General features: G+C 58.4%; 46 protein-coding genes and 1 pseudogene (2 of these 47 running past the window's edge). 32 read left to right on the forward strand and 15 right to left on the reverse strand.

What is annotated here, in order from left to right; genetic code table 11:
- From AC1UK9_RS14635 to AC1UK9_RS14645, 3 genes are all read right to left on the reverse strand, one after another.
- Nucleotides 1-232, reverse strand: partial view of an aminotransferase-like domain-containing protein gene (locus tag AC1UK9_RS14635; RefSeq protein WP_473015825.1) — the beginning only. It extends 1,169 nt beyond the left edge of the window; only the first 232 of its 1,401 coding nucleotides appear in the window; the start codon lies at nucleotides 230-232; its stop codon lies off the left edge, out of view.
- Nucleotides 233-280: 48 nt separating this feature from the next.
- Nucleotides 281-1,756 carry a hypothetical protein gene (locus tag AC1UK9_RS14640; protein WP_482577785.1) on the reverse strand — a complete coding sequence of 492 codons (1,476 nt, stop codon included), beginning with the start codon at nucleotides 1,754-1,756 and terminating at the stop codon, nucleotides 281-283.
- Between the two features lie 546 nt (nucleotides 1,757-2,302).
- Nucleotides 2,303-3,325, reverse strand: coding sequence for a zinc-dependent alcohol dehydrogenase family protein (locus AC1UK9_RS14645; RefSeq protein WP_025109615.1), 1,023 nt, complete (start codon nucleotides 3,323-3,325; stop codon nucleotides 2,303-2,305).
- A gap of 270 nt (nucleotides 3,326-3,595) precedes the next feature.
- Between AC1UK9_RS14645 and AC1UK9_RS14650 the strand changes: the two genes are divergently transcribed.
- The gene (locus AC1UK9_RS14650) at nucleotides 3,596-4,525 is read left to right on the forward strand and encodes a LysR family transcriptional regulator (RefSeq protein ID WP_025109614.1); all 930 of its coding nucleotides are present in this window, start codon (nucleotides 3,596-3,598) and stop codon (nucleotides 4,523-4,525) included.
- Between the two features lie 73 nt (nucleotides 4,526-4,598).
- Here AC1UK9_RS14650 and AC1UK9_RS14655 read toward each other — a convergent pair whose 3' ends face one another.
- The 3 genes from AC1UK9_RS14655 to AC1UK9_RS14665 form a co-directional block, all read right to left on the reverse strand.
- Entirely contained in the window at nucleotides 4,599-5,777 is a 1,179-nt protein-coding gene (locus AC1UK9_RS14655; RefSeq protein ID WP_482577787.1) for a sugar transporter, read from the reverse strand.
- A gap of 143 nt (nucleotides 5,778-5,920) precedes the next feature.
- The gene (locus AC1UK9_RS14660; protein ID WP_025109612.1) at nucleotides 5,921-6,205 is read right to left on the reverse strand and encodes a hypothetical protein; all 285 of its coding nucleotides are present in this window, start codon (nucleotides 6,203-6,205) and stop codon (nucleotides 5,921-5,923) included.
- A gap of 66 nt (nucleotides 6,206-6,271) precedes the next feature.
- Nucleotides 6,272-6,538, reverse strand: a complete 267-nt coding sequence (locus AC1UK9_RS14665) for a hypothetical protein (RefSeq protein WP_473015828.1) — start codon at nucleotides 6,536-6,538, stop codon at nucleotides 6,272-6,274.
- A gap of 242 nt (nucleotides 6,539-6,780) precedes the next feature.
- Here AC1UK9_RS14665 and AC1UK9_RS14670 point away from each other — a divergent pair, with 242 nt between their 5' ends.
- The 9 genes from AC1UK9_RS14670 (at nucleotide 6,781) to AC1UK9_RS14710 (ending at nucleotide 19,489) form a co-directional block, all read left to right on the forward strand.
- Complete coding sequence (locus tag AC1UK9_RS14670; RefSeq protein ID WP_473015829.1) at nucleotides 6,781-7,707, forward strand: HTH-type transcriptional regulator ArgP; 927 nt, start codon at nucleotides 6,781-6,783, stop codon at nucleotides 7,705-7,707.
- A gap of 178 nt (nucleotides 7,708-7,885) precedes the next feature.
- On the forward strand, nucleotides 7,886-8,230 hold the full coding sequence (locus AC1UK9_RS14675; RefSeq protein WP_025109609.1) for a hypothetical protein: 345 nt from the start codon (nucleotides 7,886-7,888) through the stop codon (nucleotides 8,228-8,230).
- A gap of 19 nt (nucleotides 8,231-8,249) precedes the next feature.
- Nucleotides 8,250-8,711: a DUF805 domain-containing protein gene (locus tag AC1UK9_RS14680; protein ID WP_473015830.1), complete on the forward strand. Its 462-nt coding sequence runs from the start codon at nucleotides 8,250-8,252 to the stop codon at nucleotides 8,709-8,711.
- Between the two features lie 272 nt (nucleotides 8,712-8,983).
- On the forward strand, nucleotides 8,984-10,237 hold the full coding sequence (mexE, locus tag AC1UK9_RS14685) for a multidrug efflux RND transporter periplasmic adaptor subunit MexE (protein ID WP_025109607.1): 1,254 nt from the start codon (nucleotides 8,984-8,986) through the stop codon (nucleotides 10,235-10,237).
- Between the two features lie 15 nt (nucleotides 10,238-10,252).
- Nucleotides 10,253-13,444, forward strand: a complete 3,192-nt coding sequence (locus AC1UK9_RS14690) for an efflux RND transporter permease subunit (protein WP_025109606.1) — start codon at nucleotides 10,253-10,255, stop codon at nucleotides 13,442-13,444.
- Nucleotides 13,441-14,862 carry an efflux transporter outer membrane subunit gene (locus AC1UK9_RS14695; RefSeq protein ID WP_473015832.1) on the forward strand — a complete coding sequence of 474 codons (1,422 nt, stop codon included), beginning with the start codon at nucleotides 13,441-13,443 and terminating at the stop codon, nucleotides 14,860-14,862. The genes AC1UK9_RS14690 and AC1UK9_RS14695 overlap by 4 nt, the downstream gene beginning before the upstream one ends.
- A gap of 269 nt (nucleotides 14,863-15,131) precedes the next feature.
- Nucleotides 15,132-16,187: a tetratricopeptide repeat protein gene (locus tag AC1UK9_RS14700; protein ID WP_025109604.1), complete on the forward strand. Its 1,056-nt coding sequence runs from the start codon at nucleotides 15,132-15,134 to the stop codon at nucleotides 16,185-16,187.
- A gap of 132 nt (nucleotides 16,188-16,319) precedes the next feature.
- Nucleotides 16,320-17,822 (forward strand): ATPase domain-containing protein, encoded by a 1,503-nt coding sequence (locus AC1UK9_RS14705; RefSeq protein WP_482577790.1) that lies wholly within the window; start codon nucleotides 16,320-16,322, stop codon nucleotides 17,820-17,822.
- Nucleotides 17,819-19,489, forward strand: coding sequence for an ATP-binding protein (locus AC1UK9_RS14710; protein WP_482577791.1), 1,671 nt, complete (start codon nucleotides 17,819-17,821; stop codon nucleotides 19,487-19,489). Before AC1UK9_RS14705 ends, AC1UK9_RS14710 begins: the two co-directional genes overlap by 4 nt.
- 200 nt (nucleotides 19,490-19,689) lie before the next feature.
- Here AC1UK9_RS14710 and AC1UK9_RS14715 read toward each other — a convergent pair whose 3' ends face one another.
- The 5 genes from AC1UK9_RS14715 to AC1UK9_RS14735 are packed head-to-tail and all read right to left on the reverse strand — an operon-like array spanning nucleotide 19,690 to nucleotide 26,240.
- Nucleotides 19,690-20,067: a response regulator gene (locus AC1UK9_RS14715; RefSeq protein WP_007963558.1), complete on the reverse strand. Its 378-nt coding sequence runs from the start codon at nucleotides 20,065-20,067 to the stop codon at nucleotides 19,690-19,692.
- Nucleotides 20,068-20,111: 44 nt separating this feature from the next.
- Nucleotides 20,112-21,326 (reverse strand): hybrid sensor histidine kinase/response regulator, encoded by a 1,215-nt coding sequence (locus AC1UK9_RS14720; RefSeq protein ID WP_482577794.1) that lies wholly within the window; start codon nucleotides 21,324-21,326, stop codon nucleotides 20,112-20,114.
- Nucleotides 21,320-21,913: a chemotaxis protein CheB gene (locus AC1UK9_RS14725; protein ID WP_025109599.1), complete on the reverse strand. Its 594-nt coding sequence runs from the start codon at nucleotides 21,911-21,913 to the stop codon at nucleotides 21,320-21,322. Before AC1UK9_RS14725 ends, AC1UK9_RS14720 begins: the two co-directional genes overlap by 7 nt.
- Nucleotides 21,910-22,743, reverse strand: coding sequence for a CheR family methyltransferase (locus AC1UK9_RS14730; RefSeq protein ID WP_473015835.1), 834 nt, complete (start codon nucleotides 22,741-22,743; stop codon nucleotides 21,910-21,912). The genes AC1UK9_RS14725 and AC1UK9_RS14730 overlap by 4 nt, the downstream gene beginning before the upstream one ends.
- Nucleotides 22,743-26,240 (reverse strand): response regulator, encoded by a 3,498-nt coding sequence (locus AC1UK9_RS14735; protein ID WP_482577795.1) that lies wholly within the window; start codon nucleotides 26,238-26,240, stop codon nucleotides 22,743-22,745. The genes AC1UK9_RS14730 and AC1UK9_RS14735 overlap by 1 nt, the downstream gene beginning before the upstream one ends.
- A gap of 262 nt (nucleotides 26,241-26,502) precedes the next feature.
- On the opposite strand from AC1UK9_RS14735, the gene AC1UK9_RS14740 reads away from it, so the two are divergent.
- From AC1UK9_RS14740 to AC1UK9_RS14800, 13 genes are all read left to right on the forward strand, one after another.
- Nucleotides 26,503-26,865 (forward strand): response regulator, encoded by a 363-nt coding sequence (locus tag AC1UK9_RS14740; protein WP_482577797.1) that lies wholly within the window; start codon nucleotides 26,503-26,505, stop codon nucleotides 26,863-26,865.
- A gap of 165 nt (nucleotides 26,866-27,030) precedes the next feature.
- Nucleotides 27,031-30,789: a hypothetical protein gene (locus AC1UK9_RS14745; RefSeq protein WP_482577799.1), complete on the forward strand. Its 3,759-nt coding sequence runs from the start codon at nucleotides 27,031-27,033 to the stop codon at nucleotides 30,787-30,789.
- 100 nt (nucleotides 30,790-30,889) lie between these two features.
- Nucleotides 30,890-32,182 carry a glycosyltransferase gene (locus AC1UK9_RS14750; RefSeq protein WP_482577801.1) on the forward strand — a complete coding sequence of 431 codons (1,293 nt, stop codon included), beginning with the start codon at nucleotides 30,890-30,892 and terminating at the stop codon, nucleotides 32,180-32,182.
- Nucleotides 32,183-32,329: 147 nt separating this feature from the next.
- Nucleotides 32,330-33,199 (forward strand): PI-PLC domain-containing protein, encoded by an 870-nt coding sequence (locus AC1UK9_RS14755; RefSeq protein ID WP_482577803.1) that lies wholly within the window; start codon nucleotides 32,330-32,332, stop codon nucleotides 33,197-33,199.
- A gap of 67 nt (nucleotides 33,200-33,266) precedes the next feature.
- A complete protein-coding gene (locus tag AC1UK9_RS14760) occupies nucleotides 33,267-34,172 on the forward strand; it encodes an AraC family transcriptional regulator (protein WP_473015841.1) in 906 nt (301 codons plus the stop codon).
- A gap of 332 nt (nucleotides 34,173-34,504) precedes the next feature.
- The gene (locus AC1UK9_RS14765) at nucleotides 34,505-35,815 is read left to right on the forward strand and encodes an ABC transporter substrate-binding protein (protein WP_482577804.1); all 1,311 of its coding nucleotides are present in this window, start codon (nucleotides 34,505-34,507) and stop codon (nucleotides 35,813-35,815) included.
- 153 nt (nucleotides 35,816-35,968) lie between these two features.
- A complete protein-coding gene (locus AC1UK9_RS14770) occupies nucleotides 35,969-36,895 on the forward strand; it encodes a carbohydrate ABC transporter permease (RefSeq protein ID WP_482577806.1) in 927 nt (308 codons plus the stop codon).
- 8 nt (nucleotides 36,896-36,903) lie between these two features.
- The gene (locus AC1UK9_RS14775; protein ID WP_025109589.1) at nucleotides 36,904-37,734 is read left to right on the forward strand and encodes a carbohydrate ABC transporter permease; all 831 of its coding nucleotides are present in this window, start codon (nucleotides 36,904-36,906) and stop codon (nucleotides 37,732-37,734) included.
- Between the two features lie 161 nt (nucleotides 37,735-37,895).
- On the forward strand, nucleotides 37,896-38,999 hold the full coding sequence (locus AC1UK9_RS14780) for an ABC transporter ATP-binding protein (protein WP_025109588.1): 1,104 nt from the start codon (nucleotides 37,896-37,898) through the stop codon (nucleotides 38,997-38,999).
- A 17-nt stretch (nucleotides 39,000-39,016) separates the two neighbouring features.
- Nucleotides 39,017-40,489 carry a mannitol dehydrogenase family protein gene (locus AC1UK9_RS14785; protein WP_482577808.1) on the forward strand — a complete coding sequence of 491 codons (1,473 nt, stop codon included), beginning with the start codon at nucleotides 39,017-39,019 and terminating at the stop codon, nucleotides 40,487-40,489.
- A gap of 135 nt (nucleotides 40,490-40,624) precedes the next feature.
- A complete protein-coding gene (gene xylB, locus AC1UK9_RS14790; RefSeq protein WP_482577810.1) occupies nucleotides 40,625-42,121 on the forward strand; it encodes a xylulokinase in 1,497 nt (498 codons plus the stop codon).
- Between the two features lie 13 nt (nucleotides 42,122-42,134).
- Nucleotides 42,135-43,073 (forward strand): carbohydrate kinase family protein, encoded by a 939-nt coding sequence (locus AC1UK9_RS14795; RefSeq protein WP_482577812.1) that lies wholly within the window; start codon nucleotides 42,135-42,137, stop codon nucleotides 43,071-43,073.
- Nucleotides 43,074-43,116: 43 nt separating this feature from the next.
- The gene (locus tag AC1UK9_RS14800) at nucleotides 43,117-43,737 is read left to right on the forward strand and encodes a transglycosylase SLT domain-containing protein (protein ID WP_025109584.1); all 621 of its coding nucleotides are present in this window, start codon (nucleotides 43,117-43,119) and stop codon (nucleotides 43,735-43,737) included.
- 145 nt (nucleotides 43,738-43,882) lie between these two features.
- On the opposite strand, the gene AC1UK9_RS14805 is transcribed toward AC1UK9_RS14800, so the two are convergent.
- Nucleotides 43,883-45,184, reverse strand: a complete 1,302-nt coding sequence (locus AC1UK9_RS14805; RefSeq protein WP_482577813.1) for an OprD family porin — start codon at nucleotides 45,182-45,184, stop codon at nucleotides 43,883-43,885.
- Between the two features lie 375 nt (nucleotides 45,185-45,559).
- Here AC1UK9_RS14805 and AC1UK9_RS14810 point away from each other — a divergent pair, with 375 nt between their 5' ends.
- From AC1UK9_RS14810 to AC1UK9_RS14830, 5 genes are read left to right on the forward strand one after another with little or no spacing between them, the layout of a single operon-like run.
- Nucleotides 45,560-47,608 carry a type VI secretion system Vgr family protein gene (locus tag AC1UK9_RS14810; RefSeq protein ID WP_482577814.1) on the forward strand — a complete coding sequence of 683 codons (2,049 nt, stop codon included), beginning with the start codon at nucleotides 45,560-45,562 and terminating at the stop codon, nucleotides 47,606-47,608.
- Entirely contained in the window at nucleotides 47,599-48,456 is an 858-nt protein-coding gene (locus AC1UK9_RS14815; RefSeq protein WP_482577815.1) for a DUF4123 domain-containing protein, read from the forward strand. Before AC1UK9_RS14810 ends, AC1UK9_RS14815 begins: the two co-directional genes overlap by 10 nt.
- Nucleotides 48,457-48,485: 29 nt before the next feature.
- A complete protein-coding gene (locus tag AC1UK9_RS14820) occupies nucleotides 48,486-52,013 on the forward strand; it encodes a LysM peptidoglycan-binding domain-containing protein (protein ID WP_482577816.1) in 3,528 nt (1,175 codons plus the stop codon).
- Nucleotides 52,013-53,029: a tetratricopeptide repeat protein gene (locus AC1UK9_RS14825; protein ID WP_482577817.1), complete on the forward strand. Its 1,017-nt coding sequence runs from the start codon at nucleotides 52,013-52,015 to the stop codon at nucleotides 53,027-53,029. Before AC1UK9_RS14820 ends, AC1UK9_RS14825 begins: the two co-directional genes overlap by 1 nt.
- 5 nt (nucleotides 53,030-53,034) lie before the next feature.
- Nucleotides 53,035-54,006: a tetratricopeptide repeat protein gene (locus tag AC1UK9_RS14830; protein ID WP_482577818.1), complete on the forward strand. Its 972-nt coding sequence runs from the start codon at nucleotides 53,035-53,037 to the stop codon at nucleotides 54,004-54,006.
- A gap of 98 nt (nucleotides 54,007-54,104) precedes the next feature.
- Here the strand turns inward: AC1UK9_RS14830 and AC1UK9_RS14835 are convergent, their stop codons facing one another.
- Entirely contained in the window at nucleotides 54,105-54,401 is a 297-nt protein-coding gene (locus AC1UK9_RS14835) for a hypothetical protein (RefSeq protein ID WP_025109577.1), read from the reverse strand.
- 492 nt (nucleotides 54,402-54,893) lie between these two features.
- Here AC1UK9_RS14835 and AC1UK9_RS14840 point away from each other — a divergent pair, with 492 nt between their 5' ends.
- A complete protein-coding gene (locus AC1UK9_RS14840; RefSeq protein WP_473015851.1) occupies nucleotides 54,894-55,163 on the forward strand; it encodes a DUF2790 domain-containing protein in 270 nt (89 codons plus the stop codon).
- Nucleotides 55,164-55,252: 89 nt separating this feature from the next.
- Nucleotides 55,253-55,651 carry a hypothetical protein gene (locus tag AC1UK9_RS14845; protein ID WP_025109575.1) on the forward strand — a complete coding sequence of 133 codons (399 nt, stop codon included), beginning with the start codon at nucleotides 55,253-55,255 and terminating at the stop codon, nucleotides 55,649-55,651.
- Here AC1UK9_RS14845 and AC1UK9_RS14850 read toward each other — a convergent pair.
- Nucleotides 55,648-55,917 carry a DUF1652 domain-containing protein gene (locus AC1UK9_RS14850; RefSeq protein WP_025109574.1) on the reverse strand — a complete coding sequence of 90 codons (270 nt, stop codon included), beginning with the start codon at nucleotides 55,915-55,917 and terminating at the stop codon, nucleotides 55,648-55,650. The two genes, AC1UK9_RS14845 and AC1UK9_RS14850, sit on opposite strands and share 4 nt — an antisense overlap.
- A gap of 370 nt (nucleotides 55,918-56,287) precedes the next feature.
- Here AC1UK9_RS14850 and eco point away from each other — a divergent pair, with 370 nt between their 5' ends.
- The gene (gene eco, locus AC1UK9_RS14855) at nucleotides 56,288-56,773 is read left to right on the forward strand and encodes a serine protease inhibitor ecotin (RefSeq protein ID WP_473015852.1); all 486 of its coding nucleotides are present in this window, start codon (nucleotides 56,288-56,290) and stop codon (nucleotides 56,771-56,773) included.
- Between the two features lie 21 nt (nucleotides 56,774-56,794).
- Complete coding sequence (locus AC1UK9_RS14860; RefSeq protein ID WP_482577819.1) at nucleotides 56,795-57,100, forward strand: NIPSNAP family protein; 306 nt, start codon at nucleotides 56,795-56,797, stop codon at nucleotides 57,098-57,100.
- Between the two features lie 30 nt (nucleotides 57,101-57,130).
- On the opposite strand, the pseudogene ilvA reads toward AC1UK9_RS14860, so the two are convergent.
- Nucleotides 57,131-57,671, reverse strand: a pseudogene (gene ilvA / locus AC1UK9_RS14865) (threonine ammonia-lyase, biosynthetic); its annotated part runs 418 nt beyond the window's last position; the annotation flags it as partial.

Below are 57,671 nucleotides of genomic sequence, written 5' to 3' on the forward strand. Positions count from 1 at the left end.
CTACAACGGCCCGGACGTAGTAGCCGGACTTGGCAACCGAGTAGATCCGCCCTTCCTTCTCCAGCAACGAATAAGCGTATTGAATGGTCGAGATCGATACGTTCAGACGATCTGCCAACTGACGCAACGAAGGCAGTCTGAGATTGCCGTCGCCGGCCGGCTCCGCCATCAATCGCATCAGGTAGCGATAGACAGCCTGGTAAGCAAAACCCGGTTCCCCTGCAGCTTTCATGAACCGGCTACCGTGGATAGAGATGCACCGAAGGATCGATCACTCACCTCAACGTTCCGCTGACCGATCACCCAGGCCGGCATCCAGGCCATCGAGACCCGCCGTGTCGAGTGCAGGTTCCAATGCGCGCGCGGCAGTCCCACACATTGGCAAGGGTTCCATGGAATAGAGTCGGCTTATCAGTCTGACCGGCAACCCACTGACATCCACCATCCATTGCAGCACTTGTTCCGGACCGTGCAGCCCTTGCATGGCTCGATGCAAATCGGGCATTGCCACCAGCATGCCGGGATGACAGCTGCGCAGGAATCGTTCGAGACCGGCTCCCCGCTCAATGAATGGCGTGAACAACAGGCAGACCGATTGCGCTTCATTCAAGCCGTAAGTTCTGTACAGACTGCTCGCCGCTTGCTCGCGCAGGTCATCAAGCGCCTGCAGATGGCCGAACCTTGTGATCATTTGTTCGCAGGCCGGCTCCGGCAACTGTTTGTGCTGCATCTGCGCCAATGTGCGCTGGACATGTTCCGAAAAGCCGCTTTCATAGCTGCGGCCGTCAATGAATTCTGCCGTCAAGCCACACAAATGAGCCTCGATCAGAGGGTCTGCGTACTCCCCCATTCCTTGACTGAACGCCCACTCCTCTGACTGAAACCCAAGGAACTCGCTGAGCAACGGCCAGCGTTCTTCCAGTTTGCCCACCACCATGTCATGGATGTCGACGAATGTTGTCCGGCGGCAGGACTCGAATCCGTCTTCGGGGCGCCAGCACAGCCGCTCGGATTCGCTGTAGAAGCCGCGATACAAGTCACCTCCCAGTCCGTCAAGCAAGGCGAACAATTCATCGAAAGTTCCGGCATTGGCCGCCAGCGCACCGATTCCGGCTTTCAGTACGGCACGGTCCAGATTGTCGATGAATTGCTTTTGGCGATGCAGTGACTCGCTGGCAACCCATGCATCGACACCATTGCCCCAGCGGGCAATCTGGCCGTAAAAACCGGCCCATGCCAGGCAGGCGTCATCCCACAACACAAAGGCCTCGTCCCTCGCCCGGCGGTGCCCCATCATCAGAACGTCGGTGCGGTTGGCATCGGTGTTCTCCTTGTCGAGAGGAGCCAGGTGATTGAACGGCAGTACCTGACGATGATCCACCATCAGCAACTCGACCCTGGGATCGTCGTAAAGGAACAGCGCACCGAAGCTGCGGTGCAGATTGTCCAGCGTCGCCGGTCCCATTCCACTCCAGCGCAGCGTGGCGACACGTAAATGGAAAGTAGCGGGCGCCCGACCGGCAATACTCAGTTGCGCGGCTCGCAACAATGCCAGCGTATAGCAACTGTCACGAGTGCCGGACGGTGTCACCATTACCTTGTAGTCACCGATGCGTTCCATTCCGCCGGCGGCGACCACCAGCCGCTGAATCAGCAACTGCAGCGCTGTGCGCTCGGCTCTGGAAAAAAAACTCAGCAATCGTTGCAATACTTGCTGGTAGACATAATTCATTGCCTGATCATGGATCGTGCTCATCAGTACTTTACCCGGCGTAAAAAATTCATATCGCGCTCCAGCGGTGAGGCAGGCGCAATAAATTCATCAATAAGTAATAGACGATCAAATACTAACACTTATGTTTTTGAAGTCATTTGAAACACATGGCACAAAGAAGCTGACAGCTCCGCCCTCAATAGCTCCGCATCCATCTGTTTTTATTGATGTTTTTCTTATATAAAAATATCTGAGGAAACTTCTTACAACGTCCCACGAACATTGAGTACAAGAAAAGCAGAACGCAAATAGGAAACCCCCTACAACCCTTAAACAGAAATAGGTGTTCCGTTCATTGAAGCTTTTTTTAAACAGCGCTAGAAAAACAGAATGCACAGACATGGCTCATTCCTTGAGATGAAAGTAATCATTCAATTATCAGGGCTTACAAGACGATTAGAAGATACAGATAGCGGGCAAAAACCGGTTCAGATACACAAAGGCCAGGCGCCGGGCCTGGCATGTATCGTCATTCGCAGGGAGTACAACGCAAGAGTCCGTGGGGCCACGGACTCTGATCGGAAGGAGTTACGCGGGTTCGACCTGGAGGGCAACCCGTTCGCGGCACGGGCATTCGTCCATGTAGCGGTGTGCTTCAACGAACTCACTGAACGGGAAGACCCGCGTCTTGAGTGGCAGTAACACGCGGTCAGCGGTCAGCTGGTTGATGTCTCGCAATGCGCGTTGCACCGCGACATGGTCCTGAGTAATGCCCAGCTCGGGCTTGCCGGTGAAATTGCCGATGCAGTGCACGAAGAACTGAATGTTCTTCTGAAACGCCGCGCAGGCCGGAAACGGTGTCTGGTTGCCGCCCTGCAGGCCATACAGGACCAGGCTGCCACGCGGTGCGAGCACATCGCCGAGCAACGACATCTGCGGGCCGCCAAGACCGTCGAACACCACGTCGACGCCGCGGTTGTCAGTGATCTTGTTGATTCGCATCAACAGGTCTTCTTCCTCGGTGACGATGACTTTCTCGGCGCCCAGGGACAAAAGGTACTCACGCTCGTCGGCAGTCTTGGTCGCCGCAATCACCCGTACACCCAGCGCCTTGCCTAACTGCACGAAGGACGGACCGGCGCAGTGGCTGGCATCAGTGACCAGGGCAAACTGCCCCGGTTTGACCCGCGCCAGATCGGCGTAGGCAAAATAGGCGATCAACAGCGGTGTGTAATGCACGCTGGCTTCGATCGGGCTGAGCACATCCGGATAACGGGTCACCGCTGTACGTGGCAGAACAATCTGCTCACCGTACACCGGATAGTCGTTCGGGCTCTGGGCCGGAAAACTGGCGACTTTGTCGCCGACCGACAGATCGTCGATGCCTTCGCCGACGGCAGTCACCACACCGGCCATTTCATGGCCGAGGCCAGAAGGCAGACGTGCCTGGGACGACGCCAGGTTCTGACGCCAGAGAATGTCGTACCAGCTGATGCCGATCGCTTCGACACGCACCTGCACTTCGCCAGGACCTGGCTGAGCGGCCGCATGCTCTTCGCATTTGAGCACCTCGGCCGGACCAAACTTGTGAAAACGGATCGTGCGGGACATCGCAAACCTCGTCAAAGTAACCTCTAATGCCCTGAACTCTATCTGGGCTTTTGACCCAAGACTATCAGTGGCTATTAATAGTCGACATGCCTGTCATTGATTCCGCAGTATGGACCGCATGGGCAAAATCGATGAAAAAAATGCTGCCACCGACCCGGCAAACCTGAATTTAGCGGTGCAGAGTACCAGCCTTTCCCCGTAATATTCATGCCGGCCATTGTTCTCATATGGCCGCTCTCGTCAAGCTTGATGACTCTGCCAGGACTCCAGATGAATCGTAATGACCTGCGTCGTGTCGACCTGAACCTGCTGATCGTGTTCGAAACATTGATGCACGAACGCAGTGTGACCCGCGCCGCCGAAAAGCTTTTTCTCGGTCAGCCGGCGATCAGTGCGGCGCTCTCGCGCCTGCGCAGCCTGTTCGATGACCCCCTGTTCGTGCGCACCGGACGCAGCATGGAACCGTCCGCCCGCGCGGTGGAAATCTTCGCCCTGCTCTCGCCCGCCCTCGACTCCATTTCCACAGCAGTCAGCCGTGCGGCAGAGTTCGACCCGGCCACCAGCACCTCGGTGTTCCGCATCGGCCTGTCCGATGACGTCGAATTCGCCCTGCTGCCGATGCTGCTCAAACGCCTTCGCGCCGAATCACCGGGGATCGTGCTGGTGGTGCGCCGCGTCAACTACATATTGATGCCGGGCCTGCTGGCTTCGGGCGAAATCTCCATCGGCGTCAGCTATACCACCGACCTGCCGGCCAACGCCAAGCGAAAGGTCTTGCGCCGCAGCCAGCCGAAACTGTTGCGCGCCGATACCGTACCGGGCCCGCTGAGCCTGGACGACTATTGCGCGCGTCCGCATGCGCTGGTGTCGTTCGCTGGCGACCTGAGTGGCTTTATTGATGAAGAGCTGGAGAAACTCGGCCGCAAGCGGCACGTAGTGCTGGCCGTGCCGCAGTTCAATGGCTTGAGCACCTTGCTCGCGGGCACTGACATCGTCGCGACCGTGCCGGACTACACCGCCGACGCATTGACGGCTGCGGGTGGCGTACGCGCGGAAGATCCGCCGTTGCCGACGCGCACGTTTGAGCTGCACATGGCGTGGCGCGGGTCGCAGGATAACGATCCGGGCGAGCGTTGGTTGCGGTCGCGGATTCAGATGTTTTTCGGCGATCCAGACAGTCTTGAGCTGCCTGCGCATTAAGCAGGCTGCAAAGAGAGACACGCCAAGCATTCGAACTAAAAATCCCCCCAGCGGCGAATCTTCCCCCTCAAACTCAAGCCACGGGCCGGCTGTTGCGATACATCGACAGGCAGTAAAACGACAGCGCCGCTGCCGCCAACGTGCCGCCAACCACCCCGATGTAAGCAAAGCCGAACTGGCTGCCCACCCAGCTGCCCACCAGTGCCCCACCGCCGATGCCGATGTTGTAGATGCCTGAAAACAGTGCCATCGCTACATCGGTTGCATCCGGCGCCAGCACCAGGACTTTCGACTGCAATGCCAGCCCGAAGCCCATGATCGCCATGCCCCAGAACACACTCAGTACGCCGAGGTACGAGACGTTGCCACTCAAAGGCAACAGCAACGCCAGGCACAGGGCGAGCACCGATACGCAGATGATCAGAAAGCGCTGCGGGTTATAGCTGTGCAGGTAGCTGAACAGCAGCGAGCCGAAAATACCGGCGCCACCGAATAACAGCAGGAGTAGCGTCACCACATCGCCGCTCATGTTGGCCACCGTCAGTACGAACGGCTCGATGTAGCTGTAGGCGGTGAACTGTGAAGTCACGACCAACGCCGTGAGAACATAAATCGCCACCAGCGCAGGTCGTTTCAACAACACCGGCAGACTTTTAAGCGAACCCGAATTCTGACTGGGCAGCAACGGCAGAACCTTCGCCAGGCAGAACACCAGCGCCGCCGCAAAGCCTGCAATCACGATGAACGTGGTGCGCCAGCCCATGGCCTCGCCCAACAAGCGGCCGAGGGGAATCCCCAGCACCATCGCCAGCGAAGTACCGGTTGCCAGCAAGCCCAGGGCTTGAACCTGCTTGCCCGGGGGCGCCAGGCGCACGGCCAGAGACGCGGTGATTGACCAGAACAGCGCATGCGACAACGCCACGCCGATCCGGCTCACCAGCAACACACCGAAGCTGGTCGCCAGACTCGACAGGATGTGGCTGGCGATAAACATCCCGAACAGCACAATCAGCAGTCGTCGTCGTTCGACGTTGCGCGTCAGCAGCATGATCGGCAATGACGTCAGCGACACCACCCACGCATAGATGGTCAGCATCAGGCCGACCTGCGCCGTCGACATGTCGAAGCTGCTGCCGATCGAACTCAGCAGACCCACAGGTACAAATTCGGTGGTATTGAACACAAATGCAGCCAGTGCCAGTGCAACCACCGCGTACCAGTTGCCGTTGTTTGTCGCCGTAGAATCACTCATTTAAACGTCGTTTTACTCTTCGATGATCGCGCGCACTCGATCTGTGTCCATCAGTGGGTGTCTTGTAACGTTCTGCGCTGGCGCAACGTTAAGCGGTTGCAGGGGTGCTTCACAACCAGCGACGAAAGATTCGACTGCCTTTTTCATTGGCCTGCATAGCCTTTGACGCGCATGCAATCATTCGTCAGGTCGATCTGTTTTTCCGCAATAACGATCCCGTCCCCTACGGCACTGCCCATGCCGTGGGTTTTGTCGTTTGCAGCAGGGGTTGAGTGATAGCTGGCAGTTGCCGCTTTGGCCTGGTACTGGCACTCAGCTTTATCGTGCTGGATTTCAGCCGCGCCTGCGCCCGGCCTGGACCAGTCATGAACTGAGGTCACACAGGCACTCAACAACGTAGCAAGCAACGCAATAGCCAATAACTTCATGGTGTGTACCGCCGATAAATTAAAAGTCGCAATGCGCCTGGATGACTGGCATTGCCGGGATGGAAATCACTTGCAGACGAACGTCACATGGGTCACTTCATTCACTGGATCGAGCGGCACGCGCGATTGCACATCGAACACATCGACCTGCTTGCCGAGCGATGCGCACTTTTTCTCGGCGCCGTTCAGAGCCAGCCGACGGGCCTCGGAGTGAGTGTGTCGGGACTGCAGTGTTTTGGCCGCAACCTGGTACTCGTAAGGGCCGAGTTTCAGGTCGTGGGACTGCCAGACATAGTTGCCGACCAATGCAATGGCGCTCAGCGCGATAATCATATTGAGCTTCATGGCAAGTATCGGACGCTGGACATTTCATTCTTCATCACGCTCACCCTGCGGGGTCAACAACGCTTCAATCCTGTCATCCGAAGATTCGATGACGCCTGGGGCGGCGTGCCGTGCCGATCAACGCCACAGCACGTCGCCTTGGGGTAATGATTGGGCAGTTGCATATCGAGGTGAAGAAAAACGAAGTATCTTTCAGTCTCCATTAGAAATACTTAACGAGAGTGGCGACCATGCAACTCGACGCAAAACAGATGCAGGCGTTCCTCGCCGTGGTCGACAGCGGCAGTTTCGAGAAGGCTGCGGAACGTCTCAACGTAACGCCGTCGGCGGTGTCGCAACGCATACACGCGCTTGAAGTGCGTCTGGGCAGCTCGGTGGTGGTGCGCGGGCGCCCGTGCGAGCCGACTCAGGCGGGAAGGAAACTGATGCTCTATCTGCGCCGTGCAACCGTGCTCGAAGAGGAACTGCTGAACGATCTGACCGGCGATGAACACGATCACCTGCGCGTGGTGATTGCGGTCAATGGCGACACGCTGGCGACCTGGTTCTTCCCGGCACTGGCCGAGATATTCGTCAGCGAGAATATTCTGCTCGACGTCGTGGTCGACGATCAGGACCACACCTATGCCCTGCTGGAAAGTGGCCAGGTCATCGGTTGCATTGGCACGCGCTCCCAGCCCATGCGCGGCTGTTTTGCTGAGTTGCTGGGCTCGATGCGTTACCAATGGGTGGCATCGCCCTCGTTTCAGCAGCGCTGGTTTGCCAAGGGCCTGAGCCGCACGGCTGCGCGCAAGGCGCCAGTATTTGCCTATTCGCGCAAGGACACCTTGCAGTCGGATTTCATGCAATCGCGCTTCGGTCTGACCGCCGACGCTTACCCCACGCACTACCTGTCACTTCCAGAGGCACGCCTGAAAGCCATACGCCGTGGCCTCGGCTACGGGATGGTGCCGCATATGCAGGTCAGTGATTTGCTGAAAAGCCGCGACCTGGTGGATGTCGCGCCGGGGCATTTCACGGATGTAGAGCTTTATTGGCACGCCTGGGAACTGCAATCACCGCGCATGGAAACGCTCTCCGAGCGCGCGGTACATGCCGCGCGGCGTATTTTGAGCAGCAAGGGGCCGGTAAAACGCTCGACCATGCCGAGGAAGTAGTTGCGTGGCGGATTCAAGTGCTTACTGGCGATTCCGCAAAGCCCTGCGCAAAACTGTGTCGGCAAATCTACAGCCATCATGATGGCAAAGTGATAATGACAAATCCGGCAATAAAGTTTAACTTACCGCCGCCCCGACCGATGGAGGGTCGGGCAATCGCACTCAGTTAAGGAAAACGATGGCAATGGTCTATTGTCGTGCTTGCGCCAAGGAGCTACACGAAACGGCGCTCACCTGCCCCCAATGCGGGGCTGCCCAACAGGCCACCGTGCCGCAAACGCAAGCCGAAATACCCTGGCTGGCCATCGTTTCGTTGATCCTCGGAATTATCAGCGCACTCACCCTGTTTGATGATTCCGAATGGGACAGGGACTCGATTGTCGGTGTGGGCATCCTCAGCCTTGCGGGCCTCACTTGCGGCATCGTCTGTATCAACCAACACCACCCAGGAAGAAACCTCGCGATCGCCGGCATCATTTTGTCAGGCCTTGCCGCGTTCGTTTTGTCCTGTCTATCGATTTGAATAATTTTAGGGAAAGAATATGAGCATGGTTTTCTGCCGCGGTTGCGCCAAGGAAATTAGTAGTCTGGCCGTGGCATGCCCACAGTGCGGCGCGCCTCAGGCAACTCAACAGACTCAACAGACTTATGCAAGCGGCCCCGCCATCACGACGGGTAACCCATACATGGAAGCGCTGAAGAACTACGCAGAATTCAAAGGCCGCGCGACTCGCCGCGAGTACTGGATGTTCGTGCTGATCAACCTGGGTATCTGCATTGTCATGGGCGTTCTCGATGCCATGCTCAATACCAAGGGCGTCCTTTACAACCTCTACAGCCTGGCGATGTTGCTGCCGAGCATTGCCGTCGGCGCTCGCCGCATGCATGACACCGACCGCAGTGGCTGGTGGTTGCTGTTGCCAATCGTCAACCTGGTATTTCTGGTGCAAGACAGCCAGCCAGGTCCAAACCGTTTCGGGCCGAACCGTAAAGGTATCAACTGAGTCAGCCTGTAACTGTTGATCGAGACGGCCTTCATGGCCGTCTCTTTGTTTGTGCTACCCGCCGCTGAAAAGGCCGCTGCACTTTTACCCGCCACGCAACACACATTTGTCATCAAACAGATTGATAGCACCCTAACGAAAGGTGCATGCTAGAGGGCTCGAATCGGTCTTATATCATTCCGAATGATAGTTACCTTTGCTTCATTCGATTCGTGCCATCACAGCCCGCCGAGCATCATCCGCCCATCTTCAATACATTGGCGGATGATTCCATGGAACAGTCACTCAAACATTTGCGCTTCCCGTTGGCCCTGTTGGCCGTGCTGGTGATGAGCGCTTGCGGCAAGACTCCGGAGACTGCCGCCACTATGCCCGCTGCCAAAGTCAGCGTGGCCAAGGTGCTGGAACAACCGGTCAACGAGTGGGACGAATTCACCGGGCGCCTCGAAGCGCCGGAAACCGTTGAAATTCGTCCACGGGTCTCCGGCCAGATCGACGAGGTAGCTTTCACCGAAGGTGCACTGGTGAAAAAAGGCGACCTGCTGTTCCAGATCGACCCGCGTCCATTCCAGGCTGAGGTGCGCCGCCTCGAAGCCCTGGTCGCACAATCGCGCGCCAACGCCACCCGCAGTGAAAACGAAGCCGGCCGCGGTGAACGCCTGCGTGCCAGCAACGCCATCTCCGCCGAACTGGCCGACTCGCGCACCAGCGCTGCACAAGAGGCGCGCGCCGCCGTCGGTGCCCTGCAAGCGCAACTTGATCTGGCCAAGCTGAACCTGAGCTTCACCCGTGTCACCGCGCCAATCAGCGGCCGCGTCAGCCGTGCCGAGATCACCGCCGGCAACCTGGTGACCGCCGACACCACACCACTGACCAGCGTGGTTTCCACCGACAAGGTCTACGCCTACTTCGACGCGGATGAGCGGGTGTTCCTCAAATACACTCAACTCGCCCGCAACGGCCAACGCGGTGCCACCACTCCGGTGTACATGGGGCTGTCCAACGAAGACGGCAACCCGCACCTGGGGCAGATGAACTTCGTCGACAACCAGGTCAACCCGAAGACCGGCACCATCCGTGGTCGCGCCGTGTTCGACAACAGCGACGGCACCTACACCCCGGGTCTGTATGCACGACTGAAACTGGTCGGCAGCGGCACCTACAACGCCATGCTGATCAACGACGAAGCGGTCGGTACCGACCTGGGCAAGAAGTTCGTGCTGGTAATGGATGCGGACAACAAGACCGCATACCGCGCCGTTGAACTCGGTCCGAAGATCGAAGGCCTGCGCATCGTGCGCACCGGGCTGAACAAGGACGACACGATCATCGTCAAGGGCCTGCAGCGGGTACGTCCGGGTTCGCCGGTGACCCCTGAAGTGATCCCGATGGCCAGCGAGCAGACCATTGCCGCCCTGGCCCAACAACGACAAGCGCTGGAAGCCAGCAACCTGCCCAAAGTCGCACCTGCCAAAGGCGCGCCGGGATCGGTTGTGAAGCTTGCCGCTGCGACCCCACGCGGTTAAGGGACGATAACTCCGATGAATTTTTCCCAATTCTTCATTTCACGGCCGATCTTCGCAGCGGTGCTGTCGCTGTTGATCCTGATCGCCGGTGCGATCTCGCTGTTCCAGCTGCCGATCAGCGAATACCCGGAAGTCGTGCCACCCACTGTGGTGGTGCGTGCCAACTTCCCGGGCGCCAACCCAAAAGTCATCGGTGAAACCGTGGCCGCTCCGCTGGAGCAAGCCATCACCGGCGTCGAGAACATGCTGTACATGTCCTCGCAGTCCACCGCTGACGGCAAGATAACCCTGACCATCACCTTCGCTCTGGGCACCGACCTGGACAACGCGCAGGTGCAGGTGCAGAACCGGGTGACCCGTACCGAGCCGAAACTTCCCGAAGAAGTGACGCGCATCGGTATCACCGTCGACAAGGCGTCGCCCGACCTGACCATGGTTGTGCACTTGACCTCGCCGGACAAACGCTACGACATGCTCTACCTGTCCAACTACGCAATCCTCAATATCAAGGATGAGTTGGCGCGTCTGGGCGGTGTCGGTGACGTGCAACTGTTCGGTATGGGCGACTACTCGCTGCGGGTCTGGCTCGATCCGAACAAGACCGCTTCGCGCAACCTGACCGCCACCGATGTGGTGACGGCGATTCGTGAACAGAACCGTCAGGTCGCTGCCGGTCAGTTGGGCGCGCCCCCTGCCCCGAATGCCCAGAGCTTCCAGCTGTCGGTCAACACGCAAGGCCGTCTGGTCTCCGAGGAAGAGTTCGAGAACATCATCATTCGCGCAGGCGATAACGGTGAGATCACGCGCCTCAAGGACATCGCCCGCGTCGAACTGGGTTCCAGCCAATACGCCCTGCGTTCGTTGCTGAACAATCAGCCGGCGGTAGCGATCCCGATCTTCCAGCGTCCAGGCTCCAACGCCATCCAGATCTCGAACGAAGTTCGCGGCAAGATGGAAGAGCTGAAGAAAAGCTTCCCGCAAGGCATGGACTACAGCATCGTCTATGACCCGACGATCTTCGTGCGCGGTTCGATCGAGGCGGTGGTTCACACCCTCTTCGAAGCATTGATCCTTGTGGTGCTGGTGGTGATTCTGTTCCTGCAGACGTGGCGCGCCTCGATCATTCCGTTGGTGGCGGTGCCGGTATCGTTGATCGGTACGTTTGCGGTGATGCACCTGTTCGGCTTCTCGCTCAACGCCCTGTCCCTGTTCGGCCTGGTACTGGCGATCGGTATCGTGGTGGACGATGCCATCGTGGTGGTGGAGAACGTCGAACGGAACATCGAGCTGGGACTGACGCCGGTCGAAGCGACCAAGCGCGCCATGCGTGAAGTGACCGGCCCGATCATTGCGACAGCGCTGGTGTTGTGTGCGGTGTTTGTACCGGCGGCGTTCATCTCCGGCCTTACCGGGCAGTTCTACAAGCAGTTCGCGCTGACCATTGCGATCTCGACCGTGATCTCCGCGTTCAACTCGCTGACCCTGTCGCCAGCACTGGCCGCCGTGTTGCTCAAAGGGCATGACGCGCCGAAAGACCGCTTCTCGAAAATCCTCGACAAGATCTTCGGTGGCTGGTTGTTCCGTCCGTTCAACCGCTTCTTTGACAAGGCCAGCCATGGCTACGTCGGTACTGTGCGTCGGGTCATCCGTGGCAGCGGTATCGCCCTGCTGCTGTACGCAGGCCTGATGGTGCTGACGTTCTTCGGTTTCTCCAGCACCCCGACCGGTTTCGTACCGGGCCAGGACAAGCAATACCTGGTGGCTTTCGCGCAATTGCCGGACGCCGCAAGCCTGGATCGCACCGAAGACGTGATCAAGCGTATGTCCGACCTGGCGCTGAAACAGCCAGGCGTGGAAAGCGCCGTAGCGTTCCCGGGCCTGTCGATCAACGGCTTCACCAACAGCCCGAACGCCGGCATCGTGTTCGTGACCCTGAAACCGTTTGACGAGCGTAAAGACCCGAGCATGTCTGCCGGTGCAATCGCCGGCGCCCTGAACGGCCAGTACGCGAACATTCAGGAAGCGTACATGGCGATCTTCCCGCCACCGCCGGTACAAGGTCTGGGCACCATTGGTGGTTTCCGCCTGCAAATCGAAGACCGGGGCAACCTGGGTTACGACGAGCTGTACAAAGAAACCATGAACATCATCACCAAGAGCCGCAGCGTGCCGGAACTGGCCGGGCTGTTCACCAGCTACACCGTGAACGTGCCACAGGTCGATGCCGCCATCGACCGCGAAAAAGCCAAGACCCACGGCGTAGCCGTCAGCGACATCTTCGACACCCTGCAGATCTACCTGGGTTCGCTGTATGCCAACGACTTCAACCGCTTCGGGCGCACCTATCAGGTCAACGTACAGGCTGAGCAACAGTTCCGCCTCGAATCCGACCAGATCGGTCAGCTGAAAGTGCGTAACAACAAGGGCGAAATGATCCCGCTGGCGACCTTCATCAAGGTCAGCGACACCTCGGGTCCGGATCGCGTGATGCACTACAACGGCTTCATCACTGCTGAAATCAACGGTGCCGCTGCGCCCGGCTACAGCTCCGGCCAGGCCGAAAAAGCCATCGAGAAACTGCTCAAGGATGAACTGCCGAACGGCATGACCTACGAGTGGACCGACCTGACCTACCAGCAGATTCTGTCCGGCAACACCGCGCTGTTCGTGTTCCCGCTCTGCGTATTGCTGGCGTTCCTGGTGCTCGCCGCTCAGTACGAAAGCTGGAGCCTGCCACTGGCGGTGATCCTGATCGTACCGATGACTCTGCTGTCGGCCATTACCGGGGTGATCATCTCTGGCGGCGACAACAACATCTTCACCCAGATCGGTCTGATTGTACTGGTGGGCCTGGCCTGTAAGAACGCGATTCTGATCGTCGAGTTCGCCAAGGATAAACAGCTGGAAGGCCTCGATCCGCTGGCTGCGGTACTGGAAGCCTGCCGTCTGCGTCTGCGGCCGATCCTGATGACCTCCTTCGCGTTCATCATGGGTGTGGTGCCACTGGTGTTCTCCAGCGGTGCCGGTGCCGAGATGCGTCATGCGATGGGTGTGGCGGTGTTCTCCGGGATGCTCGGGGTGACGTTCTTCGGTCTGCTGCTGACGCCAGTGTTCTATGTGCTGATTCGTAATTTCGTCGAGCGCGGCGAAGCCCGCAAAGCGGCCAAGGCGCACAATCTTCAAAAGCCACTGGAGGCGCAACAATGAGTCTGAAAGTCTTCCTGCCGAGTCTGCTGGTGCTGGCGCTGAGCGCCTGCGCCGTCGGCCCTGACTACAAGACCCCAGCCACGGAGGCGGCCAATATCACGACCGCCACCGACGGCGCAGCCGGGCAAAAGAACTTCGACCGATCGAAATTCGAAGGCATTTGGTGGCAGCAGTTCGACGATCCGACCCTCAACCAGTTGGTGACCCAATCGCTGCAAGGCAACCGCCAACTGCGTGTGGCTTTCGCTCGCTGGAAAGCCGCCCGGGCGATCCGTGATGACGTCAGCAACGATGCAATGCCGACCATCACCAGCCGCGCCAGCAGCGATCTGGCCAAGGGACAAATCCCCGGCCAGACCACCAAACGGGTCAACAGTGAGCGCTATGACCTGGGACTCGACATGGCGTGGGAAATCGACCTGTTCGGCCGAATTCAGCGCAATCTGGAAGCCAGCGATGCTGACCAGCAAGCAGCCGAAGCCGATCTGTACCAACTGCAAGTCACCATGATTGCCGAACTGGTCGATGCCTACGGCCAACTGCGTGGTGCGCAACTGCGCGAGAAGATCGCGGTGGCCAACCTGGAAAACCAGCAGGAGTCGCGCAAGATCACCATCAGCCTGCGTGATGCCGGGGTGGGCGATCAGCTCGACGTCGAACGCGCCGATGCGCGTCTGGCCTCGGTCGAAGCCAGCGTGCCGCAACTCCAGGCCGAACAGGTTCGACAGAAGAACCGTATCGCCACCCTGCTGGGTGAGCGTCCTGACAAACTGACCGTGGACCTGAGCCCGAAAGACTTGCCGGCCATTGCCAAAGCCTTGCCGATCGGCGACCCGGGCGAACTGCTGCAACGTCGTCCGGACATTCTCAGCGCCGAGCGCAAGCTGGCTTCGGCCACTGCGCGGATCGGCGTGGCCAAGGCCGACCTGTTCCCGCGGGTCAGCCTCAGCGGTTTCCTCGGCTGGACGGCCGGGCGCGGTTCGCAGATCGGCTCCTCGGCGGCCAACGCCTGGGCGCTCGGCCCGAGTATCACCTGGGCGGCGTTCGACCTTGGCAGCGTGCGTGCCCGCCTGCGCGGCGCCGATGCCGATGCCGAAGGCGCACTGGCGACCTACGAGCAACAAGTGCTGCTGGCCCTGGAAGAATCGGAAAACGCCTTTAGCGATTACGGCAAACGTCAGCAACGCCTGATCTCGCTGATCCGCCAGAGTGAATCGAGCCGCAAGGCTGCCGATCTCGCGGAAATCCGCTACCGCGAAGGCACCACTGACTTCCTGGTACTGCTCGACGCTCAGCGCGAACGCCTGAACGCCGAAGACAGCCAGGCCCAGGCCGAAGTCGATCTGTATCGCGGCATCGTCGCGATCTACAAGGCCCTGGGGGGTGGCTGGCAGCCAGAGACAGTCGCCAGCAAGTAAGGATTTTTCAAGCGCTCCTTTGGTTGGCCGCAACCAACCAATTTTTTGCCCCGCGTATCATTCGGTCGCGGGGCTTTTTTGTGCCTGCTTCCCTTGTAGAAGCGAGCCTGCACGCGATAGCGCCGGATCAGTCGATATCCAGACGCACGGGCATACCGTATTCGCGAGCAGACGCGTCCCCACAATTGATCGACTGGCGAATTTGACTCAACGGCCAAGCTGACCGAAGCTTGCCCCTCTGCTAAAGAACACCCGTTCACGGAAATCGCATGCCTCAGTCCCGCCGCTACCTGCTTATCAGCCTTGGCCTTGTACTGCTCATCGTCGTGGCCTGGTTGTCCCTGCGCTCCACCACCCCGGTGGTGCCCGAGGCGATCAAGCGCGGCTACAGCGAAGCCCTCACGGCGGCCCGCTCCGGTCAACCGGGGGCGGCGCGTCAGCTCTATCAACAATTGGCGCGCCCGGACTTGTCGGTCAAGCGCAGCGTCTGGCTGCTGGCCGAGTTGCCCAACTACCCGAGCCCGCAGGCGCTGAAACTGGCCGACGCGCACCTGCAAAACGAGGCACCCGAGGTGCGCCTGGCAGCGATTCAGAGTGTGGTGGGACTGGTGCCCGGCGGACAACGCAGTCTGTTGCTCGGGCCGATGCTGGAGGATGAAGATCAAACCGTGCGTTTTGCCGCGATCAACGCCCTGCTGGGTCTGACGCCGGACGAGCTCGGCCTGTATTTCGCCCCCCTTCAGCAGGCGATCGATGGCTGGGAGCAGGTGCTCACTGGCCAACCGGAAAGCGCCGCCACCTACGCGCAACTGGCGCGTCTGTATCTGCACAACGCTGAACTCAAACAGGCCCAGCAAGCGCTCGACAACACCTTGCGTCTGGAGCCGGGCAACCTGCCGGCGCTGGTGATGCAGATCGATGTCCTCGATCGCCAGGGCCAGAGCGACGCTGCCCGCCAGCTGCTCGCGAAACAGTTGCAGGCCCAGCCGGATTCCGCCTACCTGCAGCACGCACTGGGTCTGTGGCTGCTGCACCACGGCCAGCGCGAGTTCGCCCTGCTCGGTTTGTCCAAAGCGGTCGAGCTTGAGCCTGACAACAAGGACTACCGCTACGACCTGGCGACCACCCTGCACGCCGCCGAAGAACTGGAAGCGGCGCAAAAGCAATTGCAGGAAGTCGTGCAGCGCCACCCCGCCGACCGCAAGGCCCGGGTGCTGCTGATCAATTACTGGAAAGAAAGCGGCCAGTTGCAGAACGTGCAGGTTTTGCTGGCGCAACTGGAACAGATGAACCCCGATGACCCGGCTTTGCAACAAGGACTCTAAAACCCCTGGCGAGAGGATTTTCCTCTCGCCAGCAAGAAAAAGCGGAACCGCCATCAAGGCATGGGGTCAAGTAATTCAGGTCGTTCAATTCAGTCAGCGGCCTCGATTCCCCTAGTCATGAGAGGGCATTCTTTGTCTACGTCCAACGAGTTGATCAGTGCAAAAGCCGCCACCGGCATCACCGGCCTGGATGACATCCTCGCCGGCGGACTGTCCCGGGGCCATGTGTTTTTGCTCGAGGGTGAACCCGGCACAGGCAAGACCACCGTCGCGTTGCATTTTCTGTTGGCCGGCGCCCGTGCCGGTGAACGCTGTCTGTACATCACGCTGTCGGAAACCGAGCGTGAGCTGCGCCAGGGCGCACGGTCCCACGGTTGGGAACTGAACGAAAACATCGAAATCTTCGAGCTGACCCCGCCGGAAAGTCTGCTCAACGCCGAGCATCAGCAAAGCCTGCTGTACTCCTCCGATCTGGAGCTGGGCGAAGCCACCAAGCAGATTTTCGAAGTGGTCGAGCGCTTCAAGCCGACCCGCGTGGTGCTTGACAGCCTGTCGGAGATTCGCCTGCTGGCGCAGAGCTCGCTGCGTTATCGTCGGCAGATTCTGGCGATCAAACATTACTTCGTGCGTTATGACGCTACCGTCGTGCTGCTCGACGACCTGACCACCGAGTCCCTCGACAAAACCGTGCACAGCGTGGCCCACGGGGTGATCCGTCTCGAAGAACTGACGCCTAACTATGGCGCCGAGCGCAGACGCATCCGGGTGATCAAGTATCGCGGCCAGAAGTATCGCGGTGGCTTCCACGACTTCACCATCATGGGCGACGGCGTGCATGTGTTCCCGCGCCTGGTGGCCGCCGAACATCGCAGCGACTATCCGCGTCTGCAACTTAGCAGCGGCATCAAGGAAATGGATGCCCTGCTCGGCGGCGGTATCGAGACCGGCTCCAGCACGCTGATTCTCGGCCCGGCGGGGACCGGCAAATCGCTGATCTCGATGATCTTCGCCGCTGCCGCCGTGGCTCGAGGTGAAAAAGCCGCGCTGTTTATCTTCGATGAAGAACTGGGTTTGCTGTTCGAACGCATGAAAAACATCGGCATCGACCTCAAGGCCCTGCAAGCCACCGGCAACCTGCTGATCGAACAAGTGGACGCCGCCGAGCTGTCCCCGGGCGAGTTCTCCCACCGGGTGCGCCGCTGCGTCGACGAACGCAACATCAAGACCGTGGTGATCGACAGTATCAACGGCTATCAGGCCGCGATGCCGGAAGAGAACGCGCTGGTGCTGCACATGCACGAGCTGCTGCTGTACCTCAACCGTAAAGGTGCGGCGACCTTCATGACCGTCGCCCAGCATGGGCTGGTGGGCGACATGCAAGCGCCGGTCGATATCACTTACCTGGCCGACACGGTGATCCTGCTGCGCTATTTCGAAGCCATCGGCAAGGTGCGCCGGGCCATTTCCATCATCAAGAAACGCACCGGCAGCCACGAATCGACGATCCGTGAATACCGCATTTCGAGCCAGGGCATGACGATCGGAGAACCGCTGGAAGCCTTCCAGGGCGTGTTGCGTGGCGTACCCACCTATCTCGGTGCGAGCAATCCACTGTTGCGGGAAGAAACCTTGTGACGGTCACCGTACCGCTGTCGGAACGGGCGCTGATTCTGGCGCCCATGGGTCGTGACAGCCAGGTGGCCCTGATGATTCTCAATGAAGCGGGTTTTGGTGGGGTGATCGCCGCTGATCTCGGTGCCCTGTGCACCGAACTGGAGCCCGGTGCCGGCCTCCTGCTGATTGCTGCGGAAGCCCTGCGCGGACCGGAACTGGAAACGCTGTTGTTGTATCTGGAACAGCAGCCGGCCTGGTCGGATCTGCCGATCGTCCTGCTGACCCACCACGGAGGGCCGGAACAAGGCCCCTCCTCGCGCCTGAGCAAATTGCTGGGCAATGTCACTTTCCTTGAGCGGCCGTTTCACCCCGCGACCCTGATCAGCCTGGTCTCCACCGCACTGCGCGGGCGACGACGACAGTACGAGGCGCGTGACCGCCTGATCGATCTGAGTGAAAGCGAACGTCGCCTGCAATCGACCCTGGAAACCCTTGAACAACAGGTCGAGGAACGCACCGCGCAGCTTCGGCACAATGAAGAAGCGTTGCGCCAGTCGCAGAAAATGGAAGCGGTCGGCCAGCTCACCGGCGGCATCGCCCACGACTTCAACAACATGCTGACCGGGATCATCGGCAGCCTCGAACTGCTGCGCCGCCGGCTGGCTCGCGGACGCACCGAAGACCTCGACAGCCTGATTGATCTGGGCGTGACCTCAGCCAACCGCGCTGCCGGTCTGACTCACCGTTTGCTGGCCTTTTCCCGCCGGCAATCGCTGGATTCCAAAGCCGTGCAGATGAACACGCTAGTGCTGTCGATGGGCGAGTTGCTGCAACGCAGCCTCAACGAAAGCATCCAGTTGGACATGCGCCTGAACGACAAACTGTGGGTAGCCGAAGCCGACCCCAATCAACTGGAAAGCGCCCTGCTCAACCTGGTGCTCAACGCCCGCGACGCGATGCCAGATGGCGGCAAACTGGTGGTCGAGACCAGTAACCATGTGCTTGCACCGGAGTTCACCGAGGCCTACAGCAACCTCGAACCCGGCGATTATGTGATGCTCAGCGTCACTGATAACGGCAGTGGCATGCCGCAGAGCGTGATCAACCGCGCGTTCGATCCCTTTTTCACCACCAAGCCGATCGGCCAGGGCACCGGGCTGGGCTTGTCGATGATTTATGGCTTCAGCAAACAGTCCCGTGGCCATGTCTCGATCGACAGCGAAATTGATCAGGGCACCACGGTCAAACTGTACCTGCCACGTTTTCGTGGCGAAGAACTGGACCAGCCGGTATCCGATATCCAGCAGGCCCCGGACGCGCTGGATGGCGAAACCGTGCTGATTGTCGAAGACGATCCCGCCGTCCGCGTACTGGTCAGCGCGGTGCTCAGCGAGTTGGGTTATGCGTTTGTCGAGGCCAGCGATGCCGACGGCGCGGTGCCAATCCTCAACTCGGCGCAGCGCATTGATCTGCTGATCAGTGACGTCGGCCTGCCCGGCATGAACGGCCGCCAACTGGCAGAAATCGGCCGGCAATACCGACCGGGGCTGAAAGTACTGTTCATCACCGGTTATGCCGAGCACGCAGCGGTACGCGGTGGGTTTCTCGACCCGGGGATGCAGATGATCACCAAGCCGTTCACGTTCGATCTGCTGACGGCGAAAGTGCGCGAAATGATCCGTGCATGACATTTACTGGCCAAACCCGACGCAGTTATCTGTCAACTCTGACAGCTATTTAGCAACGCAAGTCAGCGCTTAATCTCCTGAAGGTACATCGCCCCGTTATCCGGGGCGTATCTCACTGGGGGAGCACAGACAATGAAATGCGTGATCCTGCGGCGTCCATCCGCTCTATCACTGAATCAGTTGATCCCATGACAGCGTTATCAGGCTAGCAGCTCCTGAATCTTTTCCTGCAAAACGTCCAGATCGAACGGTTTTTCCAGGATCGGCGCCTTCTGCGTGATCGGGCTGCCGGTCTCGCGGATTTCCTGCGGATAGCCGCTGATGAAAATCACCTTCAGGTCGGGGCGCAGCTTTACCGCTGGTTCGGCGATCTGCACGCCGGAGATACCGCCCGGCAAGCGAAAATCGGTGATCAACATGTCCAGATGCGGCTTGCTCGCGAGAATCTCGAACGCCTGCTCGCCGTTTTCGGCCTGCAACACGCGATACCCCTGCCCTGACAAATAATCGGTCAGGACCATCAAGATAACCGGTTCGTCCTCGACGACGAGTACTACATCTTGTGCATCTACGCTCATGGGAAGCCTTTGTTCGGTCAATAGCTGCTGATACGACCGTGCGGTCACTCAGAGGTTGCGTCGGATGTGCCGTTTTCCTGGATTGGCAGACAAACGCGAAACAGGGCGCCTTCGTTGATTTGACTCTCGACGACGATGGAACCGCCATGGGCGGCGACGATCTGCTCGGAAATGAACAGACCCAGTCCGAGACCGGCCACTACCGTCTTGGCGGAAACCCGCTCGAACTGCTGAAAAATACGTTTCTGATTCTCTTCACTGATGCCGATGCCACGGTCCTGAACCTCGACCCGCGCCTCGTCGCCCTCACGGTACACACGCACCTGGATCGGGCTGCGACCACCGTAACGCAAGGCGTTGGTCAACAGATTGGACACCACCTGCTCGATGCGGAACTCGTCCCAATGCCCCTCCACCGACTCCGGCGCGGTGAAGCTGACCTCGGTCTCGGCCGCTTCGATTTGCTGGGCAAAGTTTTGCAGCAGATTGCCCACCAGTTGCGACAGATCGAAACGATTCGGCCGGATCGACAGCTTGCCGGTGCGAATCCGCGAGACGTCGAGCATGTCTTCGATCAGACGGATCAGGCTTTTGATCTGGCGCTCATCACGGTCGACCATCGCGTGCATCTTGTCGAGGGTGAACGCGGCGGCGTTGTCCCGCGCCAGGTGCATCTTGCGCAACTGCGTTTCGAGTATCAGGCCATTGAGCGGCGTGCGCACTTCGTGGGCGACGATTGACATGAAGTCATCGCGCATCCGCACGGCCTGCTCCAGCTCCAACTGCGTGCTCTGCAATTGCTGCAGCAGCGCTTCCTGCTCGCGGCGGGCCTGCTCCAGCGCTTCGACCTGTTGCTTCATGGCCTTGCTCTGGCGGTACAGGTCGACGAACACATTGACCTTGCTCTTCACCGCGTGGATATCCAGCGGTTTGTGCAGGAAGTCCACCGCCCCGCTCTCGTAGCCCTTGAACGCGTAGTTCAGTTCACGGCCGGCGGCGCTGACGAAAATGATCGGGATGTTCTTGGTTTTTTCGGTGCCACGCATCAACTCGGCGAGCTCGAAGCCATTCATCCCCGGCATCTGTACGTCGAGGATGGCCATGGCGAACTCGTGTTGCAACAACAGCGACAGTGCTTCGTCCGCCGACAGCGCCTTGTAGACGGTGCGGTCTTCGCGCTTGATCAGTGCTTCGAGAGCCAGCAGGTTCTCCGGCAGATCGTCGACGATCAGCAATTTGGCCTGGATATTACTCAGCATGCGATTCGTTCCAGCTCGACAAGCAGACGGCCGATGCCGTGAATGGGTAGGACATGGTCGGGCTGCTGAATTTTCAGCGCAGCCTGAGGCATGGTAGCGACCTGTGCATCTTGTGGGTCCTGAACGATGGTCAGTCCGCCGCGCCGCTTGACTTGCGCCAGGCCCCGAGCGCCATCGTGATTGGCCCCGGTCAGCAACACCGCGGCCAGAGACTCGCCATAGGCGTCAGCGGCGGATTCGAACAGGTAGTCGATGGACGGACGAGAGTGGTGCACGCGGTCTTCAAGACTCAGCGACAGACTGCGATCCTGCTCCACCGACAGGTGATAACCGGGTGTGGCGAAATAAACCGTGCCGGGGGCGATGTCCTGTTTGTCCGTCGCCTCCTCCACCGGCAGCATCAGGCGCCGGGCAAACACCTCGGCCAACTGGCTACGGCGCTCCTCCGGCAGGTGCAACACGACAATGATCGGCAGCACGTAACCCTGGCGCAGCGGCGCGAGCAGCGTCAGCAGGGCCTCGACCCCACCGGCCGACGCACCGACCACAATGGCCTCGACGCGAGGCAAATCCACGGCATGGTTCATAATTTGCGGTAGATCCGTTCTTGTTTGACCAACGGTTCGAACTGATTCGAGTAGCCGGAAAAATCCAGCGTTTCCTTGCTGCCCAGCACCAGAAAACCACGATGGCACAGCGATTCGTGAAACAGACCGAAGGCACGGTCCTGAAGTTTCTTGTTGAAGTAGATCAGTACGTTGCGGCAGGAAATCAGCTGCGTTTCGGAGAACACACTGTCAGTCGCCAGACTGTGGTCGGCGAAGGTCACGTTCTCGCACAGGCTCTTGTCGAAAATCGCGTAGCCGTACGCAGCGGTGTAGTAATCGGCAAACGAGCGCTGGCCGCCGGCCTGCTGGTAATTGGCGGTGTAGGCACGAACGTTCTCCATCGAGAAGATCCCCTGTTTGGCCTTGTCCAGCGAGCGCGGATTGATGTCGGTGGCGTAGATGATCGTGCGGTCGAGCAGGCCTTCTTCGCGTAGCAGAATCGCCATCGAATAGACCTCCTCACCGGTGCTGCAGCCGGCGATCCAGATCTTCAGCGACGGATAGGTGCGCAGCAGCGGCACCACTTCCTTGCGGATCGCCAAGAAGTGCGACGGATCACGAAACATCTCGCTGACCGGAATCGTCAGCAACTGCAGCAACTGCATGAACGCGGTCGGGTCGTGCAGGACTTTCTCCTGCAACGCCGAAATGGTCGCGCATTCGAACTGGCTCAAGGCGTGCTGCACCCGGCGCTTGATCGAAGCGCCCGAGTAATCGCGAAAATCGTAGCTGTACTTGAGGTAGATAGCCTCGATCAGCAACCGCAATTCGATTTCGCTGTTGCGCTCCAGGGAGTGACTGCTTTCCACTAAATGCGTTCCATCTTCGGTAACCACACGCGAATCAACGAGAACAGGCGATCCAGGTCAATGGGCTTGGCCAGGTAATCGTTGGCACCCGCCTGCAGGCAGCGCTCCTGATCGTCCTTCATGGCCTTGGCCGTCACCGCAATGATCGGCAGTTTGCGCCAGCGCGGATCCTTGCGGATTTCGATGGTGGCTTCAAAACCATCCATCTCCGGCATCATCACGTCCATCAGCACCAGATCGATGTCCTCGACTTCATTCAACTTCTCAATCGCCTCACGGCCATTTCGACCGATCACCACGACTGCGCCTTTTGTCTCCAGCGCACTGGTCAGGGCAAAGATGTTGCGCACATCGTCGTCCACCAGCAGCACCTTGCGGCCTTCGAAGACCTTGTCGCGGCTGCGGGCGGTCTTGAGCATCTTCTGCCGTTCATGGGACAACTGCGATTCGACTTTGTGCAGAAAGAGTGTCACCTCATCGAGCAAGCGTTCCGGTGAGCGCGCGCCCTTGATGATGATCGAGCGCGAATACTTGCGCAGCTCGGCTTCTTCATCACGGGTCAGGTTGCGTCCGGTGTAGACGATGACCGGCGGGAACGAGCAGATATCCTCGGTAGACATGCGCTTGAGCAGATCGTTGCCGAGCATGTCCGGCAATTTCAGGTCGATCACCATGCAGTCATAAATCGTCGTGCGCAGTTTCTCCAGCGCCTCCTGCGCCAGGCCCACGGCGGTGATCTCGATGTCGTCGTCACCGATCAGGCGGGCAATGCTTTCGCGCTGCAGATCGTCATCCTCGACCAGCAGCACGCGCTTGACCTTCTGGGTCAGCTTGGCCTCCAGGCGGGCGAATACATCCTTCAGTTCTTCGCGCGTGGTCGGTTTGACCGCATAGCCGATGGCGCCCATGTGCATGGCCGCTTCGACGCGATCTTCAACAGAAATCACGTGCACCGGAATGTGCCGGGTTTCGGCGTGTTCCTTCAGACGCTGCAACACGGTCAAACCGGAATGGTCCGGCAGGCGCATGTCGAGCAGGATCGCGTCCGGAACGAACTCACGGGCCAGGTCATAGCCTTCATCCGCGCCGTGGGCGACCAGGCACTGATAGCCCAACTCGTGGGCCAGGTCGTAAAGAATATGCGCGAAGTTCGGCTCGTCTTCCACCACCAGAATGCAGCGGGTGGCGAACGGTGCCTTGCCACGGTCATCGGCGAAGCGCGGGATATGCACCGGGGCCATTGGCGACACGGCGATCGAAGGCGTCGCAAGCGGTGCCGGGGACGATGCCGGCGGCGTAAAGGTCAGCGGCGCGCGCGGCGCATCACCCTGTTCGCTGTATTGCTGCGGCAACACCAGAGTGAACACGCTGCCCTGCCCCGGCGTGCTGCTGACACTGATCGAGCCGCCGAGCAAGGCTGCCAGGTCCCGCGAGATCGACAGGCCCAACCCGGTGCCGCCGTATTTGCGGTTGGTGGTGCCATCGGCCTGACGGAACGCTTCGAAGATGCTTTCCTGCTGGTCCGCCGCGATGCCGATGCCCGAGTCGCGCACAATGAAGGCGATCTGCTCGTTCGGCTGACCGCTGATGGTCAGGCTGACCGTACCTTTCTCGGTGAACTTCACGGCATTGGACAGCAGGTTCTTGATCACCTGTTCCAGACGTTGGCGATCGGTGAACAGCATGGCCGGCGCACCCGGTTGCAGATCGACGCTGAACGTCAGTTGCTTGTCCGCCGCCAGCGGTTCGAACACGCTGCGCAGGCCGTCCGCCAGGCGCGCGACGCTGGTGTTTTCCGGGATCACTTCGAGCTTGCCGGCCTCGACCTTGGAAATGTCGAGAATGTCGTTGATCAGGTTCAGCAGGTCGTTGCCGGCGGAATAGATCGATTCGGCGAACTTGACCTGCTCGGCGCTCAAATTGTCCTGCGGGTTCTCCGCCAGCAACTTGGCCAGGATCAGCGAACTGTTCAACGGCGTGCGCAGTTCGTGGGACATGTTGGCGAGGAACTCGGACTTGTACTTGCTCGAACGCTGCAGCTCTTCGGCGCGCTCCTCGAGCTGCACCTGCACCTGATTGAGCTCGGTGTTCTTCAGGTCCATGGCGTCGCGTTGCTCGGCCAGGGTCTGCGCCTGTTCCGCCAGTTGCTCGTTGGTCTGTTCCAGCTCGACCTGCTGGGTTTCCAGGTGCGCCTGGGACTCCTTGAGAATCCGCGACTGCTCTTCCAGCTCTTCGTTGGCGGTCTTGAGTTCTTCCTGCTGCACCTGCAACTCTTCGTTGAGCTGCTGGGTTTCGGCCAGCACTTCCTGCAGACGCTGGCGATAGCGCGCCGCCTCGATCGAGGTGCCAATGTTGCCGGCAATCAGCTCAAGCAATTCAACGTCGCGCTGAGTCAGCGGGCGCAGGAAGCCCAGTTCGATCACGCCGTTGACCCGCTCGTCATCACTGGTCGGCACCACCAGCACACTGTGCGGCAGGCCTTCGCCCAGACCGGAGCTGACCTTGAAGTAGTCCGACGGCACCGAATCCAGACGAATCAGACGGCCCTGCTGAACCACCTGACCGACAATGCCTTCGCCGCTGTAGATCGACTGATCCTGTTCTTCCTGCTCGCGGGAAAATCCGTAAGACGCCACCCGCTTCAGGCCACCGTGCTCTTCGCGCACATACAGTGCCGCCACTGCGGTGCCCAGGTACTGCGCGCAGAACTGCAAGATGTTGCGCCCCAGCAGATTGAGCGTCAGTTGCCCCAGCACCTGTTCCGCCAATTCGGTCTGACCGCTGCGCATCCATGCCTGACGCTCCAGACGCTCGGCGCTGGCTTGCTGCGCGGCCAGGTTGGCGCTGTAGCTGTCAGACAGACTGACCAGATCACGCCGGCCTATATACGCCAGCAAACCGCTGATGCCGGCAATAAACAGCAGATAAAGAGAAATGCTCCAGATCGTGGTGCGGCGCACATCTTCGTTACGCGTGGTGCGCAACTGCTGCTCCATGTCGATCACATCTTCGAACTGTCTGCGGATTTCATCAGTCAGGCGCTTGCCGCGTCCGGCCTTGACTGCGGCTTTATAGTCACCGCTGGAGCGCTGCAGATCGATCATCGATTGCGCATAGTTGCTCCACTCGGTCTGCAACGCCTGCAAACGCCGCAAACGGTCGGTCTGCACCGGGTTGTCGGCGGTCAGTTCGAGCAAGGTATTGAGTGCTACGTTGATCCGAGGTTTGGCGGTTTCATACGGGTCGAGGAAGTGCTCGTCACCGCTGAGCAGAAAGCCGCGCATGCCGGTTTCCAGATCCACGGTGAGTTTCACCGCCTCATTGGCGTTATTGATCACCCGGTCGGTGTGCTCCACCCACTGAATCACGGACAGCAGATAAGTGATCAGCGCCACGAAAAACACGGCACTGATCGCACCAACGCCCAATGGCAGCGCGATGTTGCGGGTCAGGAGTTTGCGAAACCGTGTTTCATCTACTGTAGACGGAGTGGACATGGGGCGGCCTTGTCGAACGGTCGAAACCCGGGAGTTTGCCCCAAAACGACGGCATGGATCCATTTTTCTCACAGGTTTTCCGGCAATTTCCTACTTTTGCTGCGCTTCCCGATCAGCCAACAGTTATCCTTGCCGCCCGGATTGCAGCTAATCTTTTTTCTATCGAATCGGGAACTTGTGGCTATGCGCCACTTACTCATGCAAGAGCCCGGCATTTTCGACCGGTCGCCGTCCCCGAATTCACTTCTTGAGAGCTTTCACTATGTCCACCCCAGCGCCCACCATCCTTGTAGTAGAAGACGACGACATCGTGCGCATGCTCATCGTCGATGTGCTGGAGGAGCTGGAATTCACTGTGCTGGAGGCGGCCGACGGCGAGCAGGCGCTTGAGACGCTCAGAGACGAAAGCCGCACGATCGATTTGATGATGACCGATTTCGGCCTGCCGGATATTGATGGTCGTGAGCTGGCGAATCAGGCGCGGGCACTGCGACCCACCCTGCCCATTCTGTTTGCCAGCGGTTATGCCGAAAATATTGATGTGCCTACCGATATGCACGTCATTGGCAAGCCGTTTTCCATTGATCAACTACGTGACAAAGTAAAGCAGGTTCTGGGCAACTAATAATCGCTGTAACGCAACAGCGCCCAACCACCACGAATTCAAGCCTCACTGCGCAGTGACAACTGAGCCACAAGAGCAACAGCCCCACACACTCTATACGTTGTTGTTTAAAAACACCTCACCTAGATTCGCATCACTTTAAACCAAGCCTCAAATGGATTTGATATGAGTGATGCGAACTTTAAAAACAACTTTCACAGGTTGCTGTCCCGGCCGTTCACGGCCATTCCCTACGAAGATACACGCCATACCGGCGACCATCGCGAACGCCTGGAAGTCATTTACAACTTACAGCAACGCACGGCCCACATAGCGTCTCAAGACCCGGTAAACCTTGAGGGCACGAGCCTCACGCTTGAATCCGGTTCGTCACTTGAGCGTGCGCTCCAACCGGGTATCGCCAGCCTGAAAAAGTTTGAAAAAAAACCCGATTTTCAGGCGTTTCTGGCCAAACTCAGGCTGACCGGCCACTCGGTACTACACATGACCGGGCAAGGCGAAATCATTATTGAAACTGCAGGGCGTCGTCAAACTTTCAGCCATACGGCCCTGCCCAATGCCGATTTGATTGAGGACGCTGTCGTATTGATCGAGATGGCAACGTTGACCGGCGGTACGATTACTTCGAGTGAGCGCATCGAACTGGTGCAATGGTTGAAGTTTCATCGTTACAGCATTCCGCAGACCGCTGCAGATGCACAAACGCTCCTTGGCTTCCTGCAACTTGAATACCCGGCAAGTCCGCCGAGCGGTAATTACCGGGAAATGCTCTTGGCAACCGCCGACAGTACGGCCCTGTTGACCCCGGAACAGTGTTCGCAGATCCGCGCACTGACCAAACGCTACACGGGTGGTGAGTCCTTGTTGGAGATGCTGTCGGGCGCCGTGGTCGGCGGGCGCAACTTCCCCTTTCAGCGCACAGAAGCGAGTGATGTTCTACAAAAGATCGTCTCGAGTCCGATCGGCGTTATCTGGGCCAGGGGGTACATCAAGGATCTGGACTGGTACGGCGCCCATGAGAATGAGCCGATGGCCGATGAGCAACTGCATCAGGTGCTGTTGACGGCAGTGCTGCTGGACCTGCACCCGAGCGTTGGCGAGCCGGAACCGCGCAACCATGTTCTGGGCTTCAATCTCTACTCGGCCGACCATATCGAACAATCCTTTGCCTCCGTGCAGACCTGGTTGGAAAAGCATCTGGTCAGACACCATCGCGTCTCTGAGCAGAACGTGGCGCTGGCCGCGCACTTGCTGCTCGCAGGCACGGCACCTGAGTTTCTGGTGCGGGATCTGCCTGCCGACCTGTTGCTGGGTACACCACAATGGGTGGATTTCTGCTGCGCCGTGTCCGTCGTCGAGCTCAACGCCCCCGGATCATCGCGCACCCTGACGTATGCCCGACTCCAGCAATTGATGAAGTACGACTCGGTCAGCGAACCGCAACAGACCCTCAATGCACTGGCCGCAGTGGACCCTGTTATCGACTGGGCGTTACTCAACAGCATTGTCACGATGGACGAGGTCAACGCGTCCACCCAGCAGGCCCTGGAAGCCGCGTTGGCCGCCTACAAACGCCACTCGCAGCAAGCCGCTGAAACGGCGCAAGCCTTGTCCGTGCCACTGCCAACGCGCAAAGCCGTCGCGCGGAGCATCCTGGAGTTTGCCGCGCCGGATTGTGATTATCTGGACGAGGACGTGCTCTATCAAAAAAGAAATTTTTCCTATCAGGACGTCAATGCCGAACCATTGGCGATGTCTCTGGTTGACCTGCACATGTCCAACGACCTGGCGACGGGCGACTGGGACTTGAAACGCGCAGGCAGTGTCTACGCTCAATTTACGCACCTGAAATCGCGCCTCGCACCACCGGATGAGGTCTTTCGTCTGCAGTTCAACCGGGCCTATGTCACTTACACCGACTCAATGGCTACGCAGTTGAAACTTACGCTGTCGTCATTGCCGCTGGTTGATCGCACACGCCTGCTGCGGGGCAAAGTGAGTTGTTTTACCTTACGTCCATCAGTCGCCTCCCCCGGGCTGCCGGACCCTATTGCGACGATCATCTCCCCACCCGGCGATCTGCGTGACCTGATTTTTCTTGAAAACCAGAAAGACAAGGACGCCGCAACAGGGCGCTATGGCGTGGTGATGTGCAGCGAGTACGAAAACCGGCTTTATTGCTACGAGTTGTTCACGTTGCACGGGGAATGCCGGGAAAACCCGCAATTGGCTGAGCTGATCAAGGACAAAGGTCTTTTAAAACTGCCAGCGCGTGAGCATTTTTTCGACAGCATGACGCGCAATTTTACGCCGCAGCCCGTTTATCAACTGCCCACCAATCTGGAATGCTATACCCACGGTGTAACCCCAGGCCTGGTGTCGTCCAGTTGGGGGGTCATTGAAAAACTCGCGGTGCTTCCCGCCGTTCCTGGCTCGGCAGGCCTCAAAAACACAGGCTACTACGAGTGCTTCTACGCCGGTGAGTTTGATCGGCTGGCCAACCTTGTGCTGAAACATCGACCCATCGCCACCTACGATGAACTGGTCAAGGAATGCTGGGGCCAGACCCGGCTAGAGAAACGCCGTCAGGACCGCGAAGAGCAATTCGATACGTTTCTCAACATCGTCGTGCCTTTCAAATCCTGCATTGAAGACCTCAGCTCTGACGATCCGGATCGGCGACGCGATGGCTTGGGCATGTGCGTGATCGAAGCTGCCATGACGCTCGTGCTGGTGGTCGGGGTGGTGGCCAGAATCGCGCTGATTGCCGCCAAGGCTGGAACGACTGCTGCAAAGGCCGCCCGTATGGCGAAAGCGGGCATATTGTTGCTCAACGGCTTGTTCAATCCCGCTGACGGCGTGCCTGATTTACTGCGGGGGGGCGCCAAGCTGCTTTACCGGGGCGTCCACCGTTTTCACCACAACACCACACTGTTAACCGCTGTTTCTGATTTGCGCAAACTGACCGGGAGCGCACCGTATGGTGGCCTGCGCACGGTGGTCGATCCTGAACTGGTTCGGCTTGGCAAATGGCGTCAGACGCCTGCCTCGGCAGACCTTTTCAGCATCTGGGGCATTCGCCACAACGGACAATGGTATGCACTCAGTCGCCAGGGTAAACCTTGGGGGCCGAGGCTCCACCACTTCAAGCCGCACAAGCTATGGCACCTGTTCAACCTGGATAGGTTGATGCCGGCCAGCTACACCCGGAAACTGCTCAAGGACGCTCTGCCGGTTTCCCGAAACAAAATTGACACTGCAATCCGAGCGCTGACGGATCCGAGCTTTACAACAGATTCGGGCCACGCGGTGAAACTGCTCATGGGCGATAACTCGGCAAACGCCAGAGCCAGACTTCTCGGTCATCTTCAGAGCGTCAAAAGTGATTTTTCGAAGGTCACACCCGATAATTTTTCCATCGCCAAGGCCAAAGGATCGTCCCTCGCCTCACTGAATCAGATTTATTACAAAGAGTGGGTGGCTTTACCGCCGGGTGAAGCGAGCAAGAAAAAATTCATGAATATCTATACGGACGAGTTCCACAGCCAGTTCCGAGAAGAGGGTTACAGTCACGATGTGCTGGCGGACGATCTGATACATGAGCTTTTTCACGGAGCGCCCGACACCATGGACCATGCCTACGCCCGTACCCCGGCATCCGGTCGCCAGGGCAACTATCAACGGCTGGATGTCAGAGAGTTGCTCGACTTGACAGCGGGACATATCAAAGACCTCGACACGCTCCAACCGGCGAGCCCTTTCGACAATGCCGAGTCATTCATGCTGACCACCTCATTGCTCAACCAACTGACCCATGACAAGGACATGTATTTACAGAACATCACAGCGATGAAAAAGGCAATCGAACAAAAAACCAGCCAGCGCATCGGCTGGGAGGTGCTGGTGCACCTAAACCCGGTTTGACCCATTGCCGGTGCCGCAATCCTTGCGCGGCACCGGCAAGCGGTGTGGTTTAATTGCGCTTTTTTCCAGGCCCCGCGCCCGCGCATCAAGGATCCACATCATGAGTCAGCTCCCTGCCACCAAAGTTCTGGTCATCGGTTACGTGTGGCCGGAACCCAAGTCCTCGGCGGCCAGCGGCCATGTCATGCAGATCCTCGAAACCTTCCTGCAGCAAGGCTGGGACATCACCTTCAGCAGCCCGGCCGGCCCCGGCGAACACAAGGCCGACCTGGCCGAGTTGGGCATCCGCGAAGTGCCGATAGAACTCAACAGCAGCAGCTTCGACGCTTTCGTCAGTGAACTGGCCCCGGATATCGTCTTGTTCGATCAGTTCATGATGGAAGAACAGTTCGGCTGGCGCGTTGAGAAACATTGCCCGAACGCTTTGCGGGTATTGGAGACATCCGACCTGCAAAGCCTGCGACACGCCCGTCACCAGCGGCTCAAGGAGCGGTTGAAGGACGATCCGGACAATCAGGACTTCACGGCGCTGTTCGCCCCGGCGCTAGCTGAAGAGTTCGCGTTGATGGCCGACACCGACCTGGCCAAGCGGGAAATCGCTGCACTGTATCGTTGCGACCTCAACCTGATGATTTCCGAAGTGGAAATCCAGCTATTGATCGAGCAGTTCCGGATGCCCCGCGATCTGCTGCACTGGTGCCCGCTGATGCTCGAACCTCCGCGTGGCACCTTTGTGCCATTCGAGGACCGGGCGCACTTTCTGAGCATCGGCAATTTCCGCCACGCGCCGAACTGGGACGCAGTGCTGTGGATGAAGACCGCTGTCTGGCCGCTTATCCGTCAGCAATTGCCCGGTGCCCAACTGCATGTCTACGGCGCCTACACGCCCCCCAAGGCCACCGCCTTGCACAATGCGGCGCAGGGCTTTCACGTGATGAACTGGGCTGAAGATGCGCTGCAAGTGATGTCGCAGGCTCGGGTTTGCCTGGCGCCCTTGCGTTTCGGCGCGGGAATCAAGGGCAAAATCGTCGACGCCATGCTCTGTGGCACCCCCAACGTCACCACGCCCATCGGCGCAGAAGGCATGAGCGGAGCGCTGCCATGGCCCGGTGACGTGGCACTGTCGGCCCAGGCGCTGGCCGATGCGGCAGTCAAACTGCACGAAGACAAGTTGCACTGGACGGGTGCGCAACAGGCCGGCGTCACTTTGTTGAACGAGCGATACCGGCAGCGCGACCATGGGCCGGCATTGATCGGACGTTTACAGGATTGCCGCGACAACTTGTCAGCGTTGCGACGCAACAACTTTACCGGCGGCATGTTGCGCCATCACTTGCATAAAAGCACGCAGTACATGTCGCAATGGATCGAAGCGAAAAACCAGACAAACTAATTATTTATAATTGCAATCGTACATTGCCAATACATTGAAAACAGTATTGCCTTGTACTTATTCCGACTGCAGCCAAGAATGCTTTCGATCTGATCTCATTATTTAACTGATCAGCGACAACTCAACTTATCTGCAACGGAATGCGCCATGAACAACTACCCTTACAAAAACTGGATGACAACTTCGCCGGCTATCAGCCAACTGACAATCGGCGAAGTGGTTTGGCCCGGAGCCCATAACTCCGGGCTGGATCACGATTTTTCCTATCCCGCCTACCTCCAGCTCGCCACTCACTGGTTTGTCTGTCAGGAGGGTCCTTTCATTCAGCAACTCAGCGAAGGCATCCGCGCTTTCGACTTGCGCCTGCATTCGGATGAACATTGGCTAGGGGTAAAAAAGTTTCATACCTTCCATGGCCTTAAACTGTTCCGCGGGCGCGCCCTCAGTGAACTGTTCAGGAGCCTGGACGTATTCCTCACTGAACATCGAGACGAGTTCATCATCCTCGACATTCATGAACTCAAGGGTGTCGACGATCAACCCTTTGACTACAAGGGTTTCCATGAAGCCATCATGACTGAACTGGCGCCGCGGCTGATCCCCGAACACAACCGTCACCTGACACTTGAACAACTTAAAAGAGCCAGTCCGTTACAACGAGTGGTGCTGGCAAGTGATTGGCATCCCGAGTTCAATTCGCCGCTGTACTGGCCGAAGATCCGCCATCACTGGAGCGGCACAGACATCACTTCTCCCCAGCAACTGCAGCAACACATCACGCGAACCCTGGCCAACCCTCCGGCACCCGGCAGCCTGTGGTCATTATCGGCCACCAGCTACGGCGAGCTGGCCGGCGTCAAGCGCATCACCAACGAGCTCAATCAATGGTTTGGCCCGGAATCGGGATGGGCACCGAAGTGCAGCATTATCAATGCCGACTTCGTCGGCGCCACTCGGCTGCCCGACTATTGCCAGCAGATCAACCACGCCAAAGGGCTGAGGAAAGCCCGCGGCTGAGGCGCTGGAACTGTCGGTGGCGGGCGTGCATGATGAACACCCGACATAACAACAGAACGCATCGGACATGACTCGGGCAACCAGAATCACGGACCCCTCCTACGAGCTGATGGACGACCATAACGGGTTGTCCATCATCTACCGTCAGCACGGTTTCCCGTGCCCGCTGGTGCGCTGGCATTTCCATAAGGAATACGAGTTGCACCTGATTGTCGCCAGCTCCGGCAAAGTGTTCATCGGCGATTACATCGGCAACTTCTATCCGCAAACGCTGTTTCTTACCGGCCCCAATCTGCCGCACAACTGGATCAGCCAGGTGGCCGAAGACGAGGTGGTGGAAAAGCGCGACATGCTGGTGAACTTCACCGACGAGTTGTTCGACAGCGGTCATCAGGTGTTTGCCGAACTGAAGAGCCTGACGCCGCTGCTGGAGCGTGCGCAGTACGGGATCGAATTTCGTGACAAAGACACAATCCGTCAGGCCATGGCCCTGATGCAGCAAATTGCCGACACCCGTGGCATCACCCGCCTGGGGCACTTTTTCATTCTGATGGAACTGCTGGCGGCGACTGACGACTATCAACTGCTGTCCGGCGCTACCAATACGCAACTGGCCGACGAACACAACATTGACCGCACCAACCGCGCCGTCGACTTCATCTTCACTCACTACGCCCGCGAGTTGACGCTGGAAGAAGTCGCCGAGCATCTGGGGATGAAGCCGACCTATTTCAGTCGCGTGTTCAAGCAGGCCACTGGACGTAACTTCATCGAGTTCGTCAATCGCCTGCGCATCAGCAAATCCTGTGAACTGTTGGCCGATGGCGACAAACCGGTGACCGACGTGTGTTTCGAGTCGGGGTTCAACAACATTTCCAATTTCAATCGACGCTTTCAGCAGCTCAAGGGCATGACGCCGTCGCACTATCGGCGCCTCGCCGTACAACGCCTGACCGAACAGAACCTCGGTTGACGCACAATTCCCCTGTGGGAGCGAGCCTGCTCGCGAAGACGGAGGATCAGTTGACAAATATGTCGCTGACACACCGTATTCGCGAGCAGGCTCACTCCTACAGTCTTGGATGAAACCTGTACACATTCGCCAACCTTTCCCCGCTGAAAAGCCCTTCCCTGCGTTAACCCCAGCAATCCCCAGTGCAAAAAAGTATTGATTTGAGTGCGACGGATGATTTGTCAGTCTGTCGATTGAGGGCTGTAATCAGCACAGATTCTTCCTGCATTCGGAAGACACAAAAACAATAACTGTCCTTCTGCCACCCGCCGGGTGCAGAAAAGGAGTGCACGATGCAACCCACTGCAAAAGCTCTGCTTGCCCTCACCTGCATGACCCTCAGCAGCGTCAGCCTTGGCGCCCAGACCCTGACCATCGCCACCGTCAACAACAGCGACATGATCCGCATGCAAAAGCTCTCGAAAACCTTCGAGACCGAGCATCCGGACATCAAGCTCAATTGGGTGGTGCTGGAAGAAAACGTCCTGCGCCAGCGCCTGACCACCGATATCGCCACCCAGGGCGGTCAATTCGACGTGTTGACCATCGGCATGTACGAAGCGGCACTCTGGGGTGCCAAGGGCTGGCTGGAACCGATGAAGGATCTGCCGGCCAGCTACGCGCTTGATGATGTCTTCCCGTCGGTGCGCGAAGGCCTCTCGGTCAAGGGCTCGCTGTATGCGTTGCCGTTCTACGCCGAAAGCTCGATCACCTACTACCGCACCGACCTGTTCAAGGATGCCGGGCTGACCATGCCCGAGCGCCCGACGTGGGAGCAGATCGCCGGGTTCGCCGAGAAGCTCACTGACAAGGATAAAGAGCAGTACGGCATCTGCCTGCGCGGCAAGGCCGGTTGGGGCGAGAACATGGCGCTGATCACCACCGTCGCCAACGCCTATGGCGCGCGCTGGTTCGATGAGAAATGGCAGCCGGAATTCAACGGACCCGAATGGAAAAACGCGCTGAACTTCTACGTCGACACCATGAAGAAATCCGGCCCGCCGGGCGCATCGAGCAACGGCTTCAATGAAAACCTCGCCCTGTTCAACAGCGGCAAGTGTGCAATCTGGGTCGACGCCAGCGTCGCCGGTTCGTTCGTGACCGACAAGACCCAGAGCAAGGTCGCCGATCATGTCGGCTTCACTTTTGCACCCCATCAGGTCACCGATAAAGGTTCAGCGTGGCTGTATTCGTGGGCTTTGGCGATTCCGACCAGCTCCAAAGCCAAAGACGCCGCGAAAGAATTCAGCGCCTGGGCCACGTCCAGAGAGTACGGCGCACTGGTGGCCAAGACTGACGGCATCGCCAACGTGCCACCAGGCACTCGCGCCTCGACCTACAGCGATGCCTACATGACGGCCGCGCCGTTCGCCAAGGTCACGCTGGAATCGCTGAAAGCGGCCGACCCGAGCAAGCCGACGCTGAAACCGGTGCCTTACATCGGCATTCAACTGGTGACCATTCCCGAGTTCCAGGGCGTGGGTACCCAGGTCGGCAAGCTGTTCTCGGCGGCGCTGATCGGCCAGACCACAGTCGATCAAGCCCTGGCTGCCGCACAGCAAACCACCGAACGCGAGATGAAGCGCGCCGGTTATCCCAAGTAACCCGCAAAGCTCGTTCCTGACTTCTGTGGGAACGGGCTTGCTCGCGAAGGCGTCGTGTCAGCCAATACACATGACACTGACCCACCGCTTTCGCGAGCAAGCCCGCTCCCACAGGGGATCTCCATAGGTCTGTATGACTCGGTTGTGATTGCCATGAATACTTCAACTGCCAAAGCCCACATCGACCTGTCCCGGCCCCAGCGCAAAAGCCGTGTGGCCAACCCGGGCTGGTTTCTGGTCAGCCCTTCGGTGGCCCTGTTGCTGCTGTGGATGATCGTACCGCTGGGCATGACCATCTACTTCTCGATGATTCGCTACAACCTGCTCGATCCGGGGGTGAACGAATTCGTCGGGCTGGAGAACTTCACCTACTTCCTTACCGACTCCGGCTTCCTGCCCGGCGCCACCAACACCTTGCTGCTGGTCGGCAGCGTGCTGCTGATCAGCGTGGTGTTCGGCGTGGTGATCAGTGCTTTGCTTGAGGCCAGTGAGTTTCTCGGCCGCGGCATCGTGCGGGTGATGCTGATCTCGCCGTTCTTCATCATGCCCACGGTGGGAGCGTTGATCTGGAAGAACCTGATTTTCCATCCGGTCTCGGGAATCCTCGCCTACGTCTGGCGGCTGTTCGGCGCCGAGCCGGTGGACTGGCTCGCGCATTACCCGCTGCTGTCGATCATCATCATTGTCTCGTGGCAATGGCTGCCCTTCGCGATCCTGATCCTGATGACCGCCATGCAGTCTCTCGATCAGGAACAGAAAGAAGCCGCCCGCCTGGACGGCGCCGGCCCCGTCGCGATCTTCTGGCACCTGACCCTGCCGCACCTGGCGCGGCCAATTGCCGTGGTGGTGATGATCGAAACGATCTTCCTGCTGTCGGTGTTCGCCGAGATTTTCACCACCACCAACGGCGGCCCCGGTTACGCCTCGACCAACCTCGCCTACCTGATCTACAACCAGGCGCTGGTGCAGTTCGACGTCGGCATGGCCTCGGCCGGTGGCCTGATAGCCGTGGTCATCGCCAACATCGCCGCGATCATTCTGGTGCGGATGATCGGCAAAAACCTGACTGACAAAGCCTGAGGCCCGCCATGACTCTTCAACAATCCCGCCGGCTGCAAAGCCTGCTGCTCGGCACCCTGGCCTGGGCTATCGCGATCATCATTTTCTTCCCGATCTTCTGGATGGTGATGACCAGTTTCAAGACCGAAATCGATGCGTTCGCCACGCCGCCGCAGTTCATCTTCACGCCAACGCTGGAGAATTACCTGCACATCAACGAGCGCAGCGACTACTTCAGTTTTGCCTGGAACTCGGTGGTGATTTCGTTCAGCGCTACAGCGCTGTGCCTTCTGATCGCGGTGCCCGCCGCCTACTCGATGGCGTTCTACGAAACCCAGCGCACCAAAGGCACGCTGCTGTGGATGCTCTCGACCAAGATGCTGCCGCCGGTGGGCGTGCTGATGCCGATCTATCTGCTGGCGAAAAGCTTTGGCCTGCTCGATACACGCATCGCGCTGATCGTGATCTACACCCTGATCAACCTGCCGATCGTGGTCTGGATGGTTTACACCTACTTCAAGGACATCCCCAAGGACATCCTCGAAGCCGCACGCCTGGACGGCGCCACCCTGTGGCAGGAAATGGTTCGCGTGCTGTTGCCAATCGCCAAGGGTGGCTTGGCCTCGACCGTACTGCTGTCGCTGATCCTGTGCTGGAACGAGGCGTTCTGGTCGCTGAACCTGACTTCCTCGAAGGCGGCGCCACTGACCGCACTGATCGCCTCCTACTCAAGCCCCGAAGGCTTGTTCTGGGCCAAGTTGTCGGCTGTCTCGACCCTGGCCTGCGCGCCGATCCTGATCTTTGGCTGGATCAGCCAGAAACAGCTGGTGCGCGGCCTCTCCTTCGGCGCCGTGAAATGAAAATCGCCCATTCAACACTCTCCCCTGTGGGAGCGGGCTTGCTCGCGAAAACGGAGTGTCATCCAACAATACTGGTGACTGACACGGCCCCTTCGCGAGCACGCCCGCTCCCGCCAAAAACCTGCCCGGCGCAATTGAAATAACTTAAGCGGAGGCCCCTCATGGCCAACCTGAAAATCAAGAATCTGCAAAAAGGCTTCGAAGGTTTCTCCATCATCAAGGGCATCGACCTTGAGGTGAACGACAAGGAATTCGTGGTCTTCGTCGGTCCATCGGGCTGTGGCAAATCTACCCTGCTGCGCTTGATTGCCGGCCTGGAAGAAGTCAGCGGCGGCACCATCGAACTCGATGGCCGCGACATTACCGAGGTCAGCCCGGCCAAGCGCGATCTGGCGATGGTGTTCCAGACCTACGCGCTGTACCCGCACATGACCGTGAAGAAAAACATGTCGTTCGCTCTTGATCTGGCGGGCGTGCCGAAAGCCGAAGTCGAGAAAAAAGTCGGCGAAGCGGCGCGCATTCTCGAACTCGGGCCGATGCTGGAGCGCAAGCCAAAGCAATTGTCCGGAGGGCAGCGCCAGCGTGTCGCCATCGGCCGGGCGATCGTGCGCAATCCGAAGATCTTCCTGTTCGACGAACCGCTGTCCAACCTCGACGCCGCTTTACGGGTACAGATGCGTCTGGAGCTGCTGCGCCTGCACAAGGACCTGCAGGCGACCATGATCTACGTGACCCACGACCAGGTGGAAGCGATGACCATGGCCGACAAGGTCGTGGTGCTCAATGGCGGCAAGATCGAACAGGTCGGCTCGCCGCTGGACCTCTATCACAACCCGGCCAACCTGTTCGTCGCCGGGTTCCTCGGCACACCGAAAATGGGTTTCCTCAAGGGTCAGATCGCTCGTGTCGATGGCCAGAGCTGCGAAGTCTCGCTGGATGCCGGAACGCGCATCACCCTGCCGTTCAACGCGGCAAACCTTAGCGTTGGCAGCGCCGTGACCCTGGGCATTCGCCCGGAACATCTGGAACTGGCTCAACCGGGCGACTGCACCCTGCAAGTCACCGCCGACGTCAGCGAACGGCTGGGCAGCGACACCTTCTGCCACGTCACCACCAACGCCGGCGAAGCCTTGACCATGCGCGTGCGCGGGGATCTGGCGAGCCGCTACGGCGAACAACTGAACCTGCACCTGGACGCCAGCCATTGCCACCTGTTCGACGCTGACGGCGTGGCGCTGACCCGCCCGCTGCGCGCCGCGGCCTGAATTGCGAGACTTGCCCGATGAAACTGAACAGACACAACCTGCACCGCCTTGCCCCTGAAGTGCAACTGCCGGCCTACGGCCTCAGCGACACCCGCCAGGGCATCGCGCACATTGGCGTTGGCGGCTTCCACCGCGCGCATCAGGCGTATTACACCGATGCGCTGATGAATACCGGCCAGGCACTGGACTGGGCGATTTGCGGGGTTGGCCTGCGCGCTGAAGACCGTCGCGCCCGCGACGACCTCAAGGAGCAGGACTACCTGTTCACCCTGTTCGAACTCGGCGACAGCGATGACACCGAAGTCCGCGTGATCGGCGCGATTCGCAACATGCTCCTGGCCGAAGACGGCGCACAGGCGTTGATCGACAAACTCGCCGATCCGCAGATCCGCATCGTCTCGCTGACCATCACCGAGGGCGGTTACTGCATCGACGACAGCAACGGCGAGTTCATGGCGCACCTGCCGCAAATCCAGCTCGACCTCAGGCACCCGGACACACCGACAACCGTGTTCGGCTTTCTCTGCGCAGCGCTGGAAAAGCGCCGTGGCGCAGGCACTCCGGCGTTCACGATCATGTCCTGCGATAACCTGCCGCACAACGGCGCAGTGACCCGCAAGGCGCTGCTGGCCTTTGCCACTCTGCGAAACGCGGGTCTGCGCGACTGGATCGAGCAGAACGTCAGCTTCCCCAACGCCATGGTCGACCGCATCACGCCGATGACCAGCACCGCGCATCGCCTGCAACTGGCCGACAAACACGCGGTGGACGATGCCTGGCCGGTGGTCTGCGAGCCGTTTGTGCAGTGGGTGCTGGAAGACAAATTCGTCAACGGTCGCCCGGCCTGGGAACAGGTCGGCGTGCAGTTCACCGATGACGTTTCGCCGTACGAAGAAATGAAGATCAAACTGCTCAACGGCAGCCACCTGGCGCTGACCTACCTGGGCTTTCTGAAGGGCTATCGTTTCGTCCACGAAACCATGAACGACCCGCTGTTCGTGCGCTACATGCGCGCCTATATGGACCTCGACGTCACCCCGCAACTGGCGCCGGTGCCAGGCATCGACCTGACCGACTACAAAGACACGTTGGTGGCGCGTTTCTCCAATCAGGCGATTGCCGATCAACTGGAACGGGTGTGCTCGGACGGCTCGTCGAAGTTTCCCAAGTTCACTATTCCGACGATCAATCGCTTGATTGCCGACGGCCGTGAGACCAAACGCGCGGCGCTGGTGGTGGCGGCCTGGGCGCGGTACTTGAAGGGTGTGGACGAGAATGGCGATACCTATTCGATTCCCGATCCACGCGCGGCGTTTTGTCAGGGGCTGGTGGCCGATGATGCGTTGATCACCCAGCGTTTGCTGGCGGTTGAGGAGATTTTCGGCACGGCGATTCCACGTTCGGCGGAGTTTGTTGCGGCGTTCGAATGGTGCTGCAACAGCTTGCGGGAGGTGGGTGTGACGCGCACTTTGGAGCGGGTGTTGGCCTGAGTCCAGCGCTGAGACGACTGACGCCTTCGCGAGCAAGCCCGCTCCCACAGGGGAACGCATTTCAAAATGTGGGAGCGAGCCTGCTCGCGAATGGCGGCCTCATATTGGCAGACCTGACACCCTGAGGACCTCACTGTGACAACCCGACAACTCTTCCTCGGCATCGACTGCGGCACCCAGGGCACCAAGGCGATCATCCTCGATGCCATCAGCGGCGAGGTGCTCGGCCAGGGCGCCGCTGCGCACACGATGATCAGCAGCGCCAACGGCCGCCGCGAACAAGACACTCAACAGTGGCTGGACGCCTTTGCGCTCGCCACTCGCCGCGCCTTGCTCGCGGCCCATGTCGACGGTCAGGCGATCCTCGGCATCGGCGTCTCAGGCCAGCAACACGGTCTGGTCCTGCTCGACGACCAGGGCCAGGTGCTGCGCCCGGCCAAGCTGTGGTGCGACACCGAAACCGCTGACGAGAACGACCGATTGCTCAAACACCTGGGCGGCGAAAAAGGTTCGCTGGAGCGCCTCGGCGTGGTCATCGCGCCGGGCTACACCGTGTCCAAACTGCTGTGGACCAAGGAACAGCACCCGGCGCTGTTCTCGCGAATCGCACGCATCCTGCTGCCCCACGACTATCTGAACTTCTGGCTCACCGGCCGCGCCTGCAGCGAGTACGGCGACGCCTCAGGCACCGGTTATTTCAACGTACGCAGCCGTCAGTGGGACCTGCAACTATTGCGCGACATCGACGCCACGGGGCGCCTGCAAGCGGCGTTGCCGGAGCTAATCGACGCGCATCAGGCGGTCGGCACCCTGCTACCGGCGATTGCCGAACAGCTCGGCCTCAACCCAAATGCATTGGTCGCCAGCGGCGGTGGCGACAACATGATGGGCGCAATCGGCACCGGCAACATCCAGCCGGGAGCGATCACCATGAGCCTCGGCTCCTCCGGCACGGTGTATGCCTACGCCGAGACACCGAAGGTCAGCCCGGACGCCTCGGTCGCGACGTTCTGCTCCTCCAGCGGTGGCTGGCTGCCTTTGATCTGTACCATGAACCTGACCAACGCCACCGGTGCGATCCGCGAACTGTTCGAACTTGATCTCGAACAGTTCAACGACCTCGTCGCCCAAGCGCCCATCGGCGCCGAAGGCGTGAGCATGCTGCCGTTCTTCAATGGCGAGCGTGTCCCCGCCCTACCCCATGCCACCGGCAGCCTGCACGGCCTGACCCTGAGCAACCTGACCCAGGCCAACTTGTGTCGCGCCGTGGTCGAAGGCACCACGTTCGGTTTGCGTTATGGGCTGGATCTGTTGCGCCACAATGGTTTACAAAGCCGCAGCATTTGCCTGATCGGCGGCGGCTCCAACAGCGCGGTGTGGCGGCAGATCGTCGCCGACATCATGAACACCCCGGTGATCTGCACCGAACAAAGCGAAGCTGCAGCCCTTGGCGCCGCGATTCAGGCAGCATGGTGCAAGTCATGGTCGAACGGCCACGAAGACACCCTTTCGACCCTGTGCGAGCGCTGCGTGAAGCTTGATCTGAGCAGCGAAACCCTGCCGGTTGCGGCCAATGTCGCGGCGCTCCAGCAGGCCTATGCACGCTATCAACAGCATGTCGCAACCCTATAAAGAGCAAACAATTATGTATTTGGTGTGTGGCGAAGCCCTGTTCGATTTCTTCAGCGAAGACGATGCCAGCGGTCTGGCCTCAAAAGTGAATTTCAAGGCGATTGCCGGCGGCTCGCCGTTCAACGTCGCCGTCGGTCTGCGCCGCTTGGGTGTGGATTCAGCGCTGTTTGCCGGGCTGTCCACGGATTATCTGGGCCGGCGTTTGCAGCAAGTGTTGCGCGAAGAAGGTGTGCGCCCGGACTACCTGGTGGACTTCGCCGCGCCCACCACCCTGGCGATGGTCGCGGTCGGCGCCAATGGCTCGCCGCACTACAGCTTTCGCGGTGAAGGCTGCGCTGATCGCCAGTTGAGTGTTGCGCATCTGCCACAGCTGGACGCGCAAGTGCGCGGTCTGCACATCGGCTCGTTCTCGCTGGTGGTGCAGCCGATTGCCGACACCCTGTTGACCCTGGTGCAGCGCGAAAGCGGCAAGCGCCTGATCACCCTCGACCCTAACGTGCGCCTCAACCCCGAGCCGAACATCGACCTGTGGCGCGAGCGCGTGGCGACCCTGGTGCAACTGGCCGACATGATCAAGGTCAGCGATGAAGACCTGAGCTTGCTGTACCCCGAGCAAGACCCACAGCGGGTCATCGAAGGCTGGCTGCAGCATCGCTGCCAGGTAGTGTTCCTGACCCGTGGCGGTGAAGGCGCGACCGCATTCAGCCGCGCGCATGGTTCGTGGTCGGTGCCAGCGTGTTCAGTGAAGATCGCCGATACCGTCGGTGCTGGCGATACCTTCCAGGCGGCATTGATCACTTGGCTGACCGAGCAAGGGCTGGACTCGGTTGAGGGTGTGCAACAACTCAGCCGCGAGCAGATCGACGCGATGCTCAGGTTTGCCGTACAGGCGGCCGCCCTTACGTGCAGCAAGACCGGTCCGGATTTGCCCTATCGTCACCAGTTGAACTGAGCGCGTAGACTGTCGCCCTTTTTGCACGCATGGGGATGACGGTTTGATTTCGGGGCGCACGGCGGGACTTTTGATACTGGCGGGATTACTCAGCGGCTGCGGCACCTCGCCGCCCCGCTCGCCTGAAGACATCTGCGAAATCTTCCGCGAGAAAAGCGATTGGTACGACGCGGCACAAGTCACGCAGAAGCGCTGGGGCGTCCCGATCCAGGTACCCTTCGCGATCATGTATCAAGAGTCCGGCTATCGTTACGACGCCAAGACGCCACGCAAATACCTGTTGTGGGTGATCCCGTGGGGTCGGGTTACAACGGCATCGGGATACGCGCAGGCCAAGGATGAAGTGTGGTCCGATTACCAGAAAAGCACCGGCCGACACGGTGCCGACCGCGAAGACTTCGACGACGCTATCGACTTCGTTGGCTGGTACATGGACAAGACCACCTCGATCAACGGCGTGTACAAATACGACGCCTATAACCAGTACCTCAACTACCACGAAGGCTGGGGTGGTTTCCGCAACAAGACCTACGCCGGCAAGGCCTGGCTGATGCCTACTGCACGCAAGGTGCAGGCGCGGTCCGACGTGTATGCGCGGCAGTATGCCGGGTGCAAGGAAGACCTGAATCGCGGCTTCTGGAGCCGGTTCTGGCATTGGTTGTAGCGCTGACTGCAAAGACGCCTTCGCGAGCAGGCTCGCTCCCACATTGAGATCTGCGTCGGACACATAGCCTGTGTCCACTGAAGGTCCCCCTGTGGGAGCGAGCCTGCTCGCGAAAGTAATTGATCTGGCGCCACAGTTCTATGGGTTACAACACCGAAAAGTTGTAACTCACAATCAACCGGGTCTCATCCACATCCCGCGCAAACTTCTCATAGTTGGTGCGGTAAGTCGCGTTGCGCAGGCGCAGGCTGACATCCTTGAACGTGCCCGTCTGGATCACGTACTTCAGCTCGCTGTCGCGTTCCCACTCTTTGCCTGCCTGATCGCTGCCCGGGACCTTGATATGGTCACCGTTCACATAGCGGGTCAGGAAACTCAGGCCATTGATGCCGATGGCCTTGAAGTCATAGTCGTAACGCAGTTGCCAGGAGCGCTCCTGCGCCGCCGCGAAGTCGTTGACCTGCACGTAGTTGACCAGATACGGATTGCTGCCATCGAGGTACGGCATCGAATTATCGCCGTTCATGCGCTGCCAGCCGGCGCTGAAGTTGTGGCCGCTGATGCCGTACGAAAGCATGCCGCTCAACGCACGGTTGTCGATCGAACCGGCTCGCTCGGCGCCGCTGTCGGCACTCTTGATCACGCGCAGATCGGCCTTCAGCACACCGTCGCCCAACGGCTGATTGCCGAGCAAACCAATGAAGTGCTGGCGGTAGATGTCTTCCAGTTCCGCGTAGTGATACTGCGCGGTCAGGCGATCGTTGATCTTGTAGTCGAAGCCGTACATGTCGAAATGGTCGGCAGTGATGTTGCAGGCGTAGCGCTTGTTCTTGCAGTGCACGCGAATGTCTTGCGAATCAGTGGAATCGCGCGCGGTGTACTTGTCCAGGCGCGCCGCCATGAAGGTCAGGTCCTTCACCTCTTTGGAGGTCAGCATGGCGCCGTTGAACATGGTCGGCAGCAGACGACCGTCGTTGTACTTGAGCAGCGGCAGATCCGGCAGCAGCGCACCGTACTTCAACACCGTGTCCGAGACCTTGACCTTGGCGGTCAGGCCCATTTTCGCGTACTGGCCCTTGGAGCCGCGCGGGTTCTCGCCGCTGGACGGCAGCAAGCCACTGTTGCTGCGATCGGGGCTGGAATCGAGTTGAAAACCGAGCATGCCCAGCGCATCGAGACCGAAGCCGACCGTGCCTTCGGTGTAGCCCGATTGCAGATTGAGAATGAAACCCTGCGCCGACTCTTCACGCTTGGAAGCGCCCTGGTCGCTGGCGGTGTGCCCATCACGGAAATCGCGGTTGAAATACACCGTGCGCGATTCGATTTTCGCCGTGGTGTCTTCGAGAAAACCACTGGCCTGAGCCTGTGCGGCAAAACCTGCGCACAGCACAACGGCTCCGAAGCCAAACGACTGGCGCGGGGTGATGAGGGGAAATGGGGGACGCATGAAAAACTCCAACAGTACAGCGTTTGCGCCGGGGCGCAGTTAGCCAGAAAAATAGCTCCCGTCCCGGGTCAATAAAGAGCCGGGAAGAAGTGGACACGCAGGGGTGAAGGGCAATGATGGCAGATGGCTTTGATGGGTTGAAGGCGACTTTAGTCTGAAACTGACCGGCTATTCTTCAGCCCGAGATGGGCTCAAGCCGCGCGTCGACCAGTGGCTCGAGACGGCGAAGCGCCCGGTTTCATTAGGCCAAACCACCTGTCTAAGGGTTTCCCCCATGCGCCGCGGAGCCCGTGCCTACGGCATTTGCGCCTTGAACGAGGCGGTTTAATCCTCCATCATCCGTCACCTGCTTATTCAACGGACGGAATTCAAGGCATGCTGGACGCCAACGCTACCCACATTACCCTTACGCTCGAAGGCGCCTCCGCCGACCTGCAAGTGCTGAGCTTCACCGGTCGCGAAGCCCTCAACGAGCCTTTCCGTTTCGACCTCGAACTGGTCAGCGCCCGCCCCGACCTCAAACTCGAAGAGCTGCTGCACAAGCCCGGCGTACTGACTTTTGGCGCCACCGGCGAAGGCAAGATCCACGGCCTGGTGTACCGCATCGAGCAAGGCGATTCCGGCAAGACCCTGACCCGTTACAGCATCAGTCTGGTACCGCAGCTGGCTTATCTGCAGCACAACCATGACCAGCAGATTTTCCAGAATCTCACCGTACCGAAGATCATCGCCCAGGTGCTGGAGGATCGCGGCATTCTGGCCGACGCCTACAGCTTCCAGCTTGGCGCCGAGTACCCGCAACGCGATTACTGCGTGCAGTACGACGAGTCCGACCTGCACTTCATCCAGCGCCTGTGCGAAGAGGAAGGCATCCACTTCCATTTCCAGCACAGCAGCAGCGGCCACAAACTGGTGTTCGGCGACGATCAGACGGTGTTCCGCAAACTCAAGGCCGTGAGCTACCAGCAAGACTCCGGCATGAGCGCCGACAAACCGGTGATCAAACGCTTCAACCTGCGCCTGGAAACCCGCACCACCCGCGTCAGCCGCCGTGATTACGATTTCGAAAAACCGAAGATCCTGCCCGAAGGCGCGGTCAAGTCCGAGTTCGCCCCGGACCTCGAAGACTACGATTACCCCGGTCGCTTCACCACCCGCGAGCGCGGTAAATTCCTCTCGACCCGCGCCCTCGAACGCCATCGCAGCGACTACAAACTCGCCGAAGGCAAAGGTGATGAACCGATCCTGACCAGCGGCCACTTCCTGACCCTGGCCGAACACCCGCGCGGCGAATGGAACGACTTGTGGCTGCTGCTGGAAGTATTCCACGAAGGCAAACAACCGCAGGTACTCGGCGAAAACGTCACCAGCGACGTCACCGACAACAAAAGCGATTTCCACCAGGGCTACCGCAACAGCTTCCTCGCCACCCCATGGGACGCGCACTACCGCCCTGCCCTTGAACACCTGAAACCCAAAGTCCTCGGCAGCCAGACCGCCGTCGTCACCGGCCCTAAAGGTGAAGAAATCCACTGCGACCAGTACGGCCGCATCAAGGTCCAGTTCCACTGGGACCGCGACGGTCAGGCCGACGACAAAACCACCTGCTGGCTGCGCGTCGCCAGCGGCTGGGCCGGCGCCGCCTACGGCGGCATCGCCATCCCGCGCATCGGCATGGAAGTCCTCGTCACCTTCCTCGAAGGCGACCCCGACCAGCCACTCGTCACCGGCTGCCTCTACCACAAGGAAAACGTCGTCCCCTACGACCTGCCGGCGAACAAAACCCGCAGCACCTTCAAGACCCTGAGCTCACCGGGCGGCAAGGGCTATAACGAGTTCCGCATCGAAGACAAAAAGGGCGTCGAGCAGATCTACATCCACGCTCAGCGCGACTGGGACGAGAACATCGAGCACGACCAGAAGATCCGCGTGGGCAATGAGCGGCATGACACGGTTGGGGCCAATGCCTACAGCGAATTCAGAGTCGAAGAGCACCGCATCACCCATTTGAATCGTGTCAGTGAAATGCGGGCGGATGATCACCTGACCGTTGCTGTCACCCAGCACCTCAAGGTGGGCACAGCGCAATTCGTCGAAGCCGGCAGCGAAATCCATTACTACGCCGGCCAGAAGGTCGTAGTCGAAGGCGCAATGGAACTGACCGCCAAAGCCGGCGGCAGCTTCGTCAAGGTCGACGCCGGTGGCGTGACCATCAGCGGCGCCGAGGTGAAGATCAACACTGGCGGCGCACCGGGCGTAGGTACGCCGGCAGCGCCATTGCTGCCGGGGCCGATGAAAGTGGCGGATGCGGATAAGGCGGGTAAAGCACCGCTCCCCGCTCGTCTCAATGAATCAGGCATCACACCGTTGTGCGGCAAACAGAGTAACGGCGCTTGCAGCCGTAAGGATTGCACATGCATGTAAAAGCGCTGAGCGCTCTCTTGGCAGAGCCTCGCTACAACTTCTCGGATCTGCCGGCTGCAAGCGAATCGCTGTGCTTCATCATCGATCAGGGCCTCCAGCCGCAAGCCTTGAGCCGGCTCTATCGAGTCGGTGAACCCATTGTTTCCCAAGGGCTGTTCTTCGGTACTGACTTCGCAGAGATTCCTGAGGGGCCGTTGTGGTTGCTCGCCCCCAGAGCTAGCAAACTGGCCGCAGAAGCGACAAAACTTTGTGAGGAACACTTTTCGGGAATTGCAATCTCAACACACGACCCGGAAAAAGCCTTGGCTCACGCACGCTGGCTCCTCAGAGCTAACGACGGTTCTGGGGGGCAGAGTTTGTTGAGTTACCACAAACCAAGCCTGTGGGCAGCATTGGCCTACACCGCTGATAAAACCTTTGATCAGTTACTGGGCTGCTGGAGCGCCGTTTACTCCCCCGCGCCAAAGAACTTTGGCGCACAGCGTGGTCCATGGTTAGCCTGGATAGCCAACAAAGAAACGACATGGCCAGGTGACAAAGCGCCATTCAACCTTCCCGAAGCGGCCGCGCAAGTTCAGGCGCGCCTCGGCTGGCTGTATTGGGTGGATGAGGAATACACAGCTTTTGAAGAACCGAATGATGATCGTCTGAACGATATCGCCGACAACCTCGACCTTCTGCTCAAGAGCAACATCTATGAAGGTGATCACCTGCTCAAGCTTGGTCATGCCGTGAACGGCCCACTGTTTGAAACACAGCCGGAGATCATGGCGATCCTGCAATCAAAGGACGAGTCGTTTATCAAAGTAGATCGGCTCCTGGAATCAGCCGCCGTCGCCCAACGTTAACGGCGACGCGACAACAGAACGGAATCACCATGGAAATCACGAATCACGCCGTCATGCCCGGCGAAACCCTGAGCCAGATAGCCTCGCGCTACAACAGCACCGTGGCGCAAATTCGCCAACTCAACCCCTTCATTACCAATCCGAACAACGTCAAAGTCGGATGGAACCTGAGCGTACCTAAAAGCACGCAAGCGACCGCTGCGCCTGCCGCTCAATCACCCGTAGCGCCTCAAGCGCCTGCGCAGGCGACCCCGGAAGCCGCCACTCAGTGTTCCGCTGAGGATCTGGTTGAACTGGATCCGGTCAAGGACACTCCGGATCAGAGCTCAAAGACCTTCAAACCCCACGCACCTCCGTGTTCTAAAAAGTTTGCCAGCGCGATTTATGCCACCGAGGAGCAGGAGTTCTGGCTGCTCCCTGAGCGGGCAAAGTCTGCCATCAAAGAATCGATGTTCGCGCTGGATAAAATGATTGCCCCCAGCAAACCACGTGATGCACGTCTGAACGGGCTGCAGGAATCGGGTTTGCTGGAATACTTCCTTGAACCCAAGTTGAGCAACTTCCTCACGGGTGCGAAGCGTACGCGCATGGAAGAATTTGAAGCGATGGGGGATGAGATCGAAATCGATCCCGCCACCGCCAAAAAGAGGCAAAACGAAGCTAACGGAAACAAACCGGCAACGGCTCCTGCGCAGTCCCCGCTAGAGGACACCGCGCAATCGCGTATGGACCGTCTAACGGCAGATCTAGCTACTCAGCAAGACGTCCACAACGCCTATGCCGATTTTTACAAGCGAAGAGCTGAGTGGCATGCGCTAAAAAAAGAAGCGGTAGCGGCTGCGAAGCTAGAAGGCTACACCTACGAAAGCGGCTCGCTCTACTCCAAAGAGGCGATCGAAGCACGCGCACGCGTGCAAGCTTATCTGGAGGCTCGCAAAAAACTCCTAGGCAACAAAGACTTCAAGCAGGTTCCGCTGGAAGACGTTGCCAAAGCCTTGGCGGAAAAGAAGAAAAGTTACGAAAACATCTGCAGCGGCATGAATGACTGCACCGCCGATCTCGTCGGCTATGTTTATACGCTCTACAAAAACGCCGATGCGCTTGATTACCATGCCTACACTGAATCCATTATCAAAGCGTCTGAGTACGGCATCGCACTTCCAGAATTCGCTTTGATTAGTGACGGCCTTCCATCGGGTATCGAGAAGTTCAAACTGTACTTGGATACCGAGAAAAAGCAGGCGGAAGTTACAGCTCAGCTTCAGGAGAAATACAAGCGCTGGATCGAGGCAACAGGCCAGAATGCCCAAGCGCCAGCAGGCCTGGTTGATGCGGAACGTACCGAATGGGATCGCCTGCAAAAAATAAAAGACGACCTTCAGGCCACAGCCCAAAGTAATGTCAGCACTAGCAAACCAGGGCGTTTTCTGGTTTGGGAACCGGAAGAGTTCCAGCCAAAACCGGTGGACCGCATGGTGAAACCGGGCTTTCCGCTGCGTGAAGTCAGTCTTTCTGACGCCAAAGGCACGCCCTTGAGCTGGTTCAGCATGGCGAACCTGAAAGACGCAAAAAAGATCATGAAAGAGGATTCAAAAAAAGCGGCCGGCTCAGTAAAAAAGGTCACTCAAAGTTTGCCCGCGGACGCAACTGAAGGCTCCGCTAAAAACAGTGAAATCAATTCGTTCCGCCAATGGCTTCTAGATCAGGGCGCCATTAAGTTCAGCGATCAAGTCGGCGACTGTTTTGATGGAAAAGGCTGGTTCAAAGCCAAAGACTTTTATGCTTACTTGAAAAAGCAAGGCTATGAGGTCACTGAGCTGGAGGACGACGCGGCGCTGACCAACTGGGGCAATCACCTTCAGCAACTGGTGTTCAAGAAAAGTGTGCGCGGCAAAGTTAGGCTTTTTGATGCCAGTCCCCAGGCGCAATTGGTTCGCTGCCTGACGCCGCCACAGCCAAGCATTCACGGTGAAGTGAAGCTCGAAGGCCCGAAAATGTCTGCCGCCGAGGGCTTCCAGATATCTGGCGAGATGGGATTGAGCCTGGACCTGGCCCGTGGCGAAGTTCAGTTGTTGAAAGTCGACATGCCTGCCAAAGCCAGTGCTCAAGACATTACGCTTGATTACTTGCTGGACGGCAGCCCGCAAAAAATGAATTTCGGCCGCTTCTCCTTCCACTTTGGTGTGAAGGCATGGGGCTACGCCGGAGCATCGTTGCTGCTAGCCGGCAGCGTGGAGTTGAGCCCCATCCTCGGCAACGTCAAATACGGCGCCTCCCTCAGCCCGGTCAAACGCGCACAGCGAGAAGACGCCTCAGCCAAAGAAGAACGTGCAGATCACGACGCGGCCAAGAAAGCCAAAGCCGACAGCGGCGACAACAGCCCTACTCCCGATCTTGAACACAAGTCCAAATCCGGCACCGTTGCCAGCACCAAAAGCACAGACCAAGTGCTGACCGGGCGTGCCGCCAATGTCCAGATCGAAAACGGAGCGAAAGCGACTTTCAATGTTTTCGGAGGCTTGCAAGCCGCCATCGAACTCAGCGGCGCACTGAACTGGGCACCACCTAAAGAACTGGTCGCCCTGCGCACCGCACCAACGATGGGTATCGGCAGCGATAAAGACGCGAAAAAAGCCAATCCATGGCTAACCCTTGCCAAGTTGAGTGGGTCTGTGGGGGTTGCGCTGGGCGCAGGATTCCAGGGAACGGCACAAATTTCTGTGGATAAGGGCCGCTTTATTCTCAATCTGAAGGCTGCGGTAGTGCTGGGCCCAGGTGCTAACGGCAGCTTTAAGTTCGAGATTGGTTATGAGGCGGTGGTTGACATCATCAACTTGTATCGCAAAGAACTGCATAAAACCAAAGGCCGTAAAGTCGAATGGATGGACCCTGAAGCGAGCGAATATGCTTCAGCGCTCAACGCATTGGGCGCTGCTGGGTTGAATGTGGCGATGGCGTACATGATGCGTTGGGATGTTGTGATGAGTCTGTATCAAGCGTTGACTCGGAGCGGCAAGGGGGGGGCGATCGCGGATGCGGTTGTTGAGTACGGCAACCAGAGCGAGCTAGAAGATTGGTGTATTAACGCAATCCCTAGTGCATTGGGCCCACTACTTAGAACGCTAATTAGCCCACCTGAAGCATTTACTGTAAATAGCGAAGGGTCAAAACGAACATATTCGCAATCGGAAGCTCATGCGCTTCAGCAGAAAGCAATTGAGCGAATTCTAGGTTGGATAGTTAAAAATGCAGAAAAGAGCAACACGATTGACAAAGCACAAAGTCAGTTTGAGATAGCATGTATGTCTATGAATGAGTTTGGGATAAAGACCACAGACTCAGAGCAAGACTACTGCAAGAATCGATTTGCTCTGGATAGCTTTATGGCAGAGGGCGCTCAGAATTTACTAGACAAACAAAGCAATAGCGCGAGAGACCGTTACAAAAAACACGTGAAACTTCTCGGCGCAAACCTTTCGGAGTATTGCCAAAGAAATTTCATCCCTCGTCCTAGCTACTCCAGTAGCGGCGCGTCACCGTTCCTTAGAAGCTACTAATGAGCATTGCAAAAAAAATGAAGATTTCCAATCCAATCCTATTGCTAATAATACTGCTTTTTGCGCCCCTACAAGCTCAAAGCACCGAAACGAACAACTTAAACTCAAATATCCAACAGGGCTCCAGCCAGAGCCTCGGGATAATTTTATACAATCAACTGAAAATCGACGCCGCTATTCCGCAACTAGAAAAAGAGGCCAAAGCTGGAAATGTAGATTCTCAATACTATTTAGGCGAAGCTCTACGAAAGCGGAATCGCTTTATGACCAATGAAGCTCAAGGTTGGTATGAAGAAGCCGCAAATAATGGGTCCGTATTTGCAATGATTCAGCTAGGCCGACAGGATAACGACCTCTGTAAAAAAATGAATAATTGCGCCCCTAGCAAGCATTCAAGCGCCGAGTGGTTAAAAGAGGCCAAAGACAAGATTATAAAGGAAGCAAATGAAGGAGATCCAGAATCCTTATATCTGATGTACGAAATAACATTCGATCGTGACTGGTTAGAAAAATCTGCAAATGCAGGCTACGCGCCTGCACAATACTGGATGGCCATCGGTGATCGACAGGGTGAGGGTTTATTCCTTATACCGGGAAGCCGCGAGCAGGCCGTTAGCCGTTGGTTGAAAATGTCTTCAGAAGGTGGAAACTCTAAAGCGATGATGGACTACATTGAGATTCTTTATAAAAAAGGTGATCTTGAGGGGGTTCGACATTGGCTTCAAGCCGCAGCTGAAACGGGAGATCAAAAAGCAATCAGTAGCTATGCCTCTTACATTGCCCATGCGCCTGACCAAGTTGGTTACCCATTGGATCAAGTCAAGGGTTATGCCCTAATCAGTCTACTGAAAGAGTTGGATGGGGGCGGTGCCATTCAGGACTTCGTGCAGGATACACTCGAAGAGATTGGAAGCAAGATGACTGCCGAGCAGATTGAACAGTCAAAAGCCGTGGCAAAGGAGTGGAAAGCCACCCACCCGCCACTCTCTTTCTTTCCTGACAAACTAGGTAACTAACACCAGTGCTGCTGATACGCCACCTTGTTTTGGCATTAACCATTGCCGCCTATGCTGCGACCAGCTTGGCAACCCCACAAGCAAGCGGGCCAACTTTAGGCGTGAGCTTGTATAACCAGCTTAAAATTATCTCAGCCATCTCCGAGCTGGAAAAGGAAGCACAATCGGGAAACGTGGAGTCACAGTATTACTTGGGTGAGGCTCTAAGGAAGCACAATCGCTATATGACTTCCGAAGCGCAACACTGGTATGAAGCAGTTGCAAATAACGGCAACATTTATGCGATGATCCAGCTGGGGCGAAGTAGCCACGACCTCTGTCAACAAATGAAAAATTGCCCCTCAAGCGAGAAAAGTCCGGCTGAATGGGTTGAAAAAGCCAAAGACTTAACATTTCCAAAAGCCAATGAAGGTGATCCCGAGTCTTTGTATTTAATGTACGAAGTGACACTGGATCGCGAATGGTTAGAAAAGTCCGCGCGTGCTGGTTATCCTCTCGCGCAATATTGGATGGCCGTGGGTGAACGACAAGGGAGAGGGTACTTTTTTATTCCAGGAAAACGGGAAGCATCCGTTCGAAACTGGTTAAAGCTTTCTTCTGAAGGTGGTTATCCAAAAGCAATGAACGATCATCTTGAAATTCTATACGAAGAAGGAAACATGGAAAGTGTTCGCCATTGGCTTGAAGTCGCAGCTGAAACTGGCGACCAAGAGGCGGTGAGCAATTATGGGGCTTATATTTCACACACTCCAGACAAGGTTGGTTATCCACTAGATATCGTAAAAGGCTATGCGCTATTCTCCCTTCTGAAAGAGTTAGATGGCAATGGCGGAGTCAGAGAATACGCGGAACAAAAAATCGAAAAAATCGCCGAAAAAATGACGCCGGACCAAATTGAAAAGTCGAAAACTGTGGCAAAAGAGTGGAAGGACTCTCACCCACCTCTCTCCTTTTTCCCTGACAAGCTTGGAAACTAGTTCGAAGTTCTCCCACGGAATTCGGAAGTCGCGTATAGAAAAAGCGGAAAGAGTGAAGTGCATTGATGCCTCACTCCTTCCGCTTTTTACTTACAGCATCAAACCGGCGCCTGCCAGTTCAGCATTTTCTGCTGCGCAACCTGAAGCAAATCGCTGCCATCCTGCGTCAGCAGGTACAGCGCATGTGTGATGTGGGGAATGTCCTGGACGTCGGCGTGTTTGAAGCACAGGCAGTGCAGGGTTTCGAGCAGGTCGGCAGCGGCGCGGATGCGTTGCACGGCGGCTTCGAAGAGGTCTTTCGGGTTGGCTTGGGTGTCGATGACCAGCGGTGCGCTGTCGGTGACGCCGCTGTTGAGCGGGAGGTAGCGGGCGGAGCTTAATTTCAGGATTGGCATTGGAGTTACTCGATTAGGTTGTAAGTAACCGCCGACACCGTGACCAATCGATGGGGAGGCGGACTGTGCGCAGGTTTGGTCAACCGAGAACAACCCAACTCAGCACGCCCGAAGGCGACCCTGCACACAGCCGCCACTGCAATGCACTTCGAGGACATAGATGTCCACGGAGCGAATAATGGCACACTTGTGAGGGCTGTTATTTTAGGTGACCAAACCTAAGTCGCTGATTTTGCAGCGACGCCAAACCATAACCGCCCCACTCCAATCGCCGAAAGCAGACAAGGCATCTGCCCTTGTAGGAATCGGCCCCGCATCCCAGAGAAATCATCCCTCTGCCTGACAGCCGGCGTTCAGCCAGGTTAACCATCGCTTAACGCCGCAGTCCAAGACTGTACTGAACCGCACACCTCAGCCCTTGGCTGGCGCCGAGTGCGGCAGGTTTGGCCGTATTGCGCCGAACGCTCATTCCGTCGCACGGGAGTCCGATTCATGAACATTCGCACGCTGTTGCTTACCTCCGCCCTCGCCTGCACCGCGTTCGCCGGTCTGGCTCAGGCCAATGACACCACCGCGGCCACCAAGCCCGTTCCTTACCAGTACGGCATGCCGTTGCACGTCAACAAAGTGATTTCCATGACCGAGCAGCCCACTCGCCAGTGCAAGGTCGTGACCGCTGACATGAAGTACATCGACAATGCCGGCAAGCCGGAGGAAATCACCTACCGGAAAATGTCTGATGCCTGTAGCGACCAGAACTGACAGAAGGCTCTGATTTGCGGCTTTGCGGTAGGCGCTGGAGGGTTCGCGGGTTATGCTCGGGCCTCTCCTCACTGCCGCAGGGACTCGCCATGCAGTTGTCGTTTCGCACGTTGTCGATCATCACCTCTTCGTTGTGTTTTGTACTGGCGCTGGCCTGGGGCTTTTTCCCGGAGGTGTTGCTGGCGATCTGGAGCATTGAGTATTCGAGCGCTGCCGGCTTTGTTGCGCGGCGCAGTGCGGTGCTCTTTGCGGCGTTGGGGGTGATGTTCTATCTGGTGCGCAACGCGCCGCCGTCGCTGGGGCGCAACGCCCTGAGCAACGGGTTTATCGTCGGTTGTTTTGGTTTGGCGGTGCTGGGTTTTGGCGAATGGCTAAACGGCCATGCCGGCCCCGGGATTCTGCTCGCGGTGCTGGTCGAGTTCGCGCTGGGCCTTGGCTTTGTGCAGGCCCGGCGCGTGACGGTCGAACTGGGTGAAACGGTGAGTTAAACCGCTCTGGATCGAGGGCTGTAATGCGTGCTCGTGGTCTGTTTGGTCAGATCCGAGCGCAACCCGGCGATCAACTCATTGATTTCGCGACAGCCATTCAAATGGCTGGCGTCGATACCGCTGACATGTAGATCAACCTGGTCAGTCTGGTGATCGCCGAATACCTTGACGGTCATCGACAAGTCTGGCGACAGCGTGCACTGGCAGCGTTTAGGCAGAAAACTGCTTTCAATGATATTGCGTAGTTCCAAGGCAGACAGAAACATGGTGAACCTCTCCTTATTGATGAAACTGCCAATCAACTCTTCACGTTGACCGCTTTTGCTGCGCCTGCACGGGTGTGTCCCCGCTGATTCCCTGGTGCGACAAACGGTTGTACTGCGAAATGCCTCTTGGATTGTAGGCGCCCGAACCCGGTGCGCCGCATCAAATAGACGCATAAAGCATGCCTTTCATCGGGTCATTTTGACCCTCGATAAATCAAGCACTTGGCGCCGTGGCCATTAGTTAGCCAGTTGCAAAATGCAAGATAGGCCCACTTCGGCACTGCAATTTGCAAGTCGACGCCGGTTTGCATTCACCGCTGATGACAGTGAGAATGCCCGTCATCCACCCTACACCCGCCAGGAGGCTTTCATGGGTTCTTTACGCGCTCGCGCGACAATCGGTCTGTTCGTAGCCGGCCTGTCCACCCTCGCCCACGCGGCCAAGCTCGAAGACGTCGCGCCGTATCCCAAGGCGGAAAACGGCTTTACCCGTCAGGTTATCTACTTGCCCAAGCAGGATCAGGAAGAAAACCTCCAGGTCGAAGTGCTCGCCGGCAAGACCCTGGAAGTCGACTGCAATCGCCAGCGTCTGGGCGGTGCTCTGGACGAAAAAAACCTCGAAGGCTGGGGTTACCCGTTCTACCGCCTGGAGAAAGTCATCGGCCCGATGAGCACTCTGATGGCCTGCCCGCCCGGCAGCCAGAAGAAGCGCGCCTTTGTCCCGGTGGTCGGTGACGGCTTCATGCTGCGCTACAACAGCAAGCTGCCGCTGGTGATCTACGCCCCGAAGGATGTCGAGGTGCGTTACCGCATCTGGTCGGCGTCGGACAAGGTCGGTACTGCCATCGCGCAATGACCTGAACAAGGAGCTTCAAACGTGATTACCTGCCATGTGCGATACGTGATCGATCCATACCAACTGACCGAATTCGAGGCCTACGCCAAGGCCTGGCTGGGCATCGTCGAGCGGTTGGGCGGCACTCATCACGGCTATTTCCTGCCCTCCGAGGGCGCGAGCGACATCGCTTATTGCCTGTTCAGCTTTCCATCGCTGACCGATTACGAAAGCTACCGGCACATCGCGCTGACCGACCCGGAAAGTACGGCGCTGGTGGAATCACTGGTGCAGAAGAAGTTCATCATCAGCTACGAGCGCAGTTTCCTGCGCCCACTGCTGCCGTAGCCCCTATCACGCCGGGGCGCCGCACACCGCGGCGCGCTCGGCGACGTGGCGCAAGCTGTCGAAGTTGATGTTGGCGCCAGAGTCGATCGCGACGAAAGTCTGCTCGCGAATACCACTGCGGGCCACGTACTGTTTGATTCCGGCCACCGCCAGTGCGCCGGAAGGCTCGGTGATCGAGCGAGTATCGTCGTAGATGTTCTTGATCGCCGTGCAGAGGTCGTCGTTGCTGACGGTGATCACCTCGTCCACGCAAAACCGGCACACTTCAAAACCATAAGCACCGATCTGCGCCACCGCCACACCATCGGCGAATGTCCCGACACTGGGCAACACCACCCGCTCATCCGCTTGCAGCGCCGCCTTCAGGCAGGCCGAGTGCTCCGACTCGACACCGATGATGCGCACCTCCGGCCGCAGGTATTTGACGTACGCCGCGATGCCGGCGATCAGGCCGCCGCCACCGACCGGAACGAAGATCGCGTCCAGCGACCCCTGATGCTGACGCAGGATTTCCATGGCCACCGTGCCCTGGCCGGCGATCACGTCCGGGTCGTCGAACGGCGAAACAAAG

The sequence above is a fragment of the Pseudomonas sp. AK-TSAG1-1 genome, assembly GCF_056821665.1.

Bases quoted from the DNA above. Each gene is read 5' to 3' on its own strand.
- AC1UK9_RS14650 (WP_025109614.1), top strand. From the start codon at position 3,596: ATGAATCGTAATGACCTGCGTCGTGTCGACCTGAACCTGCTGATCGTG.
- AC1UK9_RS14840 (WP_473015851.1), top strand. From the start codon at position 54,894: ATGAACATTCGCACGCTGTTGCTTACCTCCGCCCTCGCCTGCACCGCG.
- AC1UK9_RS14645 (WP_025109615.1), bottom strand. From the start codon at position 3,325: ATGTCCCGCACGATCCGTTTTCACAAGTTTGGTCCGGCCGAGGTGCTC.
- AC1UK9_RS14845 (WP_025109575.1), top strand. From the start codon at position 55,253: ATGCAGTTGTCGTTTCGCACGTTGTCGATCATCACCTCTTCGTTGTGT.
- AC1UK9_RS14770 (WP_482577806.1), top strand. From the start codon at position 35,969: ATGAATACTTCAACTGCCAAAGCCCACATCGACCTGTCCCGGCCCCAG.
- AC1UK9_RS14670 (WP_473015829.1), top strand. From the start codon at position 6,781: ATGCAACTCGACGCAAAACAGATGCAGGCGTTCCTCGCCGTGGTCGAC.
- AC1UK9_RS14735 (WP_482577795.1), bottom strand. From the start codon at position 26,240: ATGTCCACTCCGTCTACAGTAGATGAAACACGGTTTCGCAAACTCCTG.
- AC1UK9_RS14750 (WP_482577801.1), top strand. From the start codon at position 30,890: ATGAGTCAGCTCCCTGCCACCAAAGTTCTGGTCATCGGTTACGTGTGG.
- AC1UK9_RS14780 (WP_025109588.1), top strand. From the start codon at position 37,896: ATGGCCAACCTGAAAATCAAGAATCTGCAAAAAGGCTTCGAAGGTTTC.
- AC1UK9_RS14740 (WP_482577797.1), top strand. From the start codon at position 26,503: ATGTCCACCCCAGCGCCCACCATCCTTGTAGTAGAAGACGACGACATC.
- AC1UK9_RS14690 (WP_025109606.1), top strand. From the start codon at position 10,253: ATGAATTTTTCCCAATTCTTCATTTCACGGCCGATCTTCGCAGCGGTG.
- AC1UK9_RS14785 (WP_482577808.1), top strand. From the start codon at position 39,017: ATGAAACTGAACAGACACAACCTGCACCGCCTTGCCCCTGAAGTGCAA.
- AC1UK9_RS14810 (WP_482577814.1), top strand. From the start codon at position 45,560: ATGCTGGACGCCAACGCTACCCACATTACCCTTACGCTCGAAGGCGCC.
- AC1UK9_RS14820 (WP_482577816.1), top strand. From the start codon at position 48,486: ATGGAAATCACGAATCACGCCGTCATGCCCGGCGAAACCCTGAGCCAG.
- AC1UK9_RS14775 (WP_025109589.1), top strand. From the start codon at position 36,904: ATGACTCTTCAACAATCCCGCCGGCTGCAAAGCCTGCTGCTCGGCACC.
- AC1UK9_RS14725 (WP_025109599.1), bottom strand. From the start codon at position 21,913: ATGAACCATGCCGTGGATTTGCCTCGCGTCGAGGCCATTGTGGTCGGT.
- AC1UK9_RS14805 (WP_482577813.1), bottom strand. From the start codon at position 45,184: ATGCGTCCCCCATTTCCCCTCATCACCCCGCGCCAGTCGTTTGGCTTC.
- AC1UK9_RS14835 (WP_025109577.1), bottom strand. From the start codon at position 54,401: ATGCCAATCCTGAAATTAAGCTCCGCCCGCTACCTCCCGCTCAACAGC.
- AC1UK9_RS14815 (WP_482577815.1), top strand. From the start codon at position 47,599: ATGCATGTAAAAGCGCTGAGCGCTCTCTTGGCAGAGCCTCGCTACAAC.
- AC1UK9_RS14760 (WP_473015841.1), top strand. From the start codon at position 33,267: ATGACTCGGGCAACCAGAATCACGGACCCCTCCTACGAGCTGATGGAC.
- AC1UK9_RS14675 (WP_025109609.1), top strand. From the start codon at position 7,886: ATGGCAATGGTCTATTGTCGTGCTTGCGCCAAGGAGCTACACGAAACG.
- mexE (WP_025109607.1), top strand. From the start codon at position 8,984: ATGGAACAGTCACTCAAACATTTGCGCTTCCCGTTGGCCCTGTTGGCC.
- AC1UK9_RS14715 (WP_007963558.1), bottom strand. From the start codon at position 20,067: ATGAGCGTAGATGCACAAGATGTAGTACTCGTCGTCGAGGACGAACCG.
- AC1UK9_RS14745 (WP_482577799.1), top strand. From the start codon at position 27,031: ATGAGTGATGCGAACTTTAAAAACAACTTTCACAGGTTGCTGTCCCGG.
- AC1UK9_RS14850 (WP_025109574.1), bottom strand. From the start codon at position 55,917: ATGTTTCTGTCTGCCTTGGAACTACGCAATATCATTGAAAGCAGTTTT.
- eco (WP_473015852.1), top strand. From the start codon at position 56,288: ATGGGTTCTTTACGCGCTCGCGCGACAATCGGTCTGTTCGTAGCCGGC.
- AC1UK9_RS14765 (WP_482577804.1), top strand. From the start codon at position 34,505: ATGCAACCCACTGCAAAAGCTCTGCTTGCCCTCACCTGCATGACCCTC.
- AC1UK9_RS14825 (WP_482577817.1), top strand. From the start codon at position 52,013: ATGAGCATTGCAAAAAAAATGAAGATTTCCAATCCAATCCTATTGCTA.
- AC1UK9_RS14655 (WP_482577787.1), bottom strand. From the start codon at position 5,777: ATGAGTGATTCTACGGCGACAAACAACGGCAACTGGTACGCGGTGGTT.
- AC1UK9_RS14755 (WP_482577803.1), top strand. From the start codon at position 32,330: ATGAACAACTACCCTTACAAAAACTGGATGACAACTTCGCCGGCTATC.
- AC1UK9_RS14795 (WP_482577812.1), top strand. From the start codon at position 42,135: ATGTATTTGGTGTGTGGCGAAGCCCTGTTCGATTTCTTCAGCGAAGAC.
- AC1UK9_RS14695 (WP_473015832.1), top strand. From the start codon at position 13,441: ATGAGTCTGAAAGTCTTCCTGCCGAGTCTGCTGGTGCTGGCGCTGAGC.
- AC1UK9_RS14665 (WP_473015828.1), bottom strand. From the start codon at position 6,538: ATGATTATCGCGCTGAGCGCCATTGCATTGGTCGGCAACTATGTCTGG.
- AC1UK9_RS14720 (WP_482577794.1), bottom strand. From the start codon at position 21,326: ATGCTGAGTAATATCCAGGCCAAATTGCTGATCGTCGACGATCTGCCG.
- AC1UK9_RS14700 (WP_025109604.1), top strand. From the start codon at position 15,132: ATGCCTCAGTCCCGCCGCTACCTGCTTATCAGCCTTGGCCTTGTACTG.
- AC1UK9_RS14660 (WP_025109612.1), bottom strand. From the start codon at position 6,205: ATGAAGTTATTGGCTATTGCGTTGCTTGCTACGTTGTTGAGTGCCTGT.
- AC1UK9_RS14680 (WP_473015830.1), top strand. From the start codon at position 8,250: ATGAGCATGGTTTTCTGCCGCGGTTGCGCCAAGGAAATTAGTAGTCTG.
- AC1UK9_RS14640 (WP_482577785.1), bottom strand. From the start codon at position 1,756: ATGAGCACGATCCATGATCAGGCAATGAATTATGTCTACCAGCAAGTA.